The 56205-nt window shown below is 66.3% G+C and carries 55 protein-coding genes and 1 pseudogene (2 of these 56 running past the window's edge); 34 read left to right on the forward strand and 22 right to left on the reverse strand.

Annotation, left to right across the window (positions count from 1 at the left end; translation table 11 throughout):
• The 10 genes from LJ656_RS22900 to LJ656_RS22945 form a co-directional block, all read left to right on the forward strand.
• Positions 1 to 374, forward strand: partial view of a cytochrome P450 gene (locus tag LJ656_RS22900; RefSeq protein WP_230511781.1) — the end only. 3910 nt of this gene lie to the left of the window's left edge; only the last 374 of its 4284 coding nucleotides appear in the window; its start codon lies beyond the left edge, outside the window; it ends in the stop codon at positions 372 to 374.
• Between the two features lie 34 nt (positions 375 to 408).
• Positions 409 to 1854 (forward strand): flavin-containing monooxygenase, encoded by a 1446-nt coding sequence (locus LJ656_RS22905; RefSeq protein ID WP_230511783.1) that lies wholly within the window; start codon positions 409 to 411, stop codon positions 1852 to 1854.
• Positions 1851 to 2570 carry an ABC transporter ATP-binding protein gene (locus LJ656_RS22910; RefSeq protein ID WP_230511785.1) on the forward strand — a complete coding sequence of 240 codons (720 nt, stop codon included), beginning with the start codon at positions 1851 to 1853 and terminating at the stop codon, positions 2568 to 2570. Before LJ656_RS22905 ends, LJ656_RS22910 begins: the two co-directional genes overlap by 4 nt.
• Complete coding sequence (locus tag LJ656_RS22915; RefSeq protein ID WP_230511787.1) at positions 2567 to 4156, forward strand: ABC transporter permease; 1590 nt, start codon at positions 2567 to 2569, stop codon at positions 4154 to 4156. Before LJ656_RS22910 ends, LJ656_RS22915 begins: the two co-directional genes overlap by 4 nt.
• Positions 4157 to 4241: 85 nt before the next feature.
• Positions 4242 to 5045, forward strand: a complete 804-nt coding sequence (locus LJ656_RS22920; protein ID WP_230511962.1) for an outer membrane lipoprotein-sorting protein — start codon at positions 4242 to 4244, stop codon at positions 5043 to 5045.
• On the forward strand, positions 5042 to 6508 hold the full coding sequence (locus tag LJ656_RS22925) for a hypothetical protein (RefSeq protein ID WP_230511788.1): 1467 nt from the start codon (positions 5042 to 5044) through the stop codon (positions 6506 to 6508). The genes LJ656_RS22920 and LJ656_RS22925 overlap by 4 nt, the downstream gene beginning before the upstream one ends.
• Before the next feature lie 148 nt (positions 6509 to 6656).
• On the forward strand, positions 6657 to 7058 hold the full coding sequence (locus tag LJ656_RS22930; protein WP_230511963.1) for a DUF4345 domain-containing protein: 402 nt from the start codon (positions 6657 to 6659) through the stop codon (positions 7056 to 7058).
• Positions 7059 to 7186: 128 nt separating this feature from the next.
• The gene (locus LJ656_RS22935; protein WP_230511964.1) at positions 7187 to 8203 is read left to right on the forward strand and encodes an esterase/lipase family protein; all 1017 of its coding nucleotides are present in this window, start codon (positions 7187 to 7189) and stop codon (positions 8201 to 8203) included.
• Positions 8204 to 8205: 2 nt separating this feature from the next.
• Positions 8206 to 9237: a lipase secretion chaperone gene (locus LJ656_RS22940; protein ID WP_230511789.1), complete on the forward strand. Its 1032-nt coding sequence runs from the start codon at positions 8206 to 8208 to the stop codon at positions 9235 to 9237.
• An 86-nt stretch (positions 9238 to 9323) separates the two neighbouring features.
• Positions 9324 to 11657 (forward strand): multicopper oxidase family protein, encoded by a 2334-nt coding sequence (locus tag LJ656_RS22945; RefSeq protein WP_230511791.1) that lies wholly within the window; start codon positions 9324 to 9326, stop codon positions 11655 to 11657.
• Positions 11658 to 11828: 171 nt separating this feature from the next.
• Here the strand turns inward: LJ656_RS22945 and LJ656_RS22950 are convergent, their stop codons facing one another.
• Together LJ656_RS22950 and LJ656_RS22955 are read right to left on the reverse strand one after the other, a co-directional pair.
• Entirely contained in the window at positions 11829 to 12116 is a 288-nt protein-coding gene (locus LJ656_RS22950) for a contact-dependent growth inhibition system immunity protein (protein WP_230511792.1), read from the reverse strand.
• 4 nt (positions 12117 to 12120) lie between these two features.
• Positions 12121 to 12957: an RNase A-like domain-containing protein gene (locus tag LJ656_RS22955; protein WP_230511794.1), complete on the reverse strand. Its 837-nt coding sequence runs from the start codon at positions 12955 to 12957 to the stop codon at positions 12121 to 12123.
• A 275-nt stretch (positions 12958 to 13232) separates the two neighbouring features.
• On the opposite strand from LJ656_RS22955, the pseudogene LJ656_RS22960 reads away from it, so the two are divergent.
• Positions 13233 to 13406, forward strand: a pseudogene (locus LJ656_RS22960) (IS30 family transposase); the annotation flags it as partial.
• Between the two features lie 84 nt (positions 13407 to 13490).
• Here LJ656_RS22960 and hcaR read toward each other — a convergent pair.
• Positions 13491 to 14387 carry a DNA-binding transcriptional regulator HcaR gene (hcaR, locus tag LJ656_RS22965; protein WP_230511796.1) on the reverse strand — a complete coding sequence of 299 codons (897 nt, stop codon included), beginning with the start codon at positions 14385 to 14387 and terminating at the stop codon, positions 13491 to 13493.
• Positions 14388 to 14527: 140 nt separating this feature from the next.
• On the opposite strand from hcaR, the gene hcaE reads away from it, so the two are divergent.
• From hcaE to LJ656_RS22995, 6 genes are all read left to right on the forward strand, one after another.
• Positions 14528 to 15919: a 3-phenylpropionate/cinnamic acid dioxygenase subunit alpha gene (gene hcaE / locus LJ656_RS22970; protein WP_230511798.1), complete on the forward strand. Its 1392-nt coding sequence runs from the start codon at positions 14528 to 14530 to the stop codon at positions 15917 to 15919.
• On the forward strand, positions 15912 to 16457 hold the full coding sequence (hcaF, locus tag LJ656_RS22975; protein ID WP_230511799.1) for a 3-phenylpropionate/cinnamic acid dioxygenase subunit beta: 546 nt from the start codon (positions 15912 to 15914) through the stop codon (positions 16455 to 16457). The genes hcaE and hcaF overlap by 8 nt, the downstream gene beginning before the upstream one ends.
• Positions 16458 to 16467: 10 nt before the next feature.
• Positions 16468 to 16791 (forward strand): 3-phenylpropionate/cinnamic acid dioxygenase ferredoxin subunit, encoded by a 324-nt coding sequence (gene hcaC / locus LJ656_RS22980; RefSeq protein WP_230511802.1) that lies wholly within the window; start codon positions 16468 to 16470, stop codon positions 16789 to 16791.
• On the forward strand, positions 16788 to 17663 hold the full coding sequence (gene hcaB, locus LJ656_RS22985; RefSeq protein WP_230511804.1) for a 3-phenylpropionate-dihydrodiol/cinnamic acid-dihydrodiol dehydrogenase: 876 nt from the start codon (positions 16788 to 16790) through the stop codon (positions 17661 to 17663). Before hcaC ends, hcaB begins: the two co-directional genes overlap by 4 nt.
• A 60-nt stretch (positions 17664 to 17723) precedes the next feature.
• Complete coding sequence (gene hcaD, locus LJ656_RS22990) at positions 17724 to 18950, forward strand: 3-phenylpropionate/cinnamic acid dioxygenase ferredoxin--NAD(+) reductase subunit (RefSeq protein WP_230511806.1); 1227 nt, start codon at positions 17724 to 17726, stop codon at positions 18948 to 18950.
• A gap of 372 nt (positions 18951 to 19322) precedes the next feature.
• Positions 19323 to 19742 (forward strand): hypothetical protein, encoded by a 420-nt coding sequence (locus LJ656_RS22995; RefSeq protein WP_230511808.1) that lies wholly within the window; start codon positions 19323 to 19325, stop codon positions 19740 to 19742.
• Positions 19743 to 19756: 14 nt separating this feature from the next.
• On the opposite strand, the gene flgM is transcribed toward LJ656_RS22995, so the two are convergent.
• A complete protein-coding gene (flgM, locus tag LJ656_RS23000; RefSeq protein WP_230511811.1) occupies positions 19757 to 20068 on the reverse strand; it encodes a flagellar biosynthesis anti-sigma factor FlgM in 312 nt (103 codons plus the stop codon).
• A 370-nt stretch (positions 20069 to 20438) separates the two neighbouring features.
• On the opposite strand from flgM, the gene LJ656_RS23005 reads away from it, so the two are divergent.
• Positions 20439 to 21680 carry a cystathionine gamma-synthase family protein gene (locus tag LJ656_RS23005; protein WP_230511813.1) on the forward strand — a complete coding sequence of 414 codons (1242 nt, stop codon included), beginning with the start codon at positions 20439 to 20441 and terminating at the stop codon, positions 21678 to 21680.
• A 53-nt stretch (positions 21681 to 21733) separates the two neighbouring features.
• Here LJ656_RS23005 and LJ656_RS23010 read toward each other — a convergent pair whose 3' ends face one another.
• The 4 genes from LJ656_RS23010 to LJ656_RS23025 all read right to left on the reverse strand — a co-directional run bounded on the left by LJ656_RS23010 (position 21734) and on the right by LJ656_RS23025 (position 23611).
• Positions 21734 to 22081, reverse strand: coding sequence for a hypothetical protein (locus LJ656_RS23010; protein WP_230511814.1), 348 nt, complete (start codon positions 22079 to 22081; stop codon positions 21734 to 21736).
• Positions 22078 to 22275 carry a hypothetical protein gene (locus LJ656_RS23015; protein ID WP_075304771.1) on the reverse strand — a complete coding sequence of 66 codons (198 nt, stop codon included), beginning with the start codon at positions 22273 to 22275 and terminating at the stop codon, positions 22078 to 22080. The genes LJ656_RS23010 and LJ656_RS23015 overlap by 4 nt, the downstream gene beginning before the upstream one ends.
• Positions 22276 to 22707: 432 nt before the next feature.
• On the reverse strand, positions 22708 to 23223 hold the full coding sequence (locus LJ656_RS23020; protein WP_230511816.1) for a hypothetical protein: 516 nt from the start codon (positions 23221 to 23223) through the stop codon (positions 22708 to 22710).
• Positions 23224 to 23326: 103 nt separating this feature from the next.
• Positions 23327 to 23611, reverse strand: coding sequence for a hypothetical protein (locus tag LJ656_RS23025; RefSeq protein WP_230511817.1), 285 nt, complete (start codon positions 23609 to 23611; stop codon positions 23327 to 23329).
• A 283-nt stretch (positions 23612 to 23894) separates the two neighbouring features.
• Between LJ656_RS23025 and LJ656_RS23030 the strand changes: the two genes are divergently transcribed.
• The 9 genes from LJ656_RS23030 to LJ656_RS23065 all read left to right on the forward strand — a co-directional run bounded on the left by LJ656_RS23030 (position 23895) and on the right by LJ656_RS23065 (position 29765).
• Entirely contained in the window at positions 23895 to 24347 is a 453-nt protein-coding gene (locus LJ656_RS23030) for a GNAT family N-acetyltransferase (RefSeq protein WP_230511818.1), read from the forward strand.
• A gap of 289 nt (positions 24348 to 24636) precedes the next feature.
• Entirely contained in the window at positions 24637 to 25200 is a 564-nt protein-coding gene (locus LJ656_RS23035) for a YSC84-related protein (protein WP_230511820.1), read from the forward strand.
• A 362-nt stretch (positions 25201 to 25562) separates the two neighbouring features.
• Positions 25563 to 25778: a hypothetical protein gene (locus tag LJ656_RS23040; protein ID WP_230511821.1), complete on the forward strand. Its 216-nt coding sequence runs from the start codon at positions 25563 to 25565 to the stop codon at positions 25776 to 25778.
• Positions 25779 to 25878: 100 nt separating this feature from the next.
• Positions 25879 to 26028 (forward strand): hypothetical protein, encoded by a 150-nt coding sequence (locus LJ656_RS23045; protein WP_230511823.1) that lies wholly within the window; start codon positions 25879 to 25881, stop codon positions 26026 to 26028.
• A gap of 57 nt (positions 26029 to 26085) precedes the next feature.
• Positions 26086 to 26799 carry a succinate dehydrogenase/fumarate reductase iron-sulfur subunit gene (locus LJ656_RS23050; RefSeq protein ID WP_230511825.1) on the forward strand — a complete coding sequence of 238 codons (714 nt, stop codon included), beginning with the start codon at positions 26086 to 26088 and terminating at the stop codon, positions 26797 to 26799.
• 255 nt (positions 26800 to 27054) lie between these two features.
• Entirely contained in the window at positions 27055 to 27177 is a 123-nt protein-coding gene (locus LJ656_RS34890) for a hypothetical protein (RefSeq protein ID WP_268998742.1), read from the forward strand.
• Positions 27178 to 27299: 122 nt separating this feature from the next.
• Entirely contained in the window at positions 27300 to 27884 is a 585-nt protein-coding gene (locus LJ656_RS23055; RefSeq protein ID WP_230511826.1) for a helix-turn-helix domain-containing protein, read from the forward strand.
• 228 nt (positions 27885 to 28112) lie between these two features.
• Positions 28113 to 28364, forward strand: a complete 252-nt coding sequence (locus LJ656_RS23060) for a hypothetical protein (RefSeq protein WP_230511827.1) — start codon at positions 28113 to 28115, stop codon at positions 28362 to 28364.
• A gap of 381 nt (positions 28365 to 28745) precedes the next feature.
• Positions 28746 to 29765: an SDR family oxidoreductase gene (locus LJ656_RS23065; RefSeq protein ID WP_230511965.1), complete on the forward strand. Its 1020-nt coding sequence runs from the start codon at positions 28746 to 28748 to the stop codon at positions 29763 to 29765.
• Positions 29766 to 29827: 62 nt separating this feature from the next.
• Here LJ656_RS23065 and LJ656_RS23070 read toward each other — a convergent pair whose 3' ends face one another.
• Genes LJ656_RS23070 through LJ656_RS23105 form a run of 8 tightly spaced genes read right to left on the reverse strand, consistent with a single transcriptional unit; the run spans position 29828 to position 39033 of the window.
• Positions 29828 to 30829 carry a UDP-glucuronic acid decarboxylase family protein gene (locus LJ656_RS23070; RefSeq protein ID WP_230511828.1) on the reverse strand — a complete coding sequence of 334 codons (1002 nt, stop codon included), beginning with the start codon at positions 30827 to 30829 and terminating at the stop codon, positions 29828 to 29830.
• Between the two features lie 39 nt (positions 30830 to 30868).
• Positions 30869 to 31825, reverse strand: a complete 957-nt coding sequence (locus LJ656_RS23075) for a glycosyltransferase (protein WP_230511829.1) — start codon at positions 31823 to 31825, stop codon at positions 30869 to 30871.
• A complete protein-coding gene (locus LJ656_RS23080; RefSeq protein ID WP_230511830.1) occupies positions 31815 to 32954 on the reverse strand; it encodes a glycosyltransferase family 9 protein in 1140 nt (379 codons plus the stop codon). Before LJ656_RS23080 ends, LJ656_RS23075 begins: the two co-directional genes overlap by 11 nt.
• Positions 32951 to 34039, reverse strand: coding sequence for a glycosyltransferase family 2 protein (locus tag LJ656_RS23085; RefSeq protein WP_230511832.1), 1089 nt, complete (start codon positions 34037 to 34039; stop codon positions 32951 to 32953). Before LJ656_RS23085 ends, LJ656_RS23080 begins: the two co-directional genes overlap by 4 nt.
• On the reverse strand, positions 34036 to 35781 hold the full coding sequence (locus LJ656_RS23090) for a carbamoyltransferase family protein (RefSeq protein ID WP_230511833.1): 1746 nt from the start codon (positions 35779 to 35781) through the stop codon (positions 34036 to 34038). The genes LJ656_RS23085 and LJ656_RS23090 overlap by 4 nt, the downstream gene beginning before the upstream one ends.
• A 22-nt stretch (positions 35782 to 35803) precedes the next feature.
• Entirely contained in the window at positions 35804 to 37114 is a 1311-nt protein-coding gene (locus LJ656_RS23095; RefSeq protein WP_230511834.1) for a glycosyltransferase family 9 protein, read from the reverse strand.
• Positions 37111 to 37716, reverse strand: a complete 606-nt coding sequence (locus LJ656_RS23100; RefSeq protein ID WP_230511836.1) for a D-glycero-alpha-D-manno-heptose-1,7-bisphosphate 7-phosphatase — start codon at positions 37714 to 37716, stop codon at positions 37111 to 37113. The genes LJ656_RS23095 and LJ656_RS23100 overlap by 4 nt, the downstream gene beginning before the upstream one ends.
• A gap of 18 nt (positions 37717 to 37734) precedes the next feature.
• Positions 37735 to 39033 carry a glycosyltransferase family 4 protein gene (locus LJ656_RS23105; RefSeq protein WP_230511837.1) on the reverse strand — a complete coding sequence of 433 codons (1299 nt, stop codon included), beginning with the start codon at positions 39031 to 39033 and terminating at the stop codon, positions 37735 to 37737.
• 441 nt (positions 39034 to 39474) lie between these two features.
• Between LJ656_RS23105 and LJ656_RS23110 the strand changes: the two genes are divergently transcribed.
• Entirely contained in the window at positions 39475 to 42168 is a 2694-nt protein-coding gene (locus LJ656_RS23110; protein ID WP_230511839.1) for an ATP-binding cassette domain-containing protein, read from the forward strand.
• A gap of 54 nt (positions 42169 to 42222) precedes the next feature.
• On the opposite strand, the gene LJ656_RS23115 is transcribed toward LJ656_RS23110, so the two are convergent.
• On the reverse strand, positions 42223 to 43221 hold the full coding sequence (locus LJ656_RS23115) for a glycosyltransferase family 2 protein (protein WP_230511840.1): 999 nt from the start codon (positions 43219 to 43221) through the stop codon (positions 42223 to 42225).
• 14 nt (positions 43222 to 43235) lie between these two features.
• The gene (locus tag LJ656_RS23120; protein WP_230511841.1) at positions 43236 to 43982 is read right to left on the reverse strand and encodes a PIG-L family deacetylase; all 747 of its coding nucleotides are present in this window, start codon (positions 43980 to 43982) and stop codon (positions 43236 to 43238) included.
• Between the two features lie 280 nt (positions 43983 to 44262).
• Between LJ656_RS23120 and LJ656_RS23125 the strand changes: the two genes are divergently transcribed.
• The gene (locus LJ656_RS23125) at positions 44263 to 45294 is read left to right on the forward strand and encodes a flavodoxin family protein (protein WP_329958898.1); all 1032 of its coding nucleotides are present in this window, start codon (positions 44263 to 44265) and stop codon (positions 45292 to 45294) included.
• Positions 45295 to 45314: 20 nt separating this feature from the next.
• On the forward strand, positions 45315 to 46613 hold the full coding sequence (locus tag LJ656_RS23130; RefSeq protein ID WP_425605996.1) for a phosphatidylserine decarboxylase family protein: 1299 nt from the start codon (positions 45315 to 45317) through the stop codon (positions 46611 to 46613).
• Positions 46614 to 46696: 83 nt separating this feature from the next.
• Here LJ656_RS23130 and LJ656_RS23135 read toward each other — a convergent pair whose 3' ends face one another.
• From LJ656_RS23135 to LJ656_RS23145, 3 genes are all read right to left on the reverse strand, one after another.
• The gene (locus tag LJ656_RS23135; protein ID WP_230511844.1) at positions 46697 to 50776 is read right to left on the reverse strand and encodes a CheR family methyltransferase; all 4080 of its coding nucleotides are present in this window, start codon (positions 50774 to 50776) and stop codon (positions 46697 to 46699) included.
• A gap of 102 nt (positions 50777 to 50878) precedes the next feature.
• On the reverse strand, positions 50879 to 51868 hold the full coding sequence (locus LJ656_RS23140; RefSeq protein WP_230511845.1) for a chemotaxis protein CheB: 990 nt from the start codon (positions 51866 to 51868) through the stop codon (positions 50879 to 50881).
• A gap of 167 nt (positions 51869 to 52035) precedes the next feature.
• Entirely contained in the window at positions 52036 to 53157 is a 1122-nt protein-coding gene (locus LJ656_RS23145) for a glycosyltransferase family 4 protein (RefSeq protein ID WP_230511846.1), read from the reverse strand.
• A gap of 151 nt (positions 53158 to 53308) precedes the next feature.
• Here LJ656_RS23145 and LJ656_RS23150 point away from each other — a divergent pair, with 151 nt between their 5' ends.
• The 4 genes from LJ656_RS23150 (at position 53309) to LJ656_RS23165 (ending at position 55615) form a co-directional block, all read left to right on the forward strand.
• Entirely contained in the window at positions 53309 to 53842 is a 534-nt protein-coding gene (locus tag LJ656_RS23150; protein WP_230511847.1) for a hemerythrin domain-containing protein, read from the forward strand.
• Positions 53843 to 54028: 186 nt separating this feature from the next.
• Positions 54029 to 54301 (forward strand): DUF6723 family protein, encoded by a 273-nt coding sequence (locus LJ656_RS23155; RefSeq protein ID WP_230511848.1) that lies wholly within the window; start codon positions 54029 to 54031, stop codon positions 54299 to 54301.
• A 313-nt stretch (positions 54302 to 54614) separates the two neighbouring features.
• Entirely contained in the window at positions 54615 to 55079 is a 465-nt protein-coding gene (locus LJ656_RS23160) for a hypothetical protein (RefSeq protein WP_230511849.1), read from the forward strand.
• A 236-nt stretch (positions 55080 to 55315) separates the two neighbouring features.
• Positions 55316 to 55615 (forward strand): DUF2934 domain-containing protein, encoded by a 300-nt coding sequence (locus LJ656_RS23165; RefSeq protein WP_230511850.1) that lies wholly within the window; start codon positions 55316 to 55318, stop codon positions 55613 to 55615.
• A gap of 129 nt (positions 55616 to 55744) precedes the next feature.
• Here the strand turns inward: LJ656_RS23165 and nadE are convergent, their stop codons facing one another.
• On the reverse strand, positions 55745 to 56205 hold the 3' portion of the coding sequence (gene nadE, locus LJ656_RS23170) for an ammonia-dependent NAD(+) synthetase (protein ID WP_230511851.1). 397 nt of this gene lie beyond the right edge of the window; only the last 461 of its 858 coding nucleotides appear in the window; its start codon lies off the right edge, out of view; the stop codon is at positions 55745 to 55747.

Below are 56205 nucleotides of genomic sequence, written 5' to 3' on the forward strand. Positions count from 1 at the left end.
CGGCCGACTGGCAGGCGCCGCACGATTCCGCCAGCGCGATCGCGCGGGTCGGCCGGGTCGCGTGCGCCGATGCGTCGGATCTGTGGGCGGTGCCGTTGCCGCCCGAGTTGCGCTTGCCGGTCAATCACATCGAAAACGTGCTGCGCGCGCTCGCGGCCGACCAGGCCCACGAAGCCAGCGCGGCCCACGCGACCCGCGACCCCGCGCCGCCGCCGCGCGCATGGCGGATCGGCAGCATCACATGCGGCGCGCTGCCGGCGGCCAGCGCCGCGGCGATCGTGCAGTGCCGCGACGGCCATGTCGACATCGTCGACGGGCTGGGCCGGCATCTTCTCGAACTGCGCGACATGACGCTGCGAACGTCCGCCGCCTAACCCCGTACACCCAGCAAAAAGGACAAGGTTCGCTATGACGAAGCGGGATTTCAGTTCACGCTATTGCATCATCGGCGCCGGCGCGGCCGGCATCACGGCCGCAAAGAGTCTCGCCGGGCAGGGCCTCGCGTTCGACATCGTCGAGCGCGAAGACGAGGTGGGCGGCACCTGGTATTACGGCTGCGACAGCAGCGCGATCTACCGGTCGGTGCACATGATCAGCTCGAAGGCGTTTTCCGAGTACACCGACTTCCCGATGCCCGCCGATTACCCGACCTACCCGCGCGCCGATCAGGCGCTCGCCTATCTGCGCAGCTACGCGACGCGCTTCGGCTTATACGAGCACATCGAATTCAGCCGCACCGTGCTCGACATCGAGCCGGTCGCCGGCAGCGCGCAGTGGGACGTCAAGCTCGACGGCGACGAAGTGCGCCGCTACCAGGGCGTGCTGGTCTGCAACGGCCATCTGTGCAAGCCGCGCATGCCGGCCTATCCGGGCCGCTTCGACGGTCTGCAACTGCATTCGGCCCAGTACAAGACGCCCGACGTGCTCAAGGGCAAGCGCGTGCTGGTGGTCGGCGCCGGCAACTCCGGCTGCGATATCGCGGTGGAAGCGGTGCATCACGCGCAGGCGGTGTTTCACAGCACCCGGCGCGGCTACTACTACTGGCCGAAATTCCTGTTCGGCCTGCCGGCCGACGAACTTGCCGAATGGCCGCTGAAACTGCGCACGCCGTTGTGGCTGCGCCGCTTCGCCGGCGAGTGCCTGCTGCGTCTGACGACCGCCGGCCAGCCGGAAACCTACGGGCTGCCGAAGCCGGATCACCGGCTGTTCGAGTCGCACTTCATCGTCAACTCGACGCTGCTCTACCACCTCGGCCACGGCGATCTCACGCCGCGGCCCGACGTGCACGAACTGTGCGGCGACCGGGTGCGCTTCAGCGACGGCAGCGAGGAACAGGTGGACGCGATCGTCTACGCGACCGGTTTCGAGCTGAGCTTTCCGTTCATCGACCAGACGTATCTGAGCTGGAACAAAAACTTTCCGCAGCTGTACCTGAACGTGTTCGACGCGCAGCATCCGAACCTGTTCTTCATCGGGCTGTTCCAGACCTCGACCGGCAACTGGCCGTTGATGGACTACCAGGCGCAACTGGTTGCGCGCTATCTGCGGGCACGCGATGCCGCGCCGCGCAAAGCCAGGCGTATCGACAAGCTGATCCAGGGCGACCGCTCCGACTGGAACGGCGGCGTGCGCTTCACGCAGACGCAGCGTCATTCGATCGAGGTCGAACACTTTGCGTACCGCGCGCAGCTTCAGCGCCTGATACGCAGGCTGCCGGCCGCGCCGGCGGACAACGGCCGCGTGACGGCGCGCGTCACAGCGGCTAGCCATGCCGCGCAAGCCGCGCAAGCCACGCCGGCCACACCCGCCGCCGCGCAGGTCAAGCCCGCGCGCGAGGAGGCCACCGAGGCATGAGCTTTCCCCCTGTTGCGAACGCGGTGTCGATCGAACGCGTGCATAAGAACTATCTGCTCGGCAGCGTCCGGGTGACCGGTCTGGTCGACGTGTCGGTACAGATCGCGCCGAACCGCTTCACCGTGCTCAGCGGCGCGTCGGGCAGCGGCAAGACCACGCTGCTGAACATGATCGGCTGTATCGACCGGCCAGATAGCGGGCGCGTGGTGGTCGCCGGCCAGGATACCGCGCAACTGTCCGACGATGCGTTGTCCGACTTTCGCGCGAGTCGCATCGGCCATATTTTTCAGACCTTCAATCTGCTGCCGGTGCTGTCGGCGTACGAGAACGTCGAGTATCCGCTGCTGATGGCGCGCCGGCCCGCGCGGCGGCGCGCGGCGCGGGTGATGGAGCTGCTCGATGCGGTCGGGCTCGCCGACAAGGCGCGGCATCGGCCGGGGCAGCTGTCGGGCGGCCAGCGTCAGCGTGTCGCGATTGCGCGGGCGCTCGCGCGCGAGCCGGCGCTGGTGCTCGCCGACGAGCCGACCGCGAATCTCGACAGCCGCACCGGCGACGCGATCATCGCGCTGATGCGGCGCATGCAGCGGGAGCGGCGCGTGTCGTTCGTGATTTCGTCGCACGACCCGCAGGTGCTCGGCGCGGCCGACGAAGTGATCCAGATCCGCGACGGCGCGGTGGTCGGCCGGCGCGAGATCGCCGCGGAGGGCGCGCGATGAAACACACGCTCCTGCTCGCGTTGCGCAACCTGCAACGCAACGGCCGGCGCTCGATTACGACGCTGCTGGCGATGATCGTCGGCGTCTGTTCGATCCTGCTGTTCGGCGGCTTCCGTACCGACATCACGTTCGGTTTGCAGACCGACTTCGTACGCCGCAGCGGTCACCTGCAGATCCAGCGCCACGACTATTTCCTGTACGGGAGCGGCAATCCGGTCGCCTACGGGATTCGCGAGCCGCAGAGGCTGCTCGACACGCTGCGCGCCGACCCGGTGCTGCAACCGATGCTGCTGGTGGCGACGCCGACGCTGCAGTTCGGCGGCGTGGCCGGCAACTTCGCGGCCGGCGTGTCGCGCACGGTGCTCGCGCAAGGGATGGTCGCCGACGATCAGAGCCGCATGCAGCGCTGGAACGATTACGGCCTGCCGTTGCAGTCGCGGCCGTTCGCGCTCGAAGGGACCGCCGCCGACGCGGCGGTGGTCGGCCGCGGCGTCGCGCGCGTGCTGCAACTGTGCGACGCGTTGCAGGTGCCGGACTGCGCACCGCCTGAGCCGGGCGGGGGCGAGCGCGTGAAGCCGCGCGCCGCGGCCACGCGCGGCGACGTGTCCATCGCAACCGCCTCTATCGTGCGCGTCGGCGCGGCGTCCGCCGCGCCCGCTTCCGCGGCCTCGGCGAGTTCCGCGGCTTCGGGGGCTTCGGGGGCTTCCGCGGCTTCCGCGGCTTCCGCGGCCTCGGCGGCCTCGGCGGCCTCGGCGAGTTCCGCGGCCTCGGCGACTCCCGCCGACGTGCTCGCGCTCGCCGCCCTCGAAGCGCCGCCGCCATCGGCCGCCCAGCCGGCGACCCATATCGAGGTGCTGGCCGCCAATGCGTACGGCGCGCCGAACGTCGGCAGCTTCACGGTCGTCAAGGCCGAGCAGCAGGGCGTCAAGGAACTCGACGACGTGTACCTCGCGATGCATCTGCCGCGCGCGCAGCGGCTCGTGTACGGCGGCGAGACGCCGCGCGTGACCGCTCTCCAGGTGCAGCTGCGCCACACCGCGCAACTGCCGGCCGCGCGCGAGCGGATCAGGCAATTGCTCGCGCAGCACTTCGCCGATCAGCCGCTCGACGTGCTCGACTTCGCGACGCTGAACCCGTTCTACGACCAGACCAACCGGATGTTCGCGGTGATCTTCGGTTTTGTGTTCGCACTGATCGGCGCGATCGTGCTGTTCGTCGTCAGCAACACGATGAGCACCGCGATCATCGAGCGCACCGTCGAAATCGGCACGCTGCGCGCGATGGGCGAGCGGCGCGGCGGGATTCAGGCGCTGTTCGTCTGCGAGGGTCTGCTGCTCGGCGTCGCGGGCGCGGCGCTCGGGGTCGTCGCGGCGTTGCTGCTGGCCGCGGCGATCAACCATAGCGGGATCGCGTGGACGCCGCCCGCGCGGATCGATTCGATCGCGCTGACCGTGCGCGTGTGGGGCGAGTGGCGCCTGATCGCGCTGACCTTCGTCGCGCTGGCGCTGGTCGCGGGGCTGTCCGCGTGGTGGCCCGCGCGCAACGCGGCGCGCCGCTCGATCGTCGACGCGCTGCGCCATGTTTGAGCGTCACGTCCGGGCGTCACGTTCGAAGGTAGTTAGTTATCCGTTTCGTCATTGCTGCAATTTCTGGAGTTCGCCTGTGCGCCGTTTGTTCGTTGCCGTTTCGCTCGCTGTTCAACTTGCCGTTCCCGTCGCCGTTCAGCTCGCCGCGCCCGCCGCGCATGCGCAGAGCACGCAGAACGCGCCCGATCCACAAAAGCTGCTGCGCGACAGCGACGCGATCCGCACGCCGGCCGGCTCGTTCGTGCTCAACGCGACGCTGACCGAGTATCGCGGCGGCAAACAGGTGGACGGCAACGCGCTGACCATCTACTCGAAGCCCGACGCGCCAGGCGGCGCGTTCCGCACGCTGGTGCGCTTCGTCGAGCCGGCCCGCGACGCCGGCAAGCTGATGCTGAAAAACGGCAACGATCTGTGGTTCTACGATCCGGCCAACCAGGCGAGCATCCGCATCTCGCCGGACCAGCGGCTGCTCGGCCAGGCGGCCAACGGCGACGTGGTGACCGTGAATCTCGCGCACGACTACACCGCGCAGTTGACCGGCGCGGAGGACGTCGCCGACGGCGACCGGCAGACGCGTCATTGCTACAAGCTGTCGTTGTCCGGGCAGTCGGCGGGGCTCACGTATCACCGCATCGAAATGTGGCTCGATGCGAGCAATAGCCGGCCGGTGAAAGCGAAGTTCTATTCGGAGAGCGACCGGTTGCTGAAGACCGCGTTCTATCGCCGCTATACGTCGGAACTGGGCGTCGAGCGGCCGACCGAGACGGTGATCATCGACGGCCTCGATTCGAGCTGGGTCACGGTGATGCGTTTTTCCGGCTATGGATGGCGTGAGATTCCCGATGCGTGGCTGCAACGCGATTCGCTGCAGCGCTTCAAGGCCGAATGACGCGGCGCGCGGTGCGGGCGCTCGCGCCCGCGGCGACGCTGTGGATGGCGACGTGCTGGCCGTTCGCATGCGGCAAGGCGATGGCGGCCGGGATCGAGCCGCCCGATGCGGCGGGGAAGGTCGGCGCAGCGGGCGCAGCGGGAGCCGAGGGCGCGGAGGGCGCGGAGGGCGGCGCGGGCGCAGCGGACACTGCGGCGAGCGCTGCCGCCGCCACATCCGCTGCCGCCGCAGCGCCGCAAACCACCGATGTCACTAACGCCGCCGACCCCACCGACGCCGCCCTGAAACTCGCCGACGCGACCCCCGACACGCCGGTGCAAACCGCGCGTCCGTGGAAGCTCGCGATCGAAGAAGCGCTGCGCGCGAGCGGCAGCCGCGACGGCACGCACTCGGCCCGCAACCAGTTGTCGGTCGATTTCCAGTACGCGCAGGCGCTCGGCTCGGCGTTCGTCGTCAACTTCGCCGCGCGCTACGACCGTTTCGATCCGATGTCGGCGCAGGCCGAATCGCATCGCGACGTGCCGCTGGTGAAGGAGGGCTATGTCAGCTGGCGTCTGTCGTCGCTGCAACAGCTCGACGTCGGCCGGATCAACGCGCGCATCGGCGCGGGGATCGGCTACAACCCGACCGACTTCTTCGGCGCCGGCGCGATCACCGCCGACGTGCGTCCCGATCCCGACAGCCGCCGTACCAACCGGCTCGGCAGCGTCGCGGTGCGTGCGCAGCAGCTGTGGGATACGGGCTCGCTGTCGCTCACGTATTCGCCGCGGCTCGCGAGCCGCAGCCTGCCGGGCAATCCGAACGCGTCGTCGGATTTGCAGCGCACCAACGGCGTCGAGCGCTGGGAGCTGCTCGGCAGTCAGCGGCTCGGCGCGAGCGTGCAGCCGCAATGGCTGATCTACGGCCAGCAGGGGCAGGCGCCGCAGTTCGGCCAGAACCTCAGCGTGCTGCTCGGCAATTCGGTGGTCGCTTATGCAGAGTGGACCGGCGGGCGGCGCCGCTCGCTGATCGGCCGCGCGAACGGGATCGACGACACCGCGTTCCGCACGAGTTCGTCGATCGGCGCGACGTGGACGCTGCCGGTCGATCTGTCGCTGACCGCGGAGCTGCAAAGCAACGCGGCGGGCGCGAGCGCCGCGCAATGGCGCTCGCTCGCGGCCGCCAATCCGGCCGCGTGGGGCAACGCGGTGCAGACCGCGGTGACCTCGCAGGAACTGCCGGCCCGGCACGCGCTGTTCGTGATGGCGATGTGGCGCAACCTCGGCATGCGCGGTCTGGACCTGTCCGCGTTCGTGCAGGCCGACGCGGGCGGCGGGCGCCAGTACTGGGGCGAGCTGCGGCGGCGCTTCCAGCACTTCGACGTCGCGTTGCAGGTGCAGACCCAGGCCGGTCCGGCGTGGAGCCGCTTCGGCGCGATGTCGGAGGCGCGCAGCGTGCAGATGCTGGCCAGTTTCTATCGATGAGTTTTACCCCCTAACTTCAGCAAGCACACGGAGGACAGAGCGAATGAGCGAGCGCATCCCGGCCGGGACAGCCGGCAGACCGGCCGGCCGGTCCGTTGGCAACCCTAACGATAACCCCAACGGCAACCACGGCGACGCGGGCCGCCGCATGTTGCAGACGGCGACCGCGATCCTCGCGGTGGTGCCGACCGTCAGCGGCCTCGTCGCGATGACCGGTGTCGGCGATCCGTTGTACGCGCTGCTGGCGCTGCCGCACGACGCGACCCTTGACAGCAACCTGCGCTTCTACGCGGGCATCTGGCTCGGCCTCGGCCTCGCGGCGTTCTGGGTGGTGCCGCGCATCGAGCGCGAAACCGCGTTGTTCCGCGCGCTGTGGCTGATGATTTTTATCGGCGGCATCGGGCGTGGGCTGTCGCTGTTCGCGCTCGGCCTGCCGTTTCTGCCGTTCGTCGGTTTCACCGCGCTCGAGATCGTCGGCGCGCCGCTGTTCGTCTGGTGGCAGCACCGCGTCGCGCGCGCGGCCGCCCGGCGGCGCTGTCCGATTGTTTGAGCCGGGTATCCGGCAACCCATTGATTTATCCACCCTCAGAGACCATCGCTTTGAACAACATCAGTTCTACTGTCCTTTCCCTGCGCAGCCGGATCGCCGGCCGCGCGCGCACTGCGCTGCTGGCCGCGCTGCTGACGCTGGGTCTCGGCGTCGTCGCCGCCCCCGCGCGCGCGGGCACCAGCGCGGCAGCCGACACTTACGCGCAGACCCGCTACCCGATCATCCTCGTGCACGGGCTGACCGGCACCGCCAGTTACTTCGGCGTGCTGCCTTACTGGTACGGGATGCAGGCCGACCTCAAAAGCCACGGCGCGACCGTGTACGTCGCCGATCTGTCGGGCTTTCAGAGCGACCTCGGCGCGAACGGCCGCGGCGAACAGCTGCTCGCGTACGTGAAGCAGGTGCTCGCGGTCACCGGCGCGCAGAAGGTCAATCTGATCGGCCATAGCCAGGGGGGTACGACTTCGCGCTACGTCGCCGCGGTCGCGCCACAACTGGTCGCGTCGGTCACGACGATCGCGACGCCGCATCGCGGCTCCGAATTCGCCGACTTCGTGCTGGGCGCGCTCAAGCTAGACCCGACCGGGATCGCGACGCCGGTGTTCGGCGCGGTGCTGAACATCTTCGGCGTGCTGTCGAGCGACACGCACAACACCAACCAGAATGCGATCGCGGCGCTCGACGCGCTGAGCACGAAGACCACCGCGTCGTTCAACCAGTTGTTCCCGAGCTCGGGCCTCGGCAAGCAGGGCGCGTGCAAGACCGGCGCGGCCAGCGAGAGCGTGAACGGCAACACGCATCTGCTGTATTCATGGAGCGGCAGCGCGTTCCAGCCGGTCTCGATATTGGGCATCGTGACCGGCGTGCGCGATACCAGCCTTGGGCTGATCGACCTCGCGGTGCTCGATGTGTCGACCCCGGTGTTCGGCGTCGCCGGCCTGATCATGGCCAACAGCAAGGCCGGCGCGAACGACGGCTTCGTGTCGACGTGCAGCTCGCTGTACGGCTCGGTGATCAGCACCGGCTACAAGTGGAATCACTTCGACGCGATCAACCAGTTGCTCGGCATTCGCGGGCTGAACGCGGCCGATCCGGTCGCCGTGCTGCGCACCCACGCGAATCGTCTGCGCAGCGCCGGAGTGTAACGATGGCGCGCGCCGAAACTGACTGGAAAGTGTTGTTCGCGGTGGGCGGCGCGATCGCCGCCGGCATCGTCGCGTGGGTGCTGCTGGCCGGGCGCACCGACGATGCGCCCGCGCGCCCGGACGACGAGGCGGCGGCGCCGCTCGCGGCATCGACGGTCGAGGCCGCGGCGAGCGAGTCCGCGGCGCCGTCGCTGGCGATGCCGGCGTCGTTGGCCGGCACCGACGCGCCGCGCTTGCCGCTCGATGGCCGCGGCCACCTCGCCCATGCGCGCGCGGTGCGCGACTTCTTCGACTATTTCCTGACCGCGCAGGACGACGAAACACCGCGCACGATCGATGCGCTGGTGCGCCGCGCGCTCGCCGCGCAACTGGACGGCACGCCCGCGGCCGGCGAAGCGCTGGCGGTGTGGCAGCGCTACAGCGCGTATCGCGGGGCCAGCGCGCAACTGACCCCACCGGCCAGCATCGCCGGCGGCGTCCCCGGCAAGCTCGACCTCGACGCGTTGCAGCAGACGATCGACCAGCGCGCGGAGCTGGCGAGCCGCGTGATGGGCGACTGGAGCGACGCGTTCTTCGGCGACGAGTTGCGCGAGCAACGCGACGATCTCGCGCGGCTGCGCATCACGTCCGATCCGAATCTGAGCGACGCGGACAAGCGCGCGCGACTGGCGGCGCTCGATGCAGCGCTGCCGGAGTCCGAACGCGAAGCCCGCGAGAGCACGCGCACGCAGCAGGCCGCGATCGACACGGTCGCGCAATTGCAGAAGCAGCACGCGCCGGCCGACGAACTGCGCGCGCAGGTCGCGCAGACGCTCGGTTCGGCCGCCGCCGAACGGGTCGTGCAGATGCAGCGGGACGCCGACGACTGGCAGGCGCGCTACGCGAGCTACGACGCGCAACGCGCGCAACTGGAGCGGGCCGGGCTGACGCCGCAGGATTACGCCGCGCAGCTCGCGCGCTTGCGGCAGCAGAGTTTTCCGGACAGCGGCGACGAACTGCGCGCGGCGGCGCTCGACCAGGGCGCCGGTCATTGAACGGAAACGGCGGCGCGCGCACGGCGCGCGCCGTCATCCGAATCGAAAAATAGAACGGGACCGAAGGTTCACGGGGGAGTGGTTTTATGCGGTTGTCTTCGGTATGGGTACGGGTGCTGGTCGTTGTCGGACTGTCGTTCAATCATTGCGCGTCCGCGCAGGCGTTATCGGCCGCGCAGGACTTTGCCGATCTCAGCGCGAGCGCCGACGCGCTTGCCGATAACGCCGCGCAGAATTCGACCGGCGGCCTCGCGTCGGTCTTCGCGCGGCAGCGCTGCGTGAGCGGCTATACGTTCGACGGCAAACAGGGCTCGCTCACACTGACCGTTGGGATGACGAACTATTGGTTGTTCAACCCCGACACGAATTCGTTCGATACCGTGTCGATGCGTTCGTACAACGGCTGCCCGGCGGGGCCGACGCTCAGCGTCAAACCGGGCATGCGGCTCGACGTGACACTGAACAACCGGCTGCCCGCGGAAAGCCCGGCGACCTGTCCACCGAACCCGGACCCGGCGGTGCCGCACTGTTTCAACACGACCAATCTGCACACGCACGGGCTGCACGTGTCGCCGTCCGGCCATGCGGACAACGTGATGGTCAGCGTCGCGCCGAATGCGAGCTTCGACTATCGCTACGAGATTCCCGCCAATCATCCGGCCGGCACGTTCTGGTATCACTCGCATCAGCACGGCTCGACCGCGATCGACGTGTCGAGCGGAATGGCCGGCGTGCTGATCGTGCGCGGCACGCGCACCGCAGCCGCGCGCGCGGCGAACGGCGGGATCGCGGACATCGATACGATCCTGCATCGGCGTGAACGGCAGCAGCCGTTTCGCGAGCACGTGATGCTGTTCCAGCAGATCGAATACGGCTGTTTCGAGAACGCGGCGGCGAGCGCGCCGCTCGCCGATCCGGCGACCTACGCATGGGTGTGTCCGCCGGGCCACGTCGGCGAAATCCGCAATTACACGAATCAGCTGAACTTCGTCGCCGATCCGCGGCCCGGTCATGCGGGCGAGGCCAACACCACGTGGGCGATCTCGGGCCGCTATACGCAGATCAACGGCGTCGTGCAGCCGGTGTTTCCCGGCGTCGCGAGCTATGTGCCGGCCGGCGAAATCCGTCGCTGGCGGATGATTCACGGCGGCAACCGCGACACGATCAACGTGAAAATCGTGCGCGCGAATCTGCCGGCGCTCGGGTTTGCCGATTCGCTCGCCGATTCGCCCGCCTTGAGCACCGGCGACGTGGACAGCGCGACGCGCGCGGCGGCGTCGCGCCTCAGCGCCGCGCATGGCCGCGCGCGACAGACCACGCTCGACGCGCTGTGCAGCGGCGAAACGGTCAAGCAGGTAGAGATCGCGGTGGATGGGCTGACGCGCGCGTCGATGGTCGAAAAGGACGTGAACACGCTCGACCCCGGTTATCGCAGCGACGTGCTGGTCGCGTTTGCGCAGCCGGGTCTCTACTGCATCCTCGACGACGCGGCGAGTGCGGCCGCGACGATCAATTTCCGGCGCCATTCGGCGAGCGTGAAGGACCGCCGCCTGCTCGCGTTCGCGCGCGTCGGGCCCGGCACCAACATTCCTGCATATGTCGACGATGGTCTCGGTCATTCGAAGTACTGGCAATACGTGCGCACCCAGTTGGTCGACGCGAACCAGAATCTGCCGCGCGACGTGCTGGCCGATCTGAACCGGCTCGACACCCGCGCGTTCGCGCCGCCGCGCGTCACCGACGGCGTACCGGCACGCACCGTGGCGGTCGGGTTCGACGTCGATACGTCGACGGGCGCGCCGCATTTCGTGATCAACGACCGGCTCTACGACATGAGCCGCATCGACCATACGGCGACGCTCGGCACGCTGGAAGAATGGCGCGTCAGCGCGACCGTCGCGGGCGGCGGGCACGTGTTTCATATCCACGTGAACCCATTTCGGGTGGCCGACGTGCTGAACCCGGCCGGACAGTCGATCTACGATGGGAGCGGCGCGTGCACGCAGGCGGAACTGGCGACCGGCGATACCCAGTACTGCACGCAGCGCGACGTGCTGCGCGATACGGTGTTCGTCAAACCGGGCTATACGCTGGTGCTGCGCACGCGCTACGAGGATTTCAGCGGCCAGTTCGTGATGCACTGCCATATTCTCGATCACGAGGATCAGGGGATGATGCAGAACATCGCGATCGTCGCGCCGCAGGGTATGGGCAGTGCGGGGGCGCCCGCTGGGGCGAACACAGTGAATGGGGTCAGTGGCGGGAACGGCGCGAATGGAGCGAAGCTCGCGCAACTGCTTAAACCAGTCGGGATCGCCGCGCTTCCGGTGATCGGCGAGCTGCTGGCGAAGCTGTTCGGCACCGCGTCCATGCAACTCGACGCCGCGTTGGCCGCGTCGCTATGCAAGGGCAGCCGCTGACGGTTGACGCGTTGACGAGCTGAGCTGAAGCCGCGCCGCTTACTCGTCGTTTACTGGCATCCGTTGGCTGATGCGGTGTGTGGCGTGTGCCTCGACGTACGGCTGTGCATCATCAAGTAGCAGCAGTTCGCACCGGAGTCACACGCCGTAAAGCGGCGAGGCCGCCGCCGGTCATGCTCTCAGGATCCGCAGGATTTCCTGCAGAAAAGATGCGATGGTGTAACCGCGCCCTTCCGGACGGAATCCTCGACTAAACGGTGTATAGGCGACGTCCAGATCATGCGGATGTTCGCTGCGAAACTGCTCGATCTCGCGGATCAACTCCAGATAATGATCGCGGTGATCATCTTTGTAAGATAAAACGATTTCCTCAACGGTGTCTCCGAAAATATCAAAATCCTGGCCGAAATAGATGCTGAAAAAAGTGGCCATCTGAGGGAAACGCTCTAAATAGTCCATTTTTTCACTCGAGATAAGAGGTCAGGATGTAGTAGGGCATGCCATTGTAGGTGCCGTATTTTAGAACGACGAAAACCTTGTTCAGCGGAGTAAGCTTGCCAGTCTTCCGTGTGACGCCATAGCCAATGTCACCGGCAACGATCTTGTTCAGGTGCATCGTACGGGAAGGGTTCTGGCTGCGTGCCCACGCGCTGATCACTGCGGCGTTGGCGTGTAACGTCTCCGAGATGGCGCGTTCTGCTTCGTGAACATTTTTAAACGAGGAGACAATTGTCCGATCCGGTTCACGCTGTAACCGCGCCCGAAGCCACGCTTCATCTTTGCCGACATGCTTCAGCAGTGTATGCCCACCAAGATTCGGTTGCGCTGCCTTCGCCTCGTGCATCCGCAAATCAATGCGGCCACGCGTAATACTGGCCGCGCGCGCAGCTTTGATGGATCCGGCAATACCGAACGGCACCATCAGATCAAGCGACTTGGCGATATTGCGCGCCATTTCGGGCTTCGCCTTTATTGCTTGAGCCAGCTTGCTGGTGCCCTGCTGCGTGAGTGTGATGGTGTCGGAGCCCGTCCACATCTGCCGCAAACCCGCGGCCGCGGTGTCCGAGCCATGCACACCGAACACGATGCAGCCGGCTTTGCTCGCCATCGTCGGTTCGGGTAACACGCACAGCGCTGCCGCACCAACCATCTCTAAAACACCACCGACCACCTGCAAACCGCCCCAAAGCCGGTTCGTCAGCATCTCCGTCTGGCTGATCGACTGACGGGACAACACCGCGGCCAACTGCGGCGCGCTCAACACTATCCGCACGCCGTCTGAATCATCTCGATAAGACATCCCGAATTCCTCTCTTTTTACGGGGAAAGGAAAAGCTAACAATTAGCCCGGATGTAGCAAATGGGCGAAGGATGATTTGTGGGTGTCATTTGTCCGAGATTGGACTTGGATCAACGAATCGCGCCAGCTTGAAGCTCGCTTATTTCGCGATATGCTCATCGATACCTCGCATAGGCAACGTCTGGACAACGTGATCTGTTTAATGGCGCGGGACGGTGTCGTTTTGACGTCGAGCCCCGTACTCTTTTATTCAAAGAAATCGGTGGCCAAGGAATAATCGTGCGGGCGTCGGACTGCTGGTGGAGCGGACAAGCCGCCTGCTGCTGCTGGCGAAGATGGAAGATGGCACGGCTGCCTGCGCGCTGGCAGGCTTCTTTACCAAACTCAATTCGGTCGCCGAGCCATTGCGGCACAGCTTAACCTACGACCAGGGCAAGGCCTTGAAACGGCCTCGTCGAATAGACTTGCGCGTTGTCGCATAGGGTTGCGTGGCGACCAGGGCCCGCGAGTTTTGGGACTTGCAGCCGCGCCGCTTACTCGTCGTCCGTGCCGTCCGCGTGATGGGCGACCAACTCGAGCAGCCCGTCCAGTTGCGGCGAGCGGTTGCCGGCGCGCCACGCCATCAATAGTTCGATCTGCGGCACCGGGCCCGCCAGCGGCCGCGTGCAGATCGCCGGATTGGTCAGCGACGCGGTGTAGCCCGGCAGCAGCCCCAAGCCGAGCCCCATGCCGATCAGGTTGAGGTTCAACAGGATATTGGTGGCCACCTGAATCACCTTGGGCTGCACGCCGTGCTGCCGGAAGTAACCGTCGACCACGTGGTACACGTCGCCCGAATAGAGCGGATGCGTGCTGATGAACGCCTCGCCGTCGAGCTGCGCGGGCTTGATCCGCTTGTAGCGCGCAAGCGGATGCGCGACCGGCAGCACCACAAGGATCGGCTCGCGCAGCACCACTTTGCTGAGCAGGTCGGGCGAGCGGATCGGCTTGCGCATGAAGGCCACGTCGATTTCGTTGTCGAGCAGCATCTGCTCCTGTTCGGAAGTCGGGATGCTGCGCAACTCCACGTTCAGCTCCGGAAAGCGCAGCCGCAGACGCGGCAGGATCGCCGGAAAAATCCGCACTTCGGCGGCCGGCACGAAGCCGATCGTCACCGTCGAACTGCTTTTGCGGCCGACATGCCGCGCGCGCGTCACCGCGCGTTCGGCCTGCGCGAGTGTCAGCCGCGCCTCGATCAGAAACACCTTGCCGGCCTCCGTCAGTTCGACCTTGCGGCGCGTGCGCTCGAACAGCTGCGTGCCGACCTGCTCTTCGAGATCGCGAATCTGCTGACTCAGCGACGGCTGCGCGGTGCGCAAACGCTCGGCCGCGCGCGTGAAGCTTAGCTCCTCGGCGACGGCGATGAAGTAGCGCAGGTGTCTCAGTTCCATCGGCGGGATTCCTCGGTGACGCGTTCAGTTATCGTTGAAATGTCTTAATCCAAACAAACAAAATATTTTACAGCTTATGCTCGGAAAACGATCATTGGCGCCACATCCCACCTAAAAACCTCCTGTGGAGGAGACGCCAAATGTCTCAGAAATCGATCGATTTCGACGCGCTCGTCGACGCGCGCACCGGCCGGGTCGCCGCGTCGATCTACTCGGATCCCGAACTGTACGAACTGGAGCTGGAGCGCATCTTCGGGCGCTGCTGGCTGTTTCTCGCGCACGTCAGCCAGATTCCGAACGCCGGCGATTACTTCAATACCTACATGGGCGAAGACCCGGTGATCGTCGTGCGTCAGAAAGACGGCTCGATCAAGGCGTTCCTCAATCAGTGCCGGCATCGTTCGATGCGGGTGAGCTACGCCGATTGCGGCAATACCCGCGCGTTCACCTGCCCGTATCACGGCTGGTCGTACGGCACCGACGGCGCGCTGGTCGACGTGCCGCTCGAAGCGCGCGCGTATCCGCAGGGGCTGTGCAAGCAGCACCTGGGCTTGCAGGAAGTGACCCGCGTCGCCGAATACAAGGGACTCATTTTCGGCAACTGGGACGCGAGCGCGCCGGAGCTCGAAGCGTATATGGGCGATATCGCGTGGTATCTGGACGGCGTGCTCGATCGGCGGCCGGGCGGCACCGAGATCGTCGGCGGCGTGCATAAGTGGGTGATCGACTGCAACTGGAAGTTTCCGGCTGAGCAGTTCGCGAGCGACCAGTATCACGCGCTGTATTCGCATGCGTCCGCGGTGCAGGTGCTCGGCGCGAAGCAGGGCGATGCAGCGCGCGGGTCCGCAGGCGGCGACGGCGGCAAGGCGCTCGGCGCCGGCCAGACCGCGCGGCCGGTGTGGGAGACCGCGAAGGACGCGCTGCAATACGGCCAGGCCGGCCACGGCAGCGGCTTTTTCTTCACCGAGAACCCCGACGCGAACGTGTGGGTCGACGGCGTCGTGTCGCAGTACTTCCGCGACACCTACCCGGAAGTCGAGGCGCGACTGGGCAACGTGCGCGCGCTGCGTCTGGCCGGCCACAACAACATGTTCCCGACGATGTCCTGGCTGAACGGCACCGCGACGCTGCGCGTCTGGCATCCGCGCGGGCCGAATCAGGTCGAGGTGTGGGCGTTCTGCATCGCCGACAAGGACGCGTCCGACGAGGTCAAGCAGGCGTTCGAGCGCAGCGCGACGCGCGCGTTCGGGCCGGCCGGTTTTCTGGAGCAGGACGACTCGGAGAACTGGGTCGAAATCCAGAAGGTGCTGCGCGGCAAGCGCGCGCGCTCGACGAAGCTGATCGTGGAAATGGGTCTGGGCAACGAGAAGCTGCGCGACGACGGCATTCCTGGGATGACGAACTACATCTTCTCGGAGACCGCGGCGCGCGGCATGTATCGCCGCTGGGCCGATCTGCTCGCGTGCGACAGCTGGGACGAAGTGCTCGAACGCACCCGCGCGTACGAACAGGAGGTGCTCAAGCATGACTGAAGCCACTTTGACCCGCGCGGCCGCGGTGCCGCTCCAACTGCATCACGAGATCGAACAGTTCCTGTATCGCGAGGCCGAATTGCTCGACGACTGGCGCTTTCGCGACTGGCTCGCATTAATGGCCGCCGACGTCCATTACTCGATGCGCACCACGGTCAACGCGCAGACGCGCGACCGCCGCCGCAGCGTGCAGCCGCCGACCACGTGGATTTTCAACGACACGTACGCGCAACTGGAACGCCGCATCGCGCGACTCGAAACCGGGATGGCGTGGGCGGAGGAGCCACCGTCGCGCACCCGCCACCTGGTGACCAACGTGGTGGTGACCGCAGCCGATGAAGCCGACACCTTCGACGTGCGCGTGAACTATCTGCTGTATCGCTCGCAGAAAGAGCGCGACGAAACGATCTACGCGGGCAAGCGCTGCGACCGCGTGCGTCGCGCGGCGGATACGGCGGCCGGCTGGCAGATCTGCCGCCGAGAAATCACGCTCGATCAGGCCACTCTCAACTCCCATAACCTCAGCGTACTTTTCTGAAGCGAATCCCATGACACGCATTCTCGTTTGCGCGGATAGCGCATTGCCCGATGGCGAGGCAATCAAGGTGGAAGGTCCCGGCGAAGCGGTCGCGGTGTTCCGTTCGAACGGCGAGTTGTATGCGCTGGCCGATCGTTGCAGTCACGGCAATGCGTCGATGTCCGAAGGGTACGTCGAGGACAACGGCACCGTCGAATGTCCGTTGCACGCGGCGCGTTTTTGCCTGAAGACCGGCACGGCGCTGTGCCAGCCGGCCACCGAAGCGCTCAAGACCTTCCCGGTCGCGCTGCTCGACGGCCAGATTTACGTCGACGTGCCGGAGGCGGCGGCATGAGCGCGGCGAATACGACAGATACGCAAGCCGCACAAGCCTCGCGCAACGCCGCGAGCGGCGCCGGCTGGTTGCATGGCCAGGTCGCGCTGATCACCGGCGGCGGCTCGGGGCTCGGTCTCGCGCTGGTCGAGCGCTTCCTGCGCGAAGGCTGCCGGGTCGGCGTGCTCGAACGCTCGGCGGAGAAGGTCGCGGCGCTGAACCTGCGCTTCGGCGACGCGGTGGTCGCAGTGCAAGGCGACGTGCGCTCGTACGAAGACAACGCGTGTGCGGTCGATGCGACCCTTGCGCGCTTCGGTTCGCTCGATACCTTCGTCGGCAACGCGGCGATCTGGGACCACGCGGCGGGTCTGCTGGACCTGCCGGCCGAACAACTGGTGAGCGGCTTCGACGAGTTGTTCGCGATCAACGTAAAGGGGTATCTGCTCGGCGCGAAAGCGGCCGCGCCCGCGCTGCTCGACAGCGACGGCAGCATGATCTTCACGCTGTCGAACTCGTCGTTCTATCCGGGCGGCGGCGGTCCGCTCTATACCGCGAGCAAGCATGCGGCGGTCGGCCTGATCCGCCAGCTCGCGTACGAGCTTGCGCCAAAATTGCGCGTGAACGGCGTTGGTCCGTGCGGAATGGCCAGCGATCTGCGCGGGCCGGCCGCGCTTGGTCAGCAGGACAAACGCATCATGGATTCGCGCTCGCCCGATGCGATCGCGAGCATCCTGCCGCTGCAGTTCTTTCCGGAACCGGCCGATTTCACCGGCCCTTACGTGATGCTCGCGTCACGCGCGAACAATCGCGTGCTGAGCGGCGTGATGATCAACGCCGATGCGGGGCTCGGCATTCGCGGCATCCGTCACGTCGCGGGCGGACTGCATCTGTGATGCGTGCCCGCACCGCTTTCGCGTCAGTTCGGATAGCGCTTGAATTAGCAGGTTGAATCGATGAATCGTTCTACTTATGTAATCGTCGGCGCCGGCCAGGCCGGCGCGAATGCCGCGGCCGAATTGCGCCGCCAGGGTTTCGACGGCGACGTGCTGCTGATCGGCGACGAGGCCCATGCGCCGTACGAGCGGCCGCCGTTGTCGAAGGCGATGCTGCTGTGGCCCGAGAAAACCCGCTGCGCGGTGCACGCGGACGGCTTTTACGACGAGCAGCGCATCGCGTTGAGGCTCGGCGTGCCGGTGGTCGCGCTCGACCGCGACGCGCGCACGCTGACCTTGGCCGATTGGGACACGATCGCTTACGACAAGCTGCTGCTGTGCACCGGCGCGCGGGCGCGGCGGCTGCCGCTGCTCGACGCGCTGAAGACGAACGTGCATACGCTGCGCACGCTCGACGACGCGCGCCGGCTCGCCAGCGAGCTGCATCCGGGCCAGCGGATCGTGCTGGTCGGCGCCGGTGTGATCGGCCTCGAACTCGCATCGAGCGCGCTCGAACTCGGCGCGCGAGTGACCGTGATCGAAGCCGCGGGTGCGGCGCTCGGGCGTTGTGCGCCGCCGCTGTTGAGCGAGTTTCTGTGCGATGTGCATCGCAGTCGCGGCGTGAGATTTCATTTCGGCGCGGCGCTGGCGGACGCGCGCCGCGAGCACGGCGAGATCGTGCTGAGCTTGCAGGACGGCACGCGCATCGCGGCCGATGCGGTGATCTACGGAATCGGCGCACAACCGGACACCGCGCTCGCGCAGGCGGCGGGTCTGACGATCGACAACGGCATCGCCATCGATGCCGGCTACCGCACGTCGGACCCGCATATCTACGCGGCGGGCGACGTCGCGAGCCGGCAGCATGCGGCGAGCGGCATCTACGGACGCCTCGAAACGTGGGAGAACGCGCAGAAGCAGGGGATTGGCGCCGCGCGCGCGATGCTGGGCGTTGCCGCCGAAGCCGACACCGCGCCGTGGTTCTGGACCGATCAGTGCGGCCTGAACGTGCAGTTAGTCGGCGATATGGCCGCGCCGCACTGGCTCGTGCGCGGCCCACTCGACGGCTCGCCGTGCGTGCTGCTGGGGCTCGACGAACAGGGCGCGCTGACGGGCGCGATCACGATCAATCTCGGTCGCGAGATGCGCAGCGCTCGGCAACTGGTCGAACGACGCGCGAAGTTCGCGCGCGAGGTGTGGCTCGATGCGGGCCGGAGCCTGCGGGAACTCGCGAGAAGCGCGCTATAGCCCATGCTTGACCGCGACGCGCGCGGCACGAAGCGCGCGAGCCAAAGCGGATCGCGCGCGCAGCCGCCGATTCGCGGGCGCCGGGCAACGATTGCGCCGCATCTGCGCGTCGAACGCGATAAGCGTCGCACGATCTTGCTTTCGGTTTCCGAAACATTGCAATGCCGGTCCCACGCTCTATGCTTCTAACTAAACCTCCTTCCGCCTGAGGATTGCGGCGCGCGCCTCAGGTGTCCATCAGATCGCTGGTACAGGGTCACTCCCGTTTTCGATACGCTCCACGTCGCCTGTCGGTTACTACGGCGCAATCCGTATCGATGCATCGCACGCGGGAATGCCTGGCGACCCGCCCAGCCACAACAAGGCTCCGTCATGTCTGCGTCGGAACAACAGGGAACCCGCCCGCGCAACGTCGGCGGCGGACGGCGTCTGCTCGTGCTCCATGAGCAGAACGAACCGATCGCGCAATCCATCTTCGTGCTGTCCGCGGTGTATGGCTTCGCGGCGACCTGTATGCTGTGCAGTCACGTATTGCAGGGGCTCGACGAATGTGGGCCCGGTGGGCCGCAACTCGTGCTCCTCGATACCGAGTGCCGGATCGGGCAGAAGGCGCGTGCGCTGAAACTGATCCGCGCGCATAGCCCGCAGTGCCGCGTCGCGGTGCTGTCGGACGATACCGCGAGCACTAGCTGGGCCCACGCGGATCTCGTGATCGCGCGGCCGGTGTCGGCCGCGCAGGTGCTCGAGCGGCTGTGCGAGTTGGTCGAGCCGCCCGTGGTGTCGCTGCGCTAAGCGGCCCGCGCCGTTCAGCGGCTTCTCGTTTGCAATAGCTCGCGCGCGCTGCTCAGCATGCCGTCGGCGATTTTGGCCGAATCGATCCGGTAGCTGCCGTCGCGCAGCGCGGCCTTGATCGATTCGACCGCCGCCACATCGATGTCGGACTCGCTCGACGCGCGCAGCGACGACGTCGCCGACAGCTCCACCGTCTGGCTCTGCGCGCCGGCCGCGCTCACTGGCGCCGCCGCGCCGACGCTGCTGTTCTCATCGCCTGGGTTGGTCGCGCGCGGCGCGCCGTTCTGGAAAACCGCGTAGGTGTTGTTGCCCGTTTCGATCTTCATCGCTCTATTCCTCACCTGTTGACTGCTTAACGGTCGGGTCGCTGAAATCTTCACCGTAGCGCCGGCGCCGCACGGGGGTCCACCTCCGGCGGAAACCCGCAAAGCCTTGTCGGGCGGGCTTCCGGGCAATATGCAACAAAGTGAAACAGAGTGTAAGGATTGCCACACAGCGTCGCCGCGCGCAGGGCTACGCGGCTCAGTGAGCTTCGCGCGAGCCACGCGCGCGTGATCCAGGGGAGAATATCGGGATGGCGTGCGCGGCGCGCCAACAAGGTTTCGGTGGCGCGGCGAGCCGCGCTGAAGATTAGCGGCGCGCCGAGGGCAGTTACGCCCGGCGGCCGAACGTTAGCGACTTGAAAGCGGAGAAGGGATGGACAAACAAGGCTTTACCACCGGCATCGTTCACGGCGACCGGATCGCGGGATCCGAGCACGGCGGTGTGCGCCAGCCGATTCATACCTCGGTGCAGTACGGCTTCGAGCGCGTCGAGGATCTGATCGGCGTGTTCCAGGGTACGAAGAAAGGCGGCTTCAACTACGCGCGCCAGGGCACGCCAACCACCGCGGCGCTCGAACGCAAGATCACGAGTCTCGAAGAAGGCGTCGGCACGGTCTGCTTCAGCACCGGGATGGCCGCGATCACGGCGACCTTTCTGACGCTGCTGCGCGCCGGCGATCACCTGCTCGCGAGCCGCTACGTGTTCGGCAACACCAACAGCCTGTTCGGCACGTTGCGCACGCTCGGCGTCGAAGTGACCACCGTCGACGCCTGCACGATCGACGAGGTGCGCGCGGCGGTGCGTCCGAACACGCGGATGGTGTTCGTCGAAACCATCGCCAATCCGGGCACGCAGATTCCCGACCTCGAAGGGATCGGCGCGCTGTGTCGCGAGCACGGCCTCGCGTACGTGGTCGACAACACGATCACGTCGCCGGCGCTGTTCAAGCCGAAGGCGGTCGGCGCGAGCCTCGTCGTCAACTCGCTGACGAAGACGATCGCCGGTCATGGCGCGGCGCTCGGCGGCGCGGTCACCGATACCGGCCTGTTCGACTGGAGCGCGTATCCGAACATCGCCGACGACTATCGCCGCTCGGCCGCCAGGGAGCAGGGTCTGCTGCAGATTCGCAAGAAGGGCCTGCGCGATATGGGCGGTTCGCTGTCGTCCGAGCAGGCGCATTCGATCGCGCTCGGCGCGGAAACGCTCGCGCTGCGCGTGAAGCAAAGCAGCGACAACGCGCTCGCGCTCGCGAAGTTTCTCGAAGGCCACGCGGCGATCGGCAAGGTGTTCTATCCGGGCTTGCGGAGTCATCCGCAATACGAGATCGCGCAGAAGCTATTCAAGGGCGCGTCGTGGCTGCTGTCGTTCGAACTGCTGAATGCGGAGCGGATGATCGACGTCGTCAACGCGCTGCAACTGCCGATCAAGGCGACCGGTCTCGCCGACACGCGCACGCTGATCATTCCGGTCGCGCCGACCATCTTCTTCGAAGCCGGTGCGGAAACCCGCAAGGCGATGGGGATTTCCGACGGCATGCTGCGGCTATCGGCGGGCATCGAAGATATCGACGATCTGCTGGCCGACTTCGCGCAGGCGCTGAAGCTGGCGGCTTGAGGCCAGCGCGCATCAAGCGCAGGCGCACCATCCACCACGCGCAATCAACCGCGCTAACCGCGCGGTTCGCCGAGCCGCTCGATCGCTTCCAGCCGCGCCAGCAGGCTGCGGACCTGCGGCTCGAGCGCCGGCGATATCGCCGCGTTCGCGACGACGCGCGCGCGCCAGTATTCCGGCAAGGTCACGATCGTGCTTTGCCAGTCGGTTTTCCGGCTTTGCGCCAGTTTTTCCAGATGCAGCACCACGGTGCCGATGTGTGCGAGGTCGTTTGCCGCGTCGTTGATATTGCGCACTGATTTCACTGGATTGCTCTCCACGTTGGTACCTGTCGCGAGCGGGCGGATGGCCATGCCGCCCGTTCGCGCCGCGTCGCGCGGGCGCTCGGGCGGCGCGCCGGTCAACGTTCGCGCATCATGTTTCGCAGAAGGGATTCGCCGTGATTCGTCACGCGCGGGCGATGCACACCCGACGCGCTGTGTTCCATTGCCACCAGCTGCAAATCGAGCAGTGCGCTGAACTCTGCGCGGGTGACATCGGTCTGGTCGGGCGATGCCCTGACCAGCATCAGTACCGCAAATTCGTGGGGGCTCAGCATGTCGCCTCCTGAGGCTTTTGATGACGTGTAAAACCTCCGGGTTCGCAGTGCCGGCGCTGTCTTTTGGCCGGCTCATGCGTTAGCTCAAAATGAGGGTTCAAGAATACGCCGTGGCACGCGCGTCCGTACATTGGGCGGGAGCTGTCCGTAACTCGTGCTCAACGGACAAGCTTATTGCGATTGGAATAGCGCTGCGTCGAGATGCTTGCCGTCGGCTTGACAACGATTGACTGTCCGCGCGCAAGCGTTACGGACAGTACCGGCGTCGGCGGCGCTTTCTATACTGCTTGTGTCCTCGGACTGGACTCCAGTGGGACAGCGTCTCAAATGCGCTTGCGGCGACCACGCCCCGATAACGGCTGGTCGCTCTTTTTTTGCCGGCCGCGCGCTTCTGTCCCATGTGCTTCCGCCCCCTGTTTACCCGCGTGCGATCTACGCGTTCTGCCGCCGCAGCAACGCGGCCGCGAGCAGGCCGCAGCCGAGCGCGACATACACCGTGCCGAGCGCGCGGCGCGACAGGTGCGCTTCGAAGCCGGGCGTGAGCCGCGCGGGCACTACCTTGTAGTCGATCAGATAGGCGGTTGCCGCGGTTGCTGCCGCCGCGCCGGCGGCCGCGGCCGGTCGCCGTTGCGCGCAGCCGCCGGCGAGCCGCGCGACTAGTGCTTCGTACAGCAGCGCCCAGAAGATCGCGGCGCTCTGATGAATCGCGAAACCGGTCACCGTGTGACGCAGACTGAAGCCGCGCTCGCGCAGTGCGCGGCGCGGCCACAGGCAGTGGGTCACCGCGTTGATCGGCGCGCAGGGCGTGCCGTCCGCGTCGGCCGCCGCGGCCGCGGCGCTCGCCGCCGACAGGCAGCCGGCAAGCAGACCGGAACCGACCGCGCGGCGCAGGTGGGTGCGCCACGCGCCGTCGCCGCTTGAAATGAGTTCACTACGGGTGGCCTTCATGGCAGGGCTCCGGTGTGGGCGCGTGACCGCGCATGCTGGGTTGCCGATGAACGGATGCGCGACGCGAAGCATTTCGCGTTCCGCGCGGCCGGCGCTGCGCCGGTCAGGTCAGGACTTCCCAAGTTCGTCGCGCGGCGGATGCAATCCATTGGAACGCAAGCGCCGGCAGGCCGGGCAGTACGGCAATAATGAACGACAGCGTCGATCGCCCCACCGACGCGACGGCGGCAATCATAAATGCGTTCGCGCAGATGATCGCAAAACGTCTGATCGGAGGCGCTTCGACGAAAGGCGCGGCGCAGATAAAAAGCATCAGCACAATGAACAGATAAAAACAGCGCTGAAGAAAGATCCTGCCGAAAAACTCGCTGACATTCCGGATCACCATGATTTCGTGTTCGCCAGAGAAACCGCATGTCAGGTCCGGTTGCGCTTCGTGTTATCCCGCCACGTTGGGCGCGAGTTCGCATTCGTCGGGGTAGGTTTGATTTACAGAATTACTGCGTGTGGTCGGGCGCGCGGTTTCAATATAGTCAGTACACAAGTGGTTTTCCACGACGGCCCGAAAAAGCAGCCGTCACGCTGTCTCCGTATACCTAAACTAAAACGCGCATACGGTCGCAGCAACATCCCCGTGACAGGCAGACAGTTTTGAACGAACGGAGAGTGTGATGGCAAGCATCGAGTACGGCTTCGCGACGGTTTCGGATCTCGATGACCTGCTCGCGCTCTACGCGGTGCTGCGACCGCAATACCCCGCGTATGTTCGCGGAGATGCGGAGAAAGCGCTGGCGAGCCTGCTCGGCCAACCGCACCTACGGTTGATCGTCGCCCGATTCGACCAGCGCGTGGTCGCCACCTGCCGATTGGCGCTTCTGGCCAATATCGGTCGCGCGAGCAGGCCGCTTGGACTGCTGGAATATGTGGTGACCGCCGGGCCGTTTCAGCGCAAAGGCATCGGACAACAAATGCTCGGATTCGCGCTGGATGTCGCGTGGCATCTCGACTGCTGCAAAGTCGTTCTACTGTCCGGCACGCAACGGGATCTGGCTCACATGCTGTATGAAGAACTCGGATTCCGGGGCGACCGCGAGCATGGCTTTTTCATCGACGCGCCTTTATGAATGACGATTACCGGGCGCGCATCGGCGCATGGACGAATGAGCCAATGAGCCAATGAGCGAATGCAGGCCGGCGGATCTCAGTAAGCAGATGATTTTCCACACCGCGTTTTGAGACGCGGCGGCGCTATTGCGCAAACTGTTCGTGGCAGTCTGGGTTTTGTCTTTTTTTTTGCGCGGCCGGACCGATACGATTATTTGCGCACGATCAGCAGTACCGCGATGCATCGCGGAGGGTGGGCGAATACTTCACGGCAGTGTTTGAACGCGACCAATTCATGGAGAACATGTGATGCTCAAACGTCTGATGTTGATGCTCGCAATTCTGCTGTTATTGCCGGTTTCGTTCGCGTGGGCCGACGAATATACGGAAACACTCAAGCTATTCAGGAATGCGGGAGAAAGCGGCGCGCTTCTACAGAATGCGTATGGGTACGCCGTGTTTCCGAAGATCGCCAAGGGAGGGGCCGGGATAGGCGGTGCGCGCGGCAAGGGCCGTGTCTATGAGCAAGGCCATTACATCGGCGATGCGACGATGACTCAGCTCACCGTGGGCCTGCAACTGGGGGGCCAGGTGTACAGCGAACTCATTCTGTTCGAGGACGAACGGGCACTGAAGGAATTCACCGGCGGCAACTTCGAATTCGGCGCGGATGCCAATGCGATCGCGATCACCGCGGCGGCGGGCGCAAAGACGGGCTCGATCGGCACGTCCGCCAATGTCAGCGGTGGCAAGAACGACGCCAAAACGGCGGGCGACTATCGAAAAGGCATGGCGGTCTTTACCGTGGCCAAGGGCGGGCTGATGTACGAGGCAAGTGTGGGCGGCCAGAAGTTCTCCTATAAGCCGAAGTGATTGCCACCGCCGCGGCGCGCGGCGCGCGGCGCGCAAAACCCTCCGCTTGTTCCGCTGTCCCGCTGTCCCGCTGTCCATTAGCCGGTATTTTCGGACGGTTCGCACCTTCCCGCCATCTTCTTATACTGCGTCGTTCCCGCGAATCTCGGGACCAGCATTGCCACGCCAGCGCTGACGACGATCGTGCGGCGTGCCGGCTAGTCGAGGTTGTCCCTGCAGCCCGCCCTCCGACCAAGCGTGCGCGGCGCACGCGCAAGCCGGATAGCAGGACGCGGTGAGGCCATTCGAATGCAGTCAAAGACTTGCCCGTTGGGGGAGACGATGTCGGTCGCATAGAAGATGTGCTCGCGGACGCGCTCAGCGTGAGCAGCGAGATCAGGCTGCGCAGCGCGGCGCTCGTCAGGATGGAGCAGAGCCTCGCCAACAGCGACGAGCCGTTGCTGCGCGAGGCGCTCGACGCGCTTCGCCGCGAGCTGTCGCGATTGCAGCGGCACAAGGGCGAACTGACGCAACGCTTGCAAGTGCTCGTAAGCGGTATCGAAGAGCCGCCCACCAGCCATCGACTGCCGATTCCGTAAGCGCGGGCCTGGCGCATGCTCATCTCACGGGACGAAGCGGCGGCCGCTCGCAACGAGCCGTCACCGCCGCTTGAATGAACGCACCCGAAGGAGCGCAACGATGATCAGCAACGCCGAGCCTGCGTCGCAACCTGTGCCCGCTAACGACGACGGCGCCGAACCGCCGGATACCCCGCGCGAACCGGCCCCGCCGAGCACCAGGGAGCTGCCCGATCTGCCCGCGCCGCAGGAAGTCGGCGAAGACGGCTGATGCAGGTGGCGCGGGTAGCGCGGCCCGGCGGTGCGCGCCAAACCGGAGTAATCGATCATGGACGATCCCGATCTTCGCACCATCGACATCTATCGGTACGACCCCGACGTCGACGCGCACCCGCGCGTGCAGCGATACGAGATCGAAATGGGGCACGCCGAGCGGATGTTGCTCGATGTACTGGGCGTGCTCAAGACGATGGACGAGTCGCTGGCCTATCGCCGCTCGTGCCGCGAAGGCATTTGCGGTTCGGATGCGATGAACATCAACGGCAAGAACGGACTCGCGTGTCTGACCAACATGCAGGAACTGCCGAAGCACATCGTGTTGCGGCCGCTGCCGGGTTTGCCGGTGGTCCGCGATCTGATCGTCGACATGACGATGTTCTTCAAACAGTACCACTCGGTCAGGCCGTGGCTGGTCAACGACGAGCGGCCACCCGAGCGCGAGCGTCTGCAGTCGCCCGCCGAACGCGATCAGCTCGACGGGTTGTACGAATGCATCCTGTGCGCGTGCTGTTCGTCGTCGTGTCCGTCGTTCTGGTGGAATCCCGATCGTTTCGTCGGTCCGGCCGGGCTGTTGCAGGCGTACCGCTTCCTCGCGGATTCGCGCGACCGGGACACTGCCGCGCGCCTCGACAATCTCGAGGATCCATACCGGCTGTTCCGCTGCCGCACCATCATGAATTGCGTGGACGTGTGCCCGAAAGGCCTGAATCCCGCCCGCGCGATCGGCGAAATTCGCACTATGCTCACGCGGCGCACGGTTTGAGCGGCAATGCGTGAGCGACAGCCGCACTGAGCGTGTGGAAAATTTTCGCGCGGGCGTAAGATTGGCCGCCTCCCGTTCGTAGCTGGGTAGTGCGGACAGCGGTTGCGCTCGACATGCAATTCATGCGTGAATTCGGTAGGCCGTACGCGCGCCTCGTCGACGACTCACGTGGGCAAGCCTGGGAACGCTCGTTGCGAACAGGTGACGATGGTCCGGCCTGAACCGGTCGGTCCGCTACCTTGCAAGGAGAACGAAATGAGCACGGAGAAGGATACGAATCGGCAACCGGCCAATCCGGTGCAACCGGGCCGCGAAAGCGGGCAGCAACAGCAGAATCAGAAACCGCCGCAGCATCAGGGCGGCCAGCGGCAGCCGTGAGCGCCGCCGCCGGAACGGCTGCGCGTGAACGCGCGGCGGTTTCGGCGGCATTGCGATGGCAAGCAGGCTCCTCCCGGCTGATACCGCGCCGCGCAGCGTGGATTGGAATACCAAAGGGCGAAGTGGAAAAAGTACATATCTATCTATTTGGCGCGTACGATCCGGCGCGCCGCGAGCAGGCGCTAATCCGTCTCGACAAGGCCGGCTATATGGTCACGCTCGCGCGCCTCGCGAACGAGGATTTGCCGACGTACTTCGCGGCGCGCGAGCGGCCGGAGTTGCAAAGCCTGATTCGCCGGATGGCGCCGCGCGACACCCTGGTGGTGTTGGAACTGGCCGCGCTCGGCTGCAACGCGCGCGACATTCTGGCGACCGTGATGCAATGCCGGAAGGCGCTGGTCTCGCTCAAATGCGTCGAGATCGGCCATACCGATCTGGCCGGCCGGCCCGAGCCCTCGTCGGTCAAGGTGCTGCGTGCGCTGGTGCGGCTCGATGCGGCTTGCCGCAGCCTGCGCAGCCGCGACAGCCTTGCGGCGGTGCGCGCGAACGGCAAACACACCGGCCGCCCGCCGTCGCTGTCCGAACAGCAGCGCGAACGTGTGCTGCAATCGCTTGGCCGTGGCCAGTCGGTCAGCGAAGTCGCGCGCCGCTTCGGCACATCGCGCCAGACCGTGATGCGCATTCGCGCCGATACGCCGCTCACTTAGCCACGCACCTGGCCGCGCGCCTGGCCCTTCGTGCTGCTATTCCCGCTGCTATTCCTGCGACGAAAACCGCGAGCCGCGCACAGCGCCGTCCACTGTCCGTAACACTAGCGTTACGGACGGGGCGCGCTGCTTTGCAGTGAAAGCTCGTCAGACTAATCTCAACGAACCCCTTTCAATTGCCCTTGACCGGAACGAGGCGCGGCCTGTCGCCGTGTTGAAGCCGTGAACGTGAAACGTCTGACTGTGTCTGCGAGCCCCGGATCGCTGCGCGTGATCGCGGTCTGGAAAAGTCTGATCGAGCAGCGGGCCCAGGTATGCGGCTGGTCCGCGCATGTGAACTGCACCGGAGGACGCGAGTCGCTGAGCGTGGATCTCGTCGATTGTCCGCCGGATCGGCTCGCGGTGATTTCCGCCGCGTTGAGCGTTGGACCGATGACGGTGTTGATGAGCGACACCGAGGCGTCGGCCCGCAGCGTGTAAGCGTGCGATACACCGGTGCCCAGCGCGGCACGGGTTCGCGCGCAGCGAACGCGATAGAAATGCCATTGCCCGCCCGCCCTTCGCGGCATGGCTTTTGAGCGGCCTCCGCGGCACTGCTCCCCAAGCGGCCCTTTGTGGCCGCTCTTTTTTGCGCGCTGCACTGCGCGCTGCGGTATCGCACGGCGTCCTCGCGGTTGGCGCCGCGCGGTATAGCCCTTGCTCGCCCACATCGCGATTCCCCTACCGGAGCGACCCATGTCCCGCGATAAGCCGAACAACGAACCGGATCAAGAAGCGCAACCGGAGCAGCGAAGCGCGCCGGACGACGTATCCGCGACCCGCCGCAAAGTCGTCCAGAGCGCGGCCGCGGGCCTGGCCGCGATGTTCGCGGGCAATGCGCTCGCCGCCGACGCGGTCGCGCCTGGCGCGACCGGCGCCGCCGGCGCGACGCCTGGCGCCGCAGCCCCAGCGCGCCCCGGCAACGGCGGCAGCAACGCGTCGCCCGCGCCGGACGCTGGCACACCGCTGCGCGACCCGCGAGGCCTTTACCCGCACCCGCCGTTCTCCGCACAACAGCAACCATGGCCGGGTCTCGCGGGCCGCATGACACCGCGTCCCGACCACGGCGAATCGAGCTATCGCGGCAGCGGTCTGCTCGCGGGCCGCAAGGCGCTGATCACCGGCGGCGATTCGGGCATCGGTCGCGCGGCGGCGATAGCGTTCGCGCGCGAAGGCGCGGATGTCGCGATCGTTTATCTGCCCGCCGAGGAACCAGATGCGCGCGAGGTCATCCAGCTGATTCGCGACGCGGGCCGCAACGCGCTCGCGCTTCCCGGCGATATCCGCGACGAAGCGTTCTGCAAGCAGGCAATCGAGCGTGCGGTGAACGGCTTCGGCGGCCTGGACGTCCTCGTCAACAACGCGGGACGCCAGCACAGCCACGATTCGATTCTCGACATCAGTACCGAGGATTTCGACTGGACGCTGCGCACCAATCTGTACGGAATGTTCTGGCTCACCAAAGCCGCGATCCCTCACATGCCGCCGGGCGCGGCGATCATCAACACGAGTTCGGTCAATGCCTATGATCCGTCGATCAACCTGCTCGACTACGCGATGACGAAGGCCGCGATCGCGAATTTCACCAAGTCGCTGGCCAAGCAGATGATCGCGCGCGGCATCCGCGTGAACGCGGTCGCGCCCGGACCGTTCTGGACGCCGTTGCAGGTGAGCGGCGGACAGACGCAGAAGAATCTCGAACAGTTCGGCGCGCAGACGCCGATGGGCCGGCCGGGGCAGCCGGCCGAGATTGCGCCGGTATATGTCGCGCTGGCGATGGCGCAGATGAGTTATGTGACCGGGCAGGTGTATGGGGCGTCGGGGGGCGCGGGGCAGCCGTGACTTGAATGGGTGGCGTAGGGGGCGGAGGGCGCTCGCGCGAGCGCGGCCGATCGAAAGACCGCTCAACCGGCGGCCGCGCCCGCCTTGACCGCTTGCGGCGCTGTCTGCCCGCTCGCCGCGAGCCGCGCCCGAAAGTACCGCGCGGTCTTCTGCAAACCTTCGTCGAGCGAAGTAGCCGGCTCCCATCCGAGCAACTGCCGCGCACGCGAAATATCCGGCTGCCGGTGCCACGGATCGTCGGCCGGCAGCGGCCTCGCCGCCAGCGTCGAACTCGATCCGGTCACCGCGATGATCCGCTGCGCGATCTCCCGCATCGACACCTCGTGCGGATTGCCGAGATTGACCGGCCCGCCGCTATCGTCGCCGCTGTTCATCAGACGGACGAATGCGTCGATCATGTCGTCGACGTAGCAGAACGAGCGCGTCTGCGTGCCGTCGCCGTATACGGTCAGCGGCTCGCCGCGCAGCGCCTGCATCATGAAGTTCGACACGACCCGCCCGTCGGCCGGATGCATGCGCGGCCCATAGGTGTTGAAAATCCGCGCGATGCGGATCGACAAACCATGCTGGCGCCGGTAATCGACGAACAGCGTCTCCGCGCAGCGCTTGCCTTCGTCGTAGCACGAGCGCGGTCCGATCGGATTCACATGCCCCCAGTAGTCCTCTTTCTGCGGATGCACGAGCGCATCGCCATACACCTCGCTGGTCGACGCCTGAAAAATCCGCGCCTTCACGCGTTTGGCGAGGCCGAGCATATTGATCGCGCCGTGCACGCTGGTCTTGGTGGTTTGCACCGGATCGTACTGGTAGTGGATCGGCGACGCGGGACACGCGAGGTTATAGATTTCGTCGACTTCCACATACAACGGAAAGGTCACGTCGTGGCGCATCAGTTCGAAATTCGCGCAGTCGAGCAGGTGCGCGATGTTGTCCTTGGTGCCGGTATAGAAGTTATCGACGCACAGCACGTCGTGCCCCTGCGCGACCAGCCGCTCGCATAGATGCGAGCCGAGAAAGCCGGCGCCGCCGGTGACCAGAATCCGCTTGCGGGTGAGTTCTTTCATGATTTGCGATCCTTATGATCGTGCGCGCGAGCCAGTGCGCTACGCGGCGACCTGCAACAACGTCTCGTGCCAGTCCTGCGCGAAACGGTCGATATGAAAGCGCTCCAGCGCGGTGCGCCGCGCGCCGTCGCCGAGCCGCCGCGCTTCGGCCGGATCGCGCAGCATCGCGTGCATCGCATCGACCAGCGCGTCGACATCCGTATGCACGAAGCCGTTCTCGCCGTTGCGGATCACGGTCGCCAGTTCGGTCGTCGCCAGTCCGACGATCGGCATGCCGATCGTCATCGCTTCGACGATCGCGAGGCCGAGACTGGTCCAGCGGATCGGATTGAAAAAGAACCGGTAGCGCGCGCTGAACCCGGCCAGTTGCAGATTGCCGATTTCGCCGATGCCATCCAGCCGCGTCGCGTCCATGCCGACGAGATCGAGCGGCACGCGGGTGCGCGTGTCGTTGAACACGTCAGCGCCGAGCCGCCGGCCGCGCTGCGCGAGATGATTGACCACCACGATCCCGCGTTCGAGCTCGCCGCTATAGCGCACGCCGTCGGGCACCACCACGCCGTGTTCGATCACGCGCGTCGGCGTGACGCCGCTGTCCCACATCAGCCGGTTGAAATGGGTGACGTGCACGAGCAGCGTGTTCGGATCGTCGACCCAATGCGATTGCTGAAACGGATTCTCCTGCGGCGGATCGTGCTCGACATAGACCCGTGGCAGGCGCTGCTGCGCGGCGCTCAGCACGTGCTCGCGATCGTGGTCCCAGTGCGCGCGGTGCTGATACAGGACCACGTCGAATTGTTGACCGGCAACCTCGTCGATCGATACTTCGTGGACGTTTTCGCCCCACGGCAGCACGCCGACCTTGCCCGCATAGCCGGGCGGATGGCCCGGTTTGGTGACCAGATAGAAATCGTGCGGCGCCTGGCTCAGGTAGTACATGTAGTTGCCGTGCACGTGCCAGGTCAGCACGCGCAGGCGGCGGCAGTTACGCAGCATGGTGCAGCTCCTGGAAAGTCAGCGGATCGGTGCACACGTGCAGCGTGCGCGGTGCGGCGGGATGCGTATCCGGGACGCGCGCGAGTTGCTCGCGCGCGGCCTCGAGCACCGTTTCGACACCGATGTTTTGCGCGCACGGATGACCGTACGGACAATCGCGGAACATGCACGGCCGGCACGGCGGATAGTCGGCGAGCACGCGGTGCAGCACGTGATCGAGCGGCGCCCAGCGCTGCGTGTCGCTGCCGCACGCGACCACCACCGAAGCGGTCGCCAGCGCGGCGGCGATGTGCGAGATGCCGGTGTCGTTACTGACCACGAGGCGCGCGTCGGCGACCAGCGCGGCGAGCGCACCGAGCGAGGTCGCGCCGGCCAGATGCAGCGCGGGCGCGCTCATCGCGCCGAGGACCGCGCAGGTCAGCGGCGCTTCGGCGGCGGTGCCGGTGATCGCGATCTGCCAGCCGTCGGCGGCCAGATGATCGGCGAGCGCCGCGAAGCGTTCGGCGGGCCAGCGCCGCGACGGCAATTGCGCGCCCGGATGCACGAGCACGAGGCGCTGTGCCTCGATCCCATGCTGCTCGCGCAAGGCCGCGTACTCGTCGCGGTCGCGGCCGGTGAGCGGGAAGCTCAGCCGCCGGTCGCCAGCCGGCGCGCCGAGCGCGTTCATCAGCGCCAGGTAACGCTCGGGTTCGGGCAGCGCGTCGGGCCAGTCGATAAAGCAGCCGGCGCGTGGGCCTTCGTCCGGTTGCACGAAACCCGCGTCGGCGCGCGCGCGCAGTTCGCGCAGCAGTTCGTTGGCGATGCCGCCGCTGCCGTGCAACTGGATCGCGAGATCGAAGCGGCGCGCGCGCATCGCGGCAAAGAAAGCGGGCAGCCCTTCGTCGGTCTCGGCCTGCTCGGGAAAGCCGACCGCGCCCGGAAAGACGATCAGTTCGTCGACCAGCTCCGCATAGCGCTCGACGAACGTCCGCGCCCACGGCAAACCGATCAGCGCGATATGGGCGTCAGGCGCGGCCGCGCGCAACGCCCGCAACGCGGGCACCGCGCACAGCATGTCGCCGAGCTGCAGCGCGCGAAATACGACGATCTGGCGCGGCGCGAGCGCCGCCAGCAGCGAGGGTGCAGTCATGGAAAGAACACCTTGAAACGAATGGCGCCGTACAGCCGCCAGAAGATCGATAGAAACGGAATCGGGATCGAGGTCCAGACCATCTCGGCGATGTGCCGCCAGCCGCGGTTGCGTCTGCGCAGCCGCAGCGCCGAAAAGTAGCCGGTCAGCGCGCACCATGCGACCCAGCCCGCTGTCGCCACCGCCGCCTGCTGCGCGAACATCCCGCCGATGGCGACCAGCGCGGCCACGAGGATCGCGTAGTACAGCAGAGGCGGGCGCGCGCGAATCCGCGCGCGAAACAGTTCGGGATGCTTGCGATACAGCAGCGCGTCGAACTGGCTCTTCTTCTGCTGGCCGATGCTGACGCCCCAGCGCGCGGGCCGTACCGGATGGACGACGATCGCGTCGGTCGCGCGGACGATCTTGCCGCCCGCGCTGAGCAGCGTGAATTGCAGGTCCGAATCCTCGCGCCACGCGCACGTGAAGCGCTCGTCGAAGCCGCCGGTCGCGGCCAGCGCCGCACGTGTGACGAACACGTTCGCGGTCGCGAATTCGGCGCGCGCGAGGCCGCCGGTATCGGCTTCGTGATCGGTCGGCAGATCCGGCAGCGCCGGCAGCGGCACGACGATCGTGCCGGCTGCCGCAGCCGCGCCGTGCGCAAGCGCGGCGATCCCGGCGCTCAGCCAGTGCGGATCGGGCAGCGTGTCGTCGTCGGTGAACGCGATCAGCGATGCGCGCGCGTGCTGCCAGCCCGCGTTGCGCGCGCCGGCCGGCCCCTGGGTGCGAGTCACCGGCAGGTACACGATCTCCAGCCCGCGCGGCGCCTGTTCCCGCGCGAAACGCTCGACGCAGGCGCGCGTGTCGTCATCGGGGCCGTCGTCGCAGATGACGATCTCATAGCGGTCCGGCGCCAGTTGCTGCGCGCACAGCGCGCGCAGGCAGTTCGCGAGCATCGCGGGCCGCCGGTAGGTTGGCACCACCACCGACACATCCGGAATCGAGCGCGACACCACCCCCCAGCCCGATTCTTCGGAGTCCGCACTGCTGCGGCGCTCGGTGACCCCGCTATGGAGCAACGGTGGACACAGAAACGCGGTGCTCATGTACCCGCCCCCGCTTTCTCGACGAGGAACGGGCCGATCACCAGCGCGTCGAGCGGCGAGGTCCAGAACGATTCGACCGCGTCGCGCGGCGAATTGACCATCGGCTCGCCGCGCGTGTTGAACGACGTATTGACGAGGATCGGCACGCCGGTGCGCTCGCGGAACGCGGCCAGCAGATCGTAGTAGAGCGGATGCTGCGCGCGGTTGATGGTCTGCACGCGCGCGGTGCCGTCCACGTGGCGCACCGCCGGAATGCGCGCGGCCTTGTCCTCGCGCACGTCGAACACGAACAGCATGAACGGCGCGCTCTGACCGTTCACGAACCAGTCGTTCGCATGTTCCTCCATCACGACCGGCGCGACCGGGCGGAAGTCCTCGCGATCCTTGATCTCGTTGAGCTTCGCCTGCATCTGCGGATCGACCGGCGACGCGAGGATCGAACGCGCGCCGAGCGCGCGCGGGCCGAACTCGGTGCGGCCCTGATACCAGCCGATGACCTTGCCGTCGGCGAGCAGGTCGGCGCTCGAGCCGGCGATGTCGTCCAGACGCCGGTACGGCACCTTCGACCAGCGCAGAAACTGTTCGATTTCCGCTTCGCCGTACTCGGGGCCGAGGTACGCGTGATCCATCCGCCAACGACGCGCGCGGTCGCCGTGCGCGGCGCGCTCGCGGTAATCGGTCCACAGCGCGGCGCCGAGCGCGGTGCCGGCGTCGCCGGCCGCCGGCTGTACCCACACTTCGGAGAACGGGCCCGCGTCGCGCAGCTTCGAATTCATCACGCAGTTCAGCGCGACGCCGCCGGCCATGCACAAGCGGCTCAAACCGGTCTGCCGATGCAGCCAGTTCGCCAGTTCGAGCACGGTCTCTTCGAGCACCCGCTGCAACGAATGCGCGATATCGAAGTGACGCTGCTCGAGCGGCCCGCCGCGCTCGCGAGCCGGGCCGAAGCGTTCGGTCAGACGCGGCGCTTCGACCGTATAGCTGCCGTCCTGGCGATAGCGGACGATCTCGCGGAACACGTCGACATATTGCGGCTTGCCGTAGGACGCGAGCGCCATCACCTTGTACTCGTCCGACGAGTGCAGGAAGCCGAGCCAGTCGGTCACCGCCTCGTACAGTAGTCCCAACGAATGCGGCAGCTCGACCTGCTTCAGTCGCGTGTATTCGCCGCCGACGAATTGGCCCATGCTGGTCGTCACGCCCTCGCCGCGGCCGTCCATCGTCAGCACCGCGGTATCGTCGAACGGCGCGGCGAGAAATGCGCTCGCCTCGTGCGCGAGATGGTGATCGACAAAGTGCCACTTGAAGCCGTTGTCGCGGTCCACCCCCTGAAAGCGTGCGCGCAGATGATGCGGCGCGCCGTCGAGCAGTTGGCCCTTCGCATTCGCGATGTAGCTGAGAAACAGCGGGTCCCACGGCGACGCTGACGGATTGTCCATACGCGTGCCCGCCGGGTCGAACGGCAGTTCGATCGTCGCGCGCGGTTGCTTAGGCATTCCGGAAAATAGCTGCGGGTCGTACGAGTAAGCAACGTGATCGACGTCGGCGAGCGTAATGCCGGCCGCTTTCAGACAGTAGTCGATTGCATCGAACGGCAACTGCCACGTCGAAAACGGCACCGGCCGTTTCGCATGCTTCACGTGCGTGAAGCGTTCGTCTTCGGCGGCGGCGAGCACCACGCCGTCGCGCAGCAGCGCGGCCGCGCTGTCGTGATAGACCGCATTGATTCCGAGTGTGTACATGGCGTTCGCTGTGTAAGTGAGTTCAGGGGACCGCGGGCTGATCGGTCAGCGACGACGCGGCGTCGTCGCAACACGGTTCGCCGTGCCGGCGATCGCTTCGCACCGGCGGGTCGCGTCGCTCTGGCGATGCGTGCGGGTGTCGCAATTCCAGTGCCGCGTGCACGACTTCTTCGATCGAGACGCCGAGCAGGCAGGCGTGATGCTCGTGCGGACATACGCTGCGATAGCACCAGCGGCATTCGACGTCGCGATACAGCACCCGCTGCGGCGTTTGCCACGGCGTGTGCTGCGGGTTGGTCAGCGCGTAGAGATCGACCACCGGCGTGCCTAGCGCGGACGCGAGATGGACCGGGCCGCTGTTGTTCGAGACCAGCACGCTTGCGCGTTCGAGCAGCGCGGCGAGTTCACCGAGGTTCAACGCGCCGCTCAGGTCGTGCAGTTGCGCGCGCATGGCCGGCGCGGCCGCGCGCAGCACCGCTTCGACCAGCGGCCGTTCGCTCGCGCTGCCGGTCAGCAGTATCGGGGCGCCGGTGGCCAGCGCGAGCCGGCTCGCGACCGCGCCGAAGCGCTCGGGCGGATAGCGGCGCGACGCGGCGGTCGCGCCCGGATGCAGCACGATCGGGGCGCAGTTAGCGGCTTGAGTGGCTTGAGCGGCGGCAGTGGCGTCGGCGGTGTCAGCGGTGTCAGGGACGATGCGCCGCGCAGCCAGTTGCGCGGCCAGCGAGCGGCGCGCGGCGGCCGGCACGTGGAAACGCATGCGTGTATCGGCGGTTTGCGCGCCGACGTGGCGCACCAGATCGAGCTGACGCTGCACCTCGTGGCGGGTGCGCTGCTGCGGCTCGGGCTCGCGCAGCCAGTCGGTCAGCAATGCGTACGGATTTTCGCGGCAATGCGCGAGACGGCGCGGAATGCCGGCCAGATAGCACAGCATCGCGGCCGGCAACGGGCTCTGGCTGTACACGGTGAAGATCACCGCGGCGTCGAAGCGGCCGGCGCGCAGGCGTTGCTGCATCCGGCGATCGGCGGCCAGATCGTGCCCGCTGCCGGACGCCGGCGCGACCCACGGCGCGTCGTATTCGATCACGTCGTCGACGTCGTCGAGAAACGGCGCGAGCGCGACGCCGCTGCGCGAAGCGAGCAGCGTGAGGTGGCGCTCCTTGCCGGATTCGCGCAACGCATGCAGCGCGGGCGTGCTCATCAGCACGTCGCCGAGATTGTCCAGGCGCACGCACAGAATCCGCTTGACGTCGTCGCCCCAACAGCCTGGCGGCGACGTGTCGGGCACCCGCGCGTGCGCGAGGGTCGGCGGCGCGAGCGGCAATGGCGCGTTCATTGGATCGCTCCCTTGCGGCGCGCGGCGGCGCCCGCCGGCATCCCGTACAGCACCACGTGCTGCGCGGCCTCGTGCAGATTGGCGGCGCGCATATCCGGTACGCGTTGCGGGCCGATCCGCCACTCGGTCTCGTGACCGTTGTCGAGCAGCACGGTATGGCAGCCGGCGCGATTGCCCGCTTCGACGTCGTCGAGAATGTCGCCGATGAACCAGCTGCGCGCCAGATCGAGTCCATGCTCGTGCGCGGCGCGCAGCAGCATGCCGGGCGCGGGCTTGCGGCAACCGCAGGCGAGCGCGTAGCGGGCGACGCTGCCTTGCGGATGATGCGGGCACCAGTACACGCCGGCGAGCTTCGCGCCGCATTCGGCAAACATGTGTCGAAGGCGGTTTTCGACGTCCAGCAGCGCGGCCTCGTCGAACTTGCCGAGCGCGACGCCGGCCTGATTGCTGATCACGAACAGCGTGAGCGGATACGCGGCGAGCAGCGCGAGCCCTTCGCGCGCGCCGGGCGCGAAACGCATCAGCGCGGGGTCGACGTTGTACGGCACGTCTTCCAGCAGCGTGCCGTCCTTGTCGATGAAGACTGCGGGTTGGATGTTCATGGGTTCGTGCGACGACGCTCAACGGAACGCCGCGCCGGCCGCCGCGCGCAGCGGTTGGTCCGCGTGCGCATCGACCGCGGGTTTGGCCGGCACGAGCCGCGCCGCGCGCGCATAGAGTTGCGCGAGCGACGCGCCGACGCCGCGCCACGTGAACAACGCGCGCGCGCGTTCGAGCCCCGCTTCACCCATCCGCGCGGCGAGTTCGGGATCGCGCCGCAACTGCTGCAAGCGCGCGGCGAGCAGATGCGGATCGCGCGGCGGCACCAGAAAGCCGGTCAGGCCGTCGGCGACCGTATAGCGGATGCCGCCGACGTCGGCACCGATCACCGGTGTCGCGCACGCCATCGCCTCGACCGGCGTGATGCCGAACGGCTCGTACCACGGCGTCGTCACGAACACGTCGGCCGCGCTGTAGTAATCGCGCAGCCGCGCGCGTCCGCGCCGGCCGACGAAACAGGTCTCGTCCGCGACCCCGCATTCGCGCGCGATCCCGCGCAGCCGCGCGATCTCCGGCGTGGCGAGCTCATTGGGCGCATCCGAATTGCCGCCGACCACATACAGCCGCGCGGGCGCGCGATAGGTCTGCTTCAGCACGCCGACGCCGCGCACCACGTTGTCGATCCCCTTGCGCTGCACGAGCCGGCCCAATTGCAGCACGATGAATTCGTCGTGGCGCCAGCCGAGCGCGTCGCGGGCGCTCGCGCGGTCGACCGGCCGGAACTCGTCGGCGTCGAAGCCGCACGGCACGATCTCGATGCGCGCGGGGTCGGCGCGATAGTGTTCGAGCAGATCGGCCTCGTCCTGCGGGCATTCGGCGACCACCACATCCGAACGCGCGACCAGCTCGTCTTCGATCGCGAAGCGGTCATCGGGAAAGCCGTCGTCGGCGCCCTGGTGAATCCGCCGCACGCGGCCGAGCGCGTGGAACGTCGTGACGAGCGGCACGCCGAGCGCGTCCTTGACCTTCAGCGCGGCGAGGCCCGACATGAAGAAGTTCGCGTGCATCACGTCGTACGGTTGCTGCTCGCGACGAAAGAAGTCGATCAGGAACGCGGCGAATTCGTCCATGAACGGCAGCAACTGTTCCTTCGGCAACTGGCGCGGCGGGCCCGCCGGCACATGGATCACGCGCGCACCGTCCATCGCGACGCTCAGCGGCAGCAGCGCGCGGTCGCGACGCGTGAACACGTCGACCTGATGACCCATCTCGACCAGTTGACGCGCAACGTTCGCGACGTAAATGTTCTGGCCGCCGCTATCGACGCCGCCGGCGACAGCGAGAGGCGACGCGTGTTCACTGATAAGAGCGATTTTCATTGGCATTCCTTCGCGAGAGGGGCGGTGACGGATTCGTGACGCTAACGACGCCGATAAGACGCTGTTAACCGGCGCCGAGCATGTGGTGTGCCACTCGCGCGATTTGCGCGCGCATCGGCGCGCGGCGCGGCGATGAACGGTTCGCACGAACGGTGCAACGTTGAACGAGTTGAATGCGAGCTGCGGGGCGGCGCTCGCAGCGCGCCGGGGAGAACCGCTGTGGCGATCCCTGTTTCTACACAGCGCTGTGTAAAACGGAAGCGGTGCGCGAAATCTAAGGACTACGATGAGTGCCGAACACGTTTAAGCTGATTGCAGCTCTACGCGTGCGCTGGACGAAGTGCTTTTTTCCGATGCGGCGGGAGCGTCGCTTGCTGCACACAGACCTCGTGCGCAATCTTTGCCGCCAGGTTTTTTGCCGTGGCCCCTCACCAGAAACTCATGCCGACCTCCGCCCCGCCGCTGCCTCGCTCGCTACTGACCCGCAGAATCTTCGGCGATCTCGCGCACGCGGTGTGGCGCTATCGCGGCCAAACGGTCGCCGCGCTGCTGCTGATGATCGTCGCGCGGCTGGCGACCGTGCTGATGCCGCTGACGCTCAAGCACATCGTCGATGAACTGGGCCATCCGCTCGAACATGCGTTATTTCCGGTGTTTCTGGTGCTCGCGTATGCGCTGCTGCGGTTTTTCGGCGATGCGCTGAACGAGGCGCGCGACGTGGTGTTCAGCGTGGTCGTGCAGCGTACGGTCGCGGCGTTGACCGAGCGGACCTTCGCGCATCTTCACAAGCTCAGCGCGCGTTTTCACGCGGGCCGCGAGACCGGCGCGATCGTGCGCGACGTGCAGAAGGGCGCGGACGGGATCGGCTTTCTGCTCGGCACCGCGCTCTTCACGATCGTGCCGACCGTGTTCGAGATCGCGGTAATCGTCGGCATCATGGTGCACAACTACGCGCGCGAATTCATGCTCGCGATCGCGCTGACCTGCGCGGTTTATGCGGTCTATACATACGTTTTCACGCGCCGGCGCGTCGCGTTCCAGCGCGCGGTAAATCAGCTCGAAGCGCAGTCGGATGGCCGGCTGGTCGACAGCCTGTTGAATTACGACACGGTCAAGTACTTCGCGACGGAAGAAAGCGAAACCGGCCGGCTCGGCGATGTGCTGGAAAAATGGGTCCACGCGCGCATCGCCAACCAGAAGGCGTTGACCGCGCTGCATGTCGGCCAGAGCGCGGTGATCGCGCTCGGCGTCGCCGCGGTGATGCTGCTCGCCGCGCAGCACGTGACGGCGGGCACGATGAGCGTCGGCGACCTGATTCTGGTAAATGCGTACCTGATCCAGATCTGCATGCCGCTGAACACGCTCGGCTTCGTGTTTCGCGAGACCAACGACGCGCTCGTCAACGTCGAACGGATGTTCGTGATTCTGGCCGCGCGCGGGCGCACCGGCGAGGACATCGATGCGCGCGATGCGAAACCTTTGAAGGTCACGCAAGGCAGGATCGAGTTCGAGCACGTGGATTTCGGCTATGACGCGGCGCGCCGGGTGCTGCGCGACGTCAATTTTCAGGTACATCCGGGCAATACGCTCGCGGTCGTCGGCGGCAGCGGGTCGGGCAAGTCGACGCTCGTGAAGCTGCTGTTCCGGCTGTACCGGCCCGATCATGGCGCGATCCGCATCGACGGCCAGGATCTCGCGACGGTCACGCAGCGCAGTCTGCGCGAGGCGATCGGTATCGTGCCGCAGGACACGGTGCTGTTCAACGAGACGATCGCGTACAACATCGCTTACGGGCGGCCGTCGGCGACCCGCGCGGACGTGGTGCGGGCGGCGCGCGCCGCGCAACTGGACGAATTCATCGAGCGGCTGCCCGATCATTACGACACCCGCGTCGGCGAGCGCGGCGTGCGCCTGTCGGGCGGCGAGCGGCAACGCATCGCGATCGCGCGCGCGATCCTGAAGGACCCGCGCATCATCGTGTTCGACGAAGCGACCTCGGCGCTCGACACGCGCTCCGAGCGCGCGATCCAGACCGAGCTGACGCGGCTCGCCGAGGGGCGCACGACGATCGTGATCGCGCACCGGCTCAGCACGGTGGTCGACGCGGACTGGATTCTGGTCATGGAGCATGGCCAGCTGGTCGAACAGGGGATGCATCGCGAACTACTCGCGCGCGAGGGCGTGTACGCGAAGATGTGGTCGCTGCAATGGCAGCAGGGCGAACTGGAGCACGCGCAGCGCCGGCTGACCTCGCAGTCGGTCAGCGTCAGCGCGTTGACGGCCGGCGCGATCGATGCGCTGCATGACGAGATCACCGCACGCGGCGTGGCGCTGGTCGCGGAGCCGGCCGACAACGAGTTGCGCGTGACCGGCGACCCGAGTGTGCTGCAGCCGCTGATCGCGGAGCTGTGCCGCAACGAGATCGAGCAGGCGAGCGCGGGACAGCGGATCGCGCTGCGCGCGCAGCGCCACAGCAATCATGTTTGGGTCAGCGTGCATGGGATGGGCGAGCGGCCGGCGGAGCTGTCGCTGGTCGCCGCGCGGCAGATGGAGCGCGCGCTGGCGGCGGCGGGCGGCAGCTTTTCGCTGATGCCGTTGCAGGGACGGCTCGCATATGTGGCGATGTTGCCGTTGCGCACGGTGGCGGACGTGGGGCCGCCCGCGCCACATGCGGCGGCCCCTGGCGCGCCGCTCGACGGCCTGTTCGTGATGGCGATCGACGATCAGGAGGAAGCGCGCGATGCGCTCGAAGCGGTGTTGAGCATGAGCGGCGCGCGGGTCGCGCTGTTTGCTTCGGGCACCGAAGCGCTCGCCTGGCTGCGCGATCACGATGCGGCGCAATGGCCGCAGGTGCTGCTATGCGACATCATGCTGGCCGATGAGGACGGCTATCAGGTGTTGCGGGCGCTGCGCGAGCTCGAAGCGGCGCGGCCGTTATTGGTGGGCGGGCATTTGCCGGCGATCGCGGTGACCGGCTACACCGAAGCGGTCGATCCGCGGCGCTCGCAAAGCGCGGGTTTCGATGCGCATTTGCACAAGCCGGTGCCGCCGGATGAGTTGATCGCGACGATACGGCGGTTAGCGGCTGGCGACTCGGGCGAGACCGAAAGTCACGAGTCGCGGCAGGAGCGGTAGGAGAGAAAGCGGTAGCCGCCAGCCTCGGCGATAGACCGGCACGTCCCGCGAAACTCAGGTTTGCGCGTCGACGTTGCCACGGGCGCGGCGGGCTTCGGCTTGCGCTCGTGCGGCCACATGTGCGGCGACATGTGCGGCCACATGCGCGTCGGCGTGGCGCGCCGCGACCTCGACTTTCCGCTCCGCTAGCCGCACCCGTTCCCGCATATCCAGCACTTGCGCCGGCACGACCCGGCGGCGCCTGAATGCCCACCCCAGCGCGCGCAGCAACTGCACCCCATCGCGCACGACCGTACGCTCTTTCGCGAACACGCCGAACGCGCGCAGCGTCGCGCTCGCCGCTTCGCGGGCCGGCAGCCGCAGCCACGCGGTCCATGCCGCGTTACGCGCGAGCATGCGCCGCCGCAGCGCACTGTCGCGTGCCGGCGACGGATGATGATGCACGGTCAACTGATCGCAATAGACGATTGCATGGCCTGACGCGAGCACATCGAGCGACACGAGCGCTTCTTCGCCGCCGATAAAAAGCCGCTCCTCATAGCCGCCCAACTCGCGAAACAGCGCGGTGCGAAACACGCACGCGCCGGCCATGTAACCGATCAGCGCGGGCCCAGGCAACTCGTCGTCAACCAGCGGGCTCGCGCGCATTACCGCGCAGGTCGGATCGGTCGCATTGTTCGCGCCGACCGCGACCCGCGCGTTCAGCACGCCGACTTGCGGCCACGCATCGAGCAGTTGCACCGCGCGTTCGAGCGAGCCGGGCGCCCACCAGGTGTCGTCGTCGCAGAACGCTATGTACTCCGTCTCGACGCACGCGGCCGCACGGTTGCGTCCGGCCGCGCCGAGATTGCCGCCGCACTGGATCACGCGAACTTCGGGGAACGACGCGTTAACGCGCGCAACCGTGTCGTCGGTGGAACCGTTATCGGCGACGAAAATCGGCGGATTGTCGGGCAGCGCGAGCAGACGTTCGAGCGTGGCGAGCAATTCATCGACGCGGTTATAAGTGAGCACCACGATCGAAATGCGCGCATTAGCGGGTGTTCTATTCATGTTATGAGTTCGCTTCAGCGGACGGACAGCGACGGCGCAGCAAGCGTTATGCCCCGCGCACGCAGGCAGTCGGCTTTTGCCGCGACGCGCAGCTTCCAGTAGCGCTCTTCGGAATACAGGTTCTCGCGGCCGTCGGGGCCGAACGCGCGCATCTGACTGCGATACGCATCAACCGCGGCGCGTTTGACCTGCACTTCCTGCTGCGCGCCGAAAAGATCGTCCGTATCCGGCGCGTCAGCGAGAAAGCCACGGCGCGCGAGTTCGCACAAGCGCTGCTGCACGGTGCCGGGCAGATGGCGATAGGGCACGTCTTCATACGCGAGCAGGCTGATCGCCAGCGGGCGTTCGAGCAGGTTCAGACAGGCGTCGGCCACCAGCAGATGATCCGAATGAAACAGGCCGAGCGGCATCAACAAATGGGTCGGCTCGATGGCGGCAACGATTTGTTCCAGCGCGACGGTCAGCGTCGCGAGTGCCGGCGTCGCGTCGTATTGGGCGTCGCAAAACGGGAGATGCAGCGCGCGCGCGCCGAGCAGCGCGAGCGCTTCGCGGTCTTCCGCCTTGCGCGCGTGCATCGCTTCGAAGGCGTCGGCAAAGCCGGATTGGCGGTCCCAGTCGGTCGTCAGGTTGTGGGCGGGCGGCGCCGAGAACACGGTGCAAACGGTCGTGCCGGGATGCGCGGCCAGCAGCAGGCCGCAACTGAGCACCGCATCGTCCAGATGCGGCGACACCACGAGCAGGCGCGGATTCTTCGATGTCATTGCGGGGCGACCAGGTGGGCGATGAATGGCGGAACTGCTCGGATGAAACGCTCACCCGTAGCGATTCCGGTTGGCGGGGCTCAGCAAGCACCGTTCCGCGCGTCGATCCGCCGGTAGGAATGCGTGGGTACAGCGCTTGCTGGCCCAGCGGATCAAACCCCGTCTTAACGGCACGGCGAATCGCCGATTCGCCGATTCGTCCACCACCATGAGCCCAACGTCCAAACCGCCCCCTCACGTGCGCACCGTCGAAGTGCGCCGCGGGCAAGTGACTGAACCGATGTCGCGCGACGCGTTTCGCGAGCGCTTTTTCGCGCGCTTCTACGATCCGGCGTTTCGTCAGGAGGACGAAGCTCTGGCGCGGCTCGAAGCGATCGCATGGGATGCGTACTGGCACGGCCGCAAAGCGCCGCTCACCGCGAAAGCCGGCGCTGGCTTCGCGGACCCGGACTACGATCTGTCGGTCGAATGGCGCGCGGCAAGCGAGCGCATCAAGGCGGCCGAAGCGAAGCAGCGCGACCCGGCGAGCCGCTCGCGGGTGCTGATCGTCAACGCATCGTCGCGAAACGACTACACGTGCCCGAGCGAGATGTCGAAGAGCTTCCGGCTCGCGAAGATCGCGCAGCAGGCGTTGGAGCGGCGCGCGTACGAGGTCGATTTTCTGGATCTGTCGCACCTGACTTCGGATCGCGATCTGCACATCCATCCGTGCAAGGGCTGCGTATCGACCGCGATGCCGCTGTGTCATTGGCCGTGCAGCTGCTATCCGAATCATTCGCTCGGTCTGGTCAACGACTGGATGAACGAAATCTACGAGCGCTTCGCCGCCTGTCACGGCGTGCTGTTCGTCACGCCCGTCTACTGGTATCAGGTCGCGAGCCCGCTGAAGCTGCTGATGGACCGTCTGGTGTGCGCGGACGGCGGCAATCCCGATCCGACGTCGACGCACGGTAAGGATCCCGAAGCGGCGAAACAGCTCGAACTGGCGGGTTGGGACTATCCGAAGCATCTGGCAGGCCGCGCGTACGGGGTGGTCGTGCACGGCGACGTGGCGGGGATCGAAAGCACGCGGCGCGCGCTGTCCGACTGGCTCGACTGGATGGGTTTGATCGAATCGGGCCCGAAATCGCGGCTCGATCGTTTCATCGGTTATTACGAGCCGTATGCGACGAGCCACGAAGCGCTCGATCGCGACGAGGACATGCAGCGGGAAGTCGCGAACGTGGCCGAGGCGCTCGCCAATTGCGTCGAGCAGGTCCGCGGCGGCAGAAAAGAGCCCGACACGGAACTCGACGCGCCCCGCGCCAAATGATCCGGCCCACGCATCGGGCGTTGGGCGAGCGAAACAACCAAACAAAAAAAGGAGCACGCATGACAAAGGACGCAGCGGCCAGTCCGGTTACCGAACGCCAGCGCCTTGGCGGCTGGCTGCCGAGCGGCGAAGCGCACCTCGCGCGCTACCGCGCGGAGCTCGCGAAAAAAGCCCGCGAGCGCGCCGGCACAGCGCCGCGCACGCGCGCGGTCGAAGACCTCGCGACGCTGCTCGACAGCGATCCGGTGCTGCGCATGGACCTGACGCGCGCGATCGGGCAGGCGCGCGACGCCGGCTACGTGCTCGGCTACGCGTCGATCGACGAACTGATGACGATCGTCGATTACCTGATGACCTACGCGCCGCCGTTCAGCGAATCCGCTCTGATCCATTGCCCGCTGAACGCGGTGCTCGACTGGCCGATGTGCATGCCGTCCGGTTACGCGTTATTCCGCGATCCCGCGTTGAACGCGCAACTGAAGCATGTACTGAACTGCTGGAGCGGTTTCCTGAGCGGCCCGCATTCGCGCACGCATCTGAACACCGCGCCGCCCGACGGCTGGTTCAGCCCGCAGGCCGACCGGCACATCGGTCTCGCGCAATTCGTTTGCGATCCTGACAAACCGTACTGGGGCTTTACGTCGTGGAATGATTTTTTCACGCGGCGCTTTCGTGCCGGCGCGCGGCCGGTCGAAGAGCCGGATAACCCGAAGCTGATCGTCAGCGCGTGCGAGTCGACGCCGTATAACGTCGAGCACGGCATCGAGCTGCGCGACACGTTCTGGATCAAGTCGCAGCCGTATTCGCTGCAGGACATGCTGACGCCGCGCCAGCACGAACTAGCGCGACGTTTCGAAGGCGGCTCGATCTACCAGGCGTATCTGAGCGCGTTCAACTATCACCGCTGGCACGCGCCGGTGAGCGGCACGATCGTGCGCGCGTACGGGGTGGACGGCAGCTACTACTCGAGCGCCGACAGCGAAGGGGAGGATCCGAGCGGGCTGAACGATTCGCAAGGCTATATCACCGCGCTGGCCGCGCGCGCGGTGATCGTGATCGAAGCCGACGATCCGGCGCTCGGACAGCTGGCCTGCGTGTTCGTCGGCATGGCAGACGTGTCCTCGTGCATGATCGAGGCGCTGCCCGGTCAACATGTGCGCAAGGGCGACGAGCTGGGATTTTTCCAGTACGGCGGCTCGACCTGGTGCCTGCTGTTCGAGCCGGGCGTCACGCAGCGCTTCGTGGTCGAACCGCCGTTCGAGAATCCGCCGCTCCTGAAGGTCAACGCGGCGCTGGCAAGCGTCACCACCGCGCGCTGAGCGGCTGCGCCACGCCACCGCCGCTCGAGCGGTCAGCCGGGGTCAGCCGGTCAGCCGGCCAGCGCAAGGGCGGCGCGTGCCGTTCAGCCCCGCCGCCGCGCGAAGATACTCAGCAATTCCTCGAGCACGACCGGCTTCTTCAGATGCGCATCGAAACCCGCCGCTTCGGCTGCGTTGATATCGGCCTGCTGGCCGAAACCGCTGACGGCGATGCACATCACCGATTCCGTTCCCGGCATGCCGCGCAGCCGGCCGATGAACTCGATACCGTCCATCCCCGGCATGCCGATATCGGACAGGATCACGTCCGGCGCATTGCCGTTGATCATCTTCAGCGCTTCGTCGCCGCTGGTTGCGGTGCGGACCTCGGCGCCCTCGGTTTCGAGCAGCAGCTTGAAGGTTTCGACGGTCGCCGAGTCGTCGTCGACCATCATGATGCGCAGCCCCTTCAGCGAGTCCGCGCCGATTTCCGCGCCGGTGTCCGCATGCATCGCACTGCGGTGCGTCGGTAGCGTGACGGTGAAGCTCGCGCCGCGGCCCAGTCCGTCCGACTCGGCGCGCACCGCGCCGCCGTGCAGATTGACGAGGTCGCGCACCAGCGCGAGGCCGATGCCGAGCCCGCCGCGGCGCGAGCCCGGATCGCGGCTTTGGCGGAACATCTCGAAGATATGCGGCAGCAGCGCGGGCTCGATGCCGGTGCCGGTATCGCTCACGCGCAGCACCGCTTCCGCGTGCTCGTTGACCTGCAACGACACGTCGATCGAACCGTGCTGGGTGAATTTCAGCGCATTGCTGATCAGATTCCAGACGATCTGCTCGACTCGCGTGAGGTCCGCGTGCAGGATTACCGGCGCGTCGGTCATCGAAACGCGCAGCGCGATGCCGCGCTGCGCGGCGTCTTCCCGCACCGCGTTGCACACGCGCTGCACGATCTCGCGCATATCGACCACCGTGCGCACCACGGACAGCTTGCCGGTGCGCACGCGCGAAATGTCGAGCAGATCGTCGATAATCTGCGCCTGGCCCATCACGGTGCGGCGGATCGTGTCCGTTGCGCGCGACACGTTCAGGTTCTGGCGCGTTTCCGGCGCACGCGCGATCAGTTCGGCGCTCGCTGAAATCAGATTGAGCGGGTGCTTCAATTCGTGCGATACCACCGCGAGGAATTCGTCGCGGCGCCGCTGCGCGTCGCGCTCGCTGGCCGCGCGCAGGGTTTCGACGTGGGTGCCGCGTCCGGACGCGGTGTCGTTCGCGAACTCGCCGAGATCGCGGGTGATCTTCGCGAAGCCGCTGATGCCGGGTTCGTCCAGACGCGACAGCACGCCGCTCGCGAAAAAGCGCGTGCCGTCCTTACGCAAATGCCAACGTTCTTCCTCGGTCCGGCCGTTCAGGCGCGCTTCCGCGAATTCGCGCGTCGCCACGTTATCGGCGCGGTCTTCCTCGGTGTACAGGATATCGGCGGACTGGCCGATCATCTCCGCTTCGTGGTAGCCGAAAATGCGCTCCGCGCCCGCGTTCCAGCTATTGATGATGCCGTGCTCGTCGAACGTGATGATCGCGTAGTCCTTGGTGCCTTCCGCGACGATCCGCATGCGCCGCTCGCCTTCGCGCAGCCGGTCTTCCGCCTGGCGGCGTCCGGTGATGTCGATGAACGACAGCACCGCGCCGTCGATGCGGTCTTCGGTGGTGCGATAAGGCACGAAGCGCGCCAGATACCAGCGGCCGTCGTTGCTCTTCAGCTCGCGTTCGATCAAACGCAGCGAGTCGAACGCCTCGGCCGCGTCGTCCGCGAGCTTGTCGTATTCGAGCCGGTGCGTGATGTCGAGCAGCGAACGGCCGATGTCCGACGGAATGATGCTGAACACGTCGGTCGCGCGCGGCGTATAGCGCTTGATGCAGATATTGCGGTCGACGAAGATCGTACCGATGTCGTTCGCGGCGATCAGGTTGTGCAGGTCGTCGTTGATCTTGCCGGTTTCCTCGACCTTCGACTTCAACTCGGCGTTGACGGTGGTCAGCTCCTCGTTGATCGATTGCAATTCTTCTTTACTGGTTTCCAGCTCTTCGGTCGCCGAGCGCAACTCTTCGTTGATCGCCTGCAACTCCTCGTTGGACGCCTTCAGTTCCTCGGTCGAGGTTTCGGATTGTTCGATCGTCGACTGCAGCTGTTCCTTCGTGCGTTGCAGTTCGCGTTCGAGCTGGCTGATGATCGGGTCTTTCTGCACGTCCGGAGAGGCGATTTCGGCGTTGCCCATGCTGTCTTCGACTTCGTCGAACAGCACCAGCACGAAGTCGGCGTTCGCTTCCGGATCGTGCACCGGCCGCGCGGTCATCTTGACGAAGTACGAGCGGCCGTCGCGCTCGATACGCACGCGCCGCGCCTCGACGCTGCGATTGGTGTGCAACGCCTGGTAGATTGCGGTGCGCAATTCGAGCCGCAATTCCGGCCGCACGACCGCGACGATGTTGTGCGACGGCTCGCCGCCCGAATACTGCAGGAAGCGCCCGGCGCGGTCGGACAGATGAACGATTTCCGATTCGCGGCTGACCAGCACGCTAGGCGGCGCGTATTGCTCGACCAGCCGCTGATGCAGATCGCCGAACGACAGACGCCGCCGGCCCGGCGGCTGCACGGTGGTGACGAGCGGGCGCGAGCTCATCGTGCCGGAGATCGCGACCGGCACCGGCGTGTCGCCGCGCACCGCCATGTTGGCGCGGTAGATGCGGTTGCGCTTGTCGATCACGCTGAACATCGCTCTGACGCTGTCGGCCGATTCGGAACTGCCGAGAAACAGCACGCCGCCCGGGCGCAGCGCGAAGTGGAACATCTTCAGGATTTCGATCTGCGCCTCGCGATCCAGATAGATCAGCAGGTTGCGGCAGCAGATCATGTCGAGCCGCGAAAACGGCGGATCGCTCAGCACGTTGTGATGCGCGAACAGCATGTGCTCGCGCAGCTCTTTCTTGATCCGGTAGTGCGCGGCGTCTTTCGTAAAGAACTGGCGAATCCGCGCCGGCGTCAGGTCGGCGGCGACCGAGTCCGGGTACAGACCCGTGCGGGCGAACGAGATTGCGCGCTCGTCGATGTCGGTCGCGAACACCTGGAACGACAACCCCTCGGGCGACTTCAGCGAGCGTTCCTGCAGCAGCATCGCGATCGAATACGCTTCTTCGCCGGTCGCGCAGCCGACCGACCACACGCGAATGCGATCCTGTTCGCCGCGGTTTTCGAAGATCGGCGGCAGCACTTCGCGTTCGAGCACGTCGAACGCTTCCTTGTCGCGAAAGAAGTTCGTCACGCTGATCAGCATGTCCTGCAGCAGCGCCTGGGTTTCTTCCGGATGCATATGCAGATAGTCGCGATACGACTGCAGGTCGGTGATGCCGTTCACCTGCAGGCGCCGCTCGATCCGGCGCAGCACTGTAGCCCGTTTGTAATGGCGGAAATCGTGCGCGGTGCGGGTGCGCAGGATCACCATGATTTCGCGCAGCGCGCGCTCGGCGGTTTCGTCCGTGGCGCTTTCCTGCTCTTCGTTCTGCGCGGCGGGCAGCTGGATTTCGCGGGCGGTGGAGAGCAGATCGAGCAGCCGTTGCGGCATTTCGGCGGCGGTCATCACGAAGTCCACCGAGCCGGTGGCGATCGCGCTGCGCGGCATGCTGTCGTATTCCGCCTCGGCCGGGTCCTGCGCGAACGTGATGCCGCCCATTTCCTTCACGCGCGCAAGGCCGACCGAACCGTCGGAGCCGGCGCCCGACATCACGATGCCGATCGCGCGCGCGCGGTGGGTCTCGGCGAGGGTGCGGAAGAATACGTCGATGCTGGCGCGGCGGCCTTCTTCGTGCTGCTGCGGGGCGACCCGCAGATAGTCGTCGACCATCGTCAGTTCAAACGAAGGCGCGACGATGTAGACGCGGTCGGGCTCGATGTGGGTGGCCTCGGTGACCGCCACCACCGGCATGGAGGTCGCTTTTTGCAGCAGCGCGGCGAGATTGCTTTCGTGGTCCGGCGCTAGATGCACGACCACGACGAACGACATCGACGTGCGCGCGGGCAACGCGTCGAAGAATTCGAGGAGCGCGTTCAGCCCCCCCGCCGATGCGCCGATTCCGACGATCGGATGGAGTGACTGGCTCGGCAACGTCTGCGCGCGCTTGTTTGACATGGCTGCTGGTCCCTTGGGGAAAAGGATAGTGTCTCGCGCTGTGTTTTTACAGGTGCCGGGCCGATGGCACGGTCGCGCAGATCACTATTATCCCGCATGGGATCAGCTTTCCAACAGCATCGACTGCAAAAATCCTGCCGCCGCGCGCGCGCGCCGGGCTGTTTCATCCTCGCGCTGCTGCGCGCTGACGGCCCCGATCTTGCCAAAATGCTCGCTCATTTCGCGGCTCATCAGCTCGCGCTCGCGCAGCGCCCGCAGCGCATCGCGCAGCGAGCGCTCGACGTCGCGCCGGCGCCCCTCGCCTGACGATAGGGCGGAATACGCATGGCCGGTGTGGCAGCGGTAGCGCAACAGCCGCCGGTCGTTAAGGCGCCACAGCGTGCCGTTGCATTCGGGGCAGGTGTAGGTGGATGGGGTCGCGATCTGCTTGAGCTGTTCGATCGGCATCGACTCGCTCAGCCAGGCTGTCTGCTCGAGCGCGGCATGTTCTACCGCTGCGCGGCGCCCAAGGTCGGCCTTGGCCGATCCGCCCAGCGGGCCGGCGGTCAGATCGATCAGGCACGCACCGAGTGCGATGAGCGGCAGCACGTGATCGGCGAACGGTGCCGCATGCAACGGCATCTCGCTCGCGAACGCATCGTCCGGGTGTTGCACGACGGTCGCGCCGCCGCACGCCTGAATCGCTTCGAGACCCGCAGCGCCGTCGTCGAGCAGGCCCGTCAGCACCACGCCGACCGCGCGTTCGCCGAGCTGCGTGGCGGTGCTGCGAAACAGCGGATCGATTGCTGGGCGTGCGAAATTTTCCTTCGCGCCGTGCACGAGGCGCAGGCGCCCGTCTTCGACCACCAGATGCTCATCGGGTGGCGCGACGTAGATCCGGCCGCGCTCATAGACGTCACCGTCGCGCGCATGCGTGGCCGGCAGCGGGCCGGCGGTGTTGAGCAGCGAGGGCAGCATGCTGCTATGCGCGCCGACATGCAGAACGATCGCGATGCTGGCGGGCAGGTCGGCAGGCAATTGGGATGCAAGGGAACGAAGGGCGTCGACGCCACCCGATGACGTACCGATAGCAATGAAGTCACGATGGGTCAAAGTTGCTCCGGGACGGTGGTGGGCGGTTTTTGCCGCATAGGTAGAAGCGAGCAATCGGCATGCCGCACGGGCGCTGACGCGGTGTGGCCGTGGCAGCCGATGCGCGGTCTTGCCGGCACGCCGGCCGGCGCCGACGCGTCAAATGTGCACGACGCCCGGGGGCGCAATTACAACGGCTCGAGCGGGGACAGTGGCCGCTCGCCGTCGCTCGCGGCGGCCTTGCGCGGCAGCGCGGCGGTGTCTGCATCCGCATCCGCGTTTGGCGTGAGCAGCGACTGGTAAAGCGACAGATAGTCGTCGGTCATTCGCGCGGCCGTGAAGCGGCGCTCGAACGCGGCGCGGCAAGCGGCGCGTTCGAGTCGCCCGACGCGCGCGACCGCCTCGACCGCTTCGTCGGTGTTATCGACCATCAGGCCGCTCACCCCCTCTTCGAGTAGTTCGGGCACCGCGCCGCGGCGAAATGCGATCACCGGCGTGCCGCACGCGAGTGCCTCGATCATCACCATGCCGAACGGCTCATCCCATTCGATCGGCAGCAGCAACGCGCGCGCATTCGCGAGCAACTGACGGCGCTCAGCGCCGCCGACTTCACCGAGGTAGTCCACGCAATCGGTCGAGCGTCGCAATAGCGGGGCGATGCGCTCGCGAAAATAATCGCGCTCGCCGGGGTGGATTTTCGCCGCCATCTTCAGCGGCACGCCGCTGCGCCGCGCGATCTCGATCGCGAGATCGGGACGCTTCTCCGGCATCATCCGGCCGAGAAACAGCAGGTACGAGCCGGCTGCCGGCTGATAGTCGAATTCGCGCGGCGGCAAGCCGTGATGCACGGTGCCGAGCCAGTTCGCCCACGGCACAGGTCGCCGCTGGCTGGCGGAAATCGACACCAGCGGCACGCGCGCGAATTCATGAAACAGCGGACCGTGATCGTGCGGCAGCAGACGGCCATGCAGCGTCGTGAGCGTGCGGCACGGCAACTGATCGGCCCATGCGAAATGCAACGGCTCGCCGTGGAAATGGATCAGATCGAATTGCCCCGCGTGGCGGATCACCAGCCCGATCTGCCGCATGTGATGCGTGAGCGTGTCCCACACCGCCGCGTCGCGCCACAGACCGCGCGAGCACACCGGCACGAGCCGCGCGGTGGTGGTCGAATCGGCGGTCGCGAACAGCGTCACGTCATGACCGCGCGCGACCAGCTCTTCCGTCAGATACGACACGACGCGTTCGGTCGCGCCGTACGCGTACGGCGGCACGGCTTCATACAGCGGGGCGATCTGCGCGATTCTCATTCACGGGTCCTTCACGGGTCCATTAGCAACAGGAGCAGACAGGGCGAGCCGGCCGGGGCAACGCGCGGCGCCGGACCTACCGCAGCAATCGACATACCGGTGCGCGGTATAGCGCTTGCTTGGCGGGTGCACCCACTACCGAGGAGTTGCCATGAACGACACTAAAACCGCCAGCCGCGATGGCGCAGCCACGTCCGATGCGCTCGCGCTGCTCGAAGCCGATCACCGCGCGGTCGAAAAACTGTTCGACGCGTTCACCAAGGAGCGCGGCGACGAACGCGCGACGCTCGAAGCGAAAGCCGCGTTAGCGCAGCGCGCGTGCGAAGAGCTGACGATGCACGCGATCATCGAGGAAGAGCTGTTGTATCCGGCCGCGCAGCAGGCGCTGCCCGACGACGACAAGCTCGACGTCGACGAAGCGTTCGTCGAACACTACCTGGTGAAGACGCTGATCGCCCGTTTCGAAACGCTGAAGGCCGGCGATAAAGGCTTCGACGCGACCTTCAAGGTGATGTCGGAACTCGTCAAGCATCACGTGGAAGAAGAGGAGGGCGAACTTTTTCCGGCGTTGCGGCGCACCGGTCTCGATCTCGCCGCGCTCGGCAAGAAAATCGCCGCGCGCAAGGAGGCGCTGCAAAGCAAACTCGATCAGGCCGGCAGCCGTGCGGTCGGCGACAAGACGTGATTCGGTTTTGGCGAAGGGCGGAACTCAGTGCATCGCACAATGCGACGCTGCGTTGAAAGCTTCGCGGTGACAGAAGTGTCCGGAAGTCCACCGTTACGGACGAACGCAGCGCCGCGCGCCTCCACTACCATCGTTGACGGGAGACGAAGCACTCACATTTAGCTTGCCGTAACGCAGGGAACCGACATGTCGAGGAGAAAACTGAAGCTGACGCGATGCTCGCCGAGCGTCGCGATGTCGCGCGATGATTTTTCGGTTTTCGTCACCGCGCGGCGCAGTAGCGATGGCCGCTTTTACGCCGATCTGCTGGTCAGCCGCAAAGCTGACGGTCGCCGGCTATTCCCGTTCGACGGCGCGCCGGAAGTCGGCCCGTTCGAAAGCATCGAGGAAGCGCGGTTGGCCGCAGAGGAGTATGGCGCGCGCATCGTCGCCGCCGATCTCGCCTGTCCAGAAACCTGACGCGCAGGTCACGCGCAGGCGGCGCGCCACCCTTTCCCCCACCTCTCATCGCCCGTCCCGGTTCCTGACCGGGACGAGGCGTGCCCTCTCGCGCGGCGCTCGCCGGAGCGCGGATTATGCGTCCCACTGTGGCCGTCGTCACAATCGACAGGTAACATCGTTCCCGGAACTTTGAAGCGCTCGCTTGCCGGCGTGCTGGTACGGGAAATGCTTCAATTTGCCGGCGCGAGAAGTTTCGACGATTCGTTCGGCCGACGCCGACGCGCGACAGTCTCGACAATCAGCCGTTGCAACGAGGTGAAGGATTTCCGTTATGCGAATCATCTTCGGGTTTCTGGCAGTCCTTGCAGTTTTTCCCTCTTCCGCGTGGTGTGCCGCGCTTGACGAACAGTTGGCGTGCTCGGAAACGGCGCACGACTTCGTTTCCCAACTGGTCGATGCGCATTCGATCAAAACCCCGCCGCAGCGCGTCGAGCCCAACTCGGTGAACGCGTATCGGCCCGCTAACGGTGCAAATCTGACCGCATTTGGTTTGCCGGTGCATGCTGTATTTGGCTATCAGCCCAACGATCCGCTGTTCAAGGTTGGTGCAGGCGAAGCGTCGGCGCACCCGGTGTACGGCGCGGTGGTGCGCGGATCGGCCGATACCGTCAAACGTCTTCTTACGAACGCGGGAAGCACGGCCGTCGTTCATTCAGTGGTCCCGTTGATCCTCACCGCGATCGTGTGCACGCAGCAAGCAGGCGAGGCCGGCAGTCAGGTTGGCATGGCGCCGTAGCGCGCAGTTCGATCGCTTTAGCCGCGAATGTCTGCCTGCGCGAACCTCGGCCGGCGCGGGGCCCGCTAGCCGTCAGTTGTCGCCGCTTCCTGCCGCTTCGCGCCACCTGCCGCCACCCCACGCGGAATATCTATTGCTCACCTGTCGCTCGCCGTCATGCCGCGCGAGCCGCGTGACGTCGTGCAGCGGTTATCGAGCCGCTGCTCATGCACACGTTACGTTCAGGAGAACTGCACATGGACAAAGACCTCGAAGCCCGCATTCGGACGCGGGCGTATCACATCTGGGAAAACGATCCGTCGCCGGATGGCAAGGCCGACGATCACTGGGAAGAGGCGCGCCGCCAGATCGAGGCGGAGGGCGCGGGGGACGGCGGCGGCGACGGTGCGGCTGCCGAGCCGTCCGATCAGTCCGCCGAGCGCGATCGCGGCGCGCGTATCGCACCCGACCAGCAGTTGCAGGAGATGCCGGGCGGCGGCGCGGAGCCGGCATCGGTGTCGGCTCCGCGCACCAAGCAGGCGCGGGCGAAGTCGTAAGCGCCGGTAGCGTGGGCCAGATGCGCGCGCGGCGCTGCCGGGGCCGCGGCGCTGCACGCGCCAATGCCGCGTATCGCCCGGATCAGATGCGCGGCGGCGCGCCGCGCGCGGTGCTCGATGCTCGATGCTTCAGTTTTCCGTTATCGCAGGCGGCACGACCGGCAGCGCGCGTTTGTGACGCGTCGCCATGTAAAAGCGGCGAATGGTCGTCAGTACTTCGTCGCTGACCTGTTTGCCTTCGAGGAAATCGTCGATGTCCAGATAGCCGATCCCGTAGCTGTCCTCATCGGGCTTCTGCGGCGTCAGCGATTCGAGGTCCGCGGTCGGCACCTTGTTGACGAGCCGTTCGTGCGCACCGAGCGCTTGCGCGAGTGCGCGGACCCGGCGCTTGGTCAGGCCGGCGAGCGGCAGAATGTCGGCGCCGCCATCGCCATACTTCGTGAAAAAGCCCATCAGCGATTCGGCCGCGTGGTCGGTGCCGATCACCGCGCCGACCCGCGCGCCGGCGACCGCGTATTGCGCGACCATTCGCTGGCGTGCCTTGATGTTGCCGAGCACGAAGTCTTCGTGGAAGTCGTCGACGTACTGAA

It is taken from the genome of Paraburkholderia sejongensis, from assembly GCF_020880815.1.
Lineage (GTDB): Bacteria > Pseudomonadota > Gammaproteobacteria > Burkholderiales > Burkholderiaceae > Paraburkholderia > Paraburkholderia sejongensis.

Bases quoted from the DNA above. Each gene is read 5' to 3' on its own strand.
- LJ656_RS22905 (WP_230511783.1), top strand. From the start codon at position 409: ATGACGAAGCGGGATTTCAGTTCACGCTATTGCATCATCGGCGCCGGC.
- LJ656_RS22910 (WP_230511785.1), top strand. From the start codon at position 1,851: ATGAGCTTTCCCCCTGTTGCGAACGCGGTGTCGATCGAACGCGTGCAT.
- LJ656_RS22915 (WP_230511787.1), top strand. From the start codon at position 2,567: ATGAAACACACGCTCCTGCTCGCGTTGCGCAACCTGCAACGCAACGGC.
- LJ656_RS22925 (WP_230511788.1), top strand. From the start codon at position 5,042: ATGACGCGGCGCGCGGTGCGGGCGCTCGCGCCCGCGGCGACGCTGTGG.
- LJ656_RS22930 (WP_230511963.1), top strand. From the start codon at position 6,657: ATGTTGCAGACGGCGACCGCGATCCTCGCGGTGGTGCCGACCGTCAGC.
- LJ656_RS22940 (WP_230511789.1), top strand. From the start codon at position 8,206: ATGGCGCGCGCCGAAACTGACTGGAAAGTGTTGTTCGCGGTGGGCGGC.
- LJ656_RS22945 (WP_230511791.1), top strand. From the start codon at position 9,324: ATGCGGTTGTCTTCGGTATGGGTACGGGTGCTGGTCGTTGTCGGACTG.
- LJ656_RS22950 (WP_230511792.1), bottom strand. From the start codon at position 12,116: ATGGACTATTTAGAGCGTTTCCCTCAGATGGCCACTTTTTTCAGCATC.
- LJ656_RS22955 (WP_230511794.1), bottom strand. From the start codon at position 12,957: ATGTCTTATCGAGATGATTCAGACGGCGTGCGGATAGTGTTGAGCGCG.
- hcaR (WP_230511796.1), bottom strand. From the start codon at position 14,387: ATGGAACTGAGACACCTGCGCTACTTCATCGCCGTCGCCGAGGAGCTA.
- hcaE (WP_230511798.1), top strand. From the start codon at position 14,528: ATGTCTCAGAAATCGATCGATTTCGACGCGCTCGTCGACGCGCGCACC.
- hcaF (WP_230511799.1), top strand. From the start codon at position 15,912: ATGACTGAAGCCACTTTGACCCGCGCGGCCGCGGTGCCGCTCCAACTG.
- hcaC (WP_230511802.1), top strand. From the start codon at position 16,468: ATGACACGCATTCTCGTTTGCGCGGATAGCGCATTGCCCGATGGCGAG.
- hcaB (WP_230511804.1), top strand. From the start codon at position 16,788: ATGAGCGCGGCGAATACGACAGATACGCAAGCCGCACAAGCCTCGCGC.
- hcaD (WP_230511806.1), top strand. From the start codon at position 17,724: ATGAATCGTTCTACTTATGTAATCGTCGGCGCCGGCCAGGCCGGCGCG.
- LJ656_RS22995 (WP_230511808.1), top strand. From the start codon at position 19,323: ATGTCTGCGTCGGAACAACAGGGAACCCGCCCGCGCAACGTCGGCGGC.
- flgM (WP_230511811.1), bottom strand. From the start codon at position 20,068: ATGAAGATCGAAACGGGCAACAACACCTACGCGGTTTTCCAGAACGGC.
- LJ656_RS23005 (WP_230511813.1), top strand. From the start codon at position 20,439: ATGGACAAACAAGGCTTTACCACCGGCATCGTTCACGGCGACCGGATC.
- LJ656_RS23015 (WP_075304771.1), bottom strand. From the start codon at position 22,275: ATGCTGAGCCCCCACGAATTTGCGGTACTGATGCTGGTCAGGGCATCG.
- LJ656_RS23020 (WP_230511816.1), bottom strand. From the start codon at position 23,223: ATGAAGGCCACCCGTAGTGAACTCATTTCAAGCGGCGACGGCGCGTGG.
- LJ656_RS23025 (WP_230511817.1), bottom strand. From the start codon at position 23,611: ATGGTGATCCGGAATGTCAGCGAGTTTTTCGGCAGGATCTTTCTTCAG.
- LJ656_RS23030 (WP_230511818.1), top strand. From the start codon at position 23,895: ATGGCAAGCATCGAGTACGGCTTCGCGACGGTTTCGGATCTCGATGAC.
- LJ656_RS23035 (WP_230511820.1), top strand. From the start codon at position 24,637: ATGCTCAAACGTCTGATGTTGATGCTCGCAATTCTGCTGTTATTGCCG.
- LJ656_RS23045 (WP_230511823.1), top strand. From the start codon at position 25,879: ATGATCAGCAACGCCGAGCCTGCGTCGCAACCTGTGCCCGCTAACGAC.
- LJ656_RS23050 (WP_230511825.1), top strand. From the start codon at position 26,086: ATGGACGATCCCGATCTTCGCACCATCGACATCTATCGGTACGACCCC.
- LJ656_RS34890 (WP_268998742.1), top strand. From the start codon at position 27,055: ATGAGCACGGAGAAGGATACGAATCGGCAACCGGCCAATCCGGTGCAA.
- LJ656_RS23065 (WP_230511965.1), top strand. From the start codon at position 28,746: ATGTTCGCGGGCAATGCGCTCGCCGCCGACGCGGTCGCGCCTGGCGCG.
- LJ656_RS23070 (WP_230511828.1), bottom strand. From the start codon at position 30,829: ATGAAAGAACTCACCCGCAAGCGGATTCTGGTCACCGGCGGCGCCGGC.
- LJ656_RS23075 (WP_230511829.1), bottom strand. From the start codon at position 31,825: ATGCTGCGTAACTGCCGCCGCCTGCGCGTGCTGACCTGGCACGTGCAC.
- LJ656_RS23080 (WP_230511830.1), bottom strand. From the start codon at position 32,954: ATGACTGCACCCTCGCTGCTGGCGGCGCTCGCGCCGCGCCAGATCGTC.
- LJ656_RS23085 (WP_230511832.1), bottom strand. From the start codon at position 34,039: ATGAGCACCGCGTTTCTGTGTCCACCGTTGCTCCATAGCGGGGTCACC.
- LJ656_RS23090 (WP_230511833.1), bottom strand. From the start codon at position 35,781: ATGTACACACTCGGAATCAATGCGGTCTATCACGACAGCGCGGCCGCG.
- LJ656_RS23095 (WP_230511834.1), bottom strand. From the start codon at position 37,114: ATGAACGCGCCATTGCCGCTCGCGCCGCCGACCCTCGCGCACGCGCGG.
- LJ656_RS23100 (WP_230511836.1), bottom strand. From the start codon at position 37,716: ATGAACATCCAACCCGCAGTCTTCATCGACAAGGACGGCACGCTGCTG.
- LJ656_RS23105 (WP_230511837.1), bottom strand. From the start codon at position 39,033: ATGAAAATCGCTCTTATCAGTGAACACGCGTCGCCTCTCGCTGTCGCC.
- LJ656_RS23110 (WP_230511839.1), top strand. From the start codon at position 39,475: ATGCCGACCTCCGCCCCGCCGCTGCCTCGCTCGCTACTGACCCGCAGA.
- LJ656_RS23115 (WP_230511840.1), bottom strand. From the start codon at position 43,221: ATGAATAGAACACCCGCTAATGCGCGCATTTCGATCGTGGTGCTCACT.
- LJ656_RS23120 (WP_230511841.1), bottom strand. From the start codon at position 43,982: ATGACATCGAAGAATCCGCGCCTGCTCGTGGTGTCGCCGCATCTGGAC.
- LJ656_RS23125 (WP_329958898.1), top strand. From the start codon at position 44,263: ATGTCGCGCGACGCGTTTCGCGAGCGCTTTTTCGCGCGCTTCTACGAT.
- LJ656_RS23135 (WP_230511844.1), bottom strand. From the start codon at position 50,776: ATGTCAAACAAGCGCGCGCAGACGTTGCCGAGCCAGTCACTCCATCCG.
- LJ656_RS23145 (WP_230511846.1), bottom strand. From the start codon at position 53,157: ATGAGAATCGCGCAGATCGCCCCGCTGTATGAAGCCGTGCCGCCGTAC.
- LJ656_RS23150 (WP_230511847.1), top strand. From the start codon at position 53,309: ATGAACGACACTAAAACCGCCAGCCGCGATGGCGCAGCCACGTCCGAT.
- LJ656_RS23155 (WP_230511848.1), top strand. From the start codon at position 54,029: ATGTCGAGGAGAAAACTGAAGCTGACGCGATGCTCGCCGAGCGTCGCG.
- LJ656_RS23160 (WP_230511849.1), top strand. From the start codon at position 54,615: ATGCGAATCATCTTCGGGTTTCTGGCAGTCCTTGCAGTTTTTCCCTCT.
- LJ656_RS23165 (WP_230511850.1), top strand. From the start codon at position 55,316: ATGGACAAAGACCTCGAAGCCCGCATTCGGACGCGGGCGTATCACATC.